Source organism: Paraburkholderia solitsugae, assembly GCF_013177695.1.
GTDB classification, from domain to species: domain Bacteria; phylum Pseudomonadota; class Gammaproteobacteria; order Burkholderiales; family Burkholderiaceae; genus Paraburkholderia; species Paraburkholderia solitsugae.
Map to the genome: position 1 here is coordinate 1 of NZ_WOEY01000152.1, position 57671 is coordinate 57671.

At 58.7% G+C, this 57671-nt stretch carries 51 protein-coding genes and 6 pseudogenes; 45 read left to right on the forward strand and 12 right to left on the reverse strand.

The annotated features are described in order from the left end of the window. The 13 genes from GNZ12_RS37905 to relB all read left to right on the forward strand — a co-directional run. On the forward strand, positions 1-483 hold a 483-nt coding region (locus GNZ12_RS37905), incomplete at its 5' end, for a tyrosine-type recombinase/integrase (protein WP_216673523.1). Next, entirely contained in the window at positions 480-2120 is a 1641-nt protein-coding gene (locus GNZ12_RS37910) for a hypothetical protein (RefSeq protein ID WP_172317347.1), read from the forward strand. The genes GNZ12_RS37905 and GNZ12_RS37910, both read left to right, overlap by 4 nt. Next, the gene (locus tag GNZ12_RS37915) at positions 2113-3957 is read left to right on the forward strand and encodes a tyrosine-type recombinase/integrase (protein WP_172317349.1); all 1845 of its coding nucleotides are present in this window, start codon (positions 2113-2115) and stop codon (positions 3955-3957) included. The genes GNZ12_RS37910 and GNZ12_RS37915 overlap by 8 nt, the downstream gene beginning before the upstream one ends. Continuing rightward, positions 3935-4378: a TetR family transcriptional regulator gene (locus GNZ12_RS37920; RefSeq protein WP_216673524.1), complete on the forward strand. Its 444-nt coding sequence runs from the start codon at positions 3935-3937 to the stop codon at positions 4376-4378. The genes GNZ12_RS37915 and GNZ12_RS37920 overlap by 23 nt, the downstream gene beginning before the upstream one ends. Before the next feature lie 449 nt (positions 4379-4827). Further along, positions 4828-5304 carry a hypothetical protein gene (locus GNZ12_RS37925; RefSeq protein WP_235994017.1) on the forward strand — a complete coding sequence of 159 codons (477 nt, stop codon included), beginning with the start codon at positions 4828-4830 and terminating at the stop codon, positions 5302-5304. Between the two features lie 266 nt (positions 5305-5570). After that, positions 5571-5774 (forward strand): hypothetical protein, encoded by a 204-nt coding sequence (locus tag GNZ12_RS37930; protein ID WP_172317341.1) that lies wholly within the window; start codon positions 5571-5573, stop codon positions 5772-5774. 11 nt (positions 5775-5785) lie between these two features. Further along, positions 5786-6910: a hypothetical protein gene (locus GNZ12_RS37935; RefSeq protein WP_235994018.1), complete on the forward strand. Its 1125-nt coding sequence runs from the start codon at positions 5786-5788 to the stop codon at positions 6908-6910. Further along, entirely contained in the window at positions 6907-7107 is a 201-nt protein-coding gene (locus tag GNZ12_RS37940) for a hypothetical protein (RefSeq protein ID WP_144025872.1), read from the forward strand. Before GNZ12_RS37935 ends, GNZ12_RS37940 begins: the two co-directional genes overlap by 4 nt. A 61-nt stretch (positions 7108-7168) precedes the next feature. Next, positions 7169-7552 (forward strand): hypothetical protein, encoded by a 384-nt coding sequence (locus tag GNZ12_RS37945; RefSeq protein ID WP_074290796.1) that lies wholly within the window; start codon positions 7169-7171, stop codon positions 7550-7552. Beyond that, positions 7552-7923, forward strand: coding sequence for a hypothetical protein (locus tag GNZ12_RS37950; protein WP_172317351.1), 372 nt, complete (start codon positions 7552-7554; stop codon positions 7921-7923). Before GNZ12_RS37945 ends, GNZ12_RS37950 begins: the two co-directional genes overlap by 1 nt. A gap of 416 nt (positions 7924-8339) precedes the next feature. Continuing rightward, positions 8340-8618: an HU family DNA-binding protein gene (locus GNZ12_RS37955; protein ID WP_172317353.1), complete on the forward strand. Its 279-nt coding sequence runs from the start codon at positions 8340-8342 to the stop codon at positions 8616-8618. Further along, the gene (locus GNZ12_RS37960) at positions 8615-9772 is read left to right on the forward strand and encodes a PDDEXK nuclease domain-containing protein (RefSeq protein WP_172317355.1); all 1158 of its coding nucleotides are present in this window, start codon (positions 8615-8617) and stop codon (positions 9770-9772) included. The genes GNZ12_RS37955 and GNZ12_RS37960 overlap by 4 nt, the downstream gene beginning before the upstream one ends. A 433-nt stretch (positions 9773-10205) precedes the next feature. Further along, a complete protein-coding gene (gene relB / locus GNZ12_RS37965; RefSeq protein WP_144195430.1) occupies positions 10206-10454 on the forward strand; it encodes a type II toxin-antitoxin system RelB family antitoxin in 249 nt (82 codons plus the stop codon). 250 nt (positions 10455-10704) lie between these two features. Here relB and GNZ12_RS44000 read toward each other — a convergent pair whose 3' ends face one another. Beyond that, positions 10705-11697, reverse strand: coding sequence for a hypothetical protein (locus tag GNZ12_RS44000; RefSeq protein ID WP_216673525.1), 993 nt, complete (start codon positions 11695-11697; stop codon positions 10705-10707). 342 nt (positions 11698-12039) lie between these two features. Between GNZ12_RS44000 and GNZ12_RS37975 the strand changes: the two genes are divergently transcribed. Further along, positions 12040-13737, forward strand: coding sequence for a Mu transposase C-terminal domain-containing protein (locus tag GNZ12_RS37975; protein WP_235994019.1), 1698 nt, complete (start codon positions 12040-12042; stop codon positions 13735-13737). 9 nt (positions 13738-13746) lie between these two features. Then, complete coding sequence (locus GNZ12_RS37980; RefSeq protein WP_172317357.1) at positions 13747-14616, forward strand: TniB family NTP-binding protein; 870 nt, start codon at positions 13747-13749, stop codon at positions 14614-14616. 545 nt (positions 14617-15161) lie between these two features. On the opposite strand, the pseudogene GNZ12_RS37990 reads toward GNZ12_RS37980, so the two are convergent. Continuing rightward, positions 15162-15371: pseudogene (locus GNZ12_RS37990) on the reverse strand (IS21 family transposase); the annotation flags it as partial. Between the two features lie 227 nt (positions 15372-15598). Then, the gene (locus GNZ12_RS37995; protein ID WP_172317361.1) at positions 15599-18343 is read right to left on the reverse strand and encodes a LuxR C-terminal-related transcriptional regulator; all 2745 of its coding nucleotides are present in this window, start codon (positions 18341-18343) and stop codon (positions 15599-15601) included. Positions 18344-18923: 580 nt separating this feature from the next. Here GNZ12_RS37995 and GNZ12_RS38000 point away from each other — a divergent pair. The 3 genes and pseudogenes from GNZ12_RS38000 to GNZ12_RS44775 all read left to right on the forward strand — a co-directional run. Further along, positions 18924-19502, forward strand: a complete 579-nt coding sequence (locus tag GNZ12_RS38000) for a flavin reductase family protein (protein WP_172317363.1) — start codon at positions 18924-18926, stop codon at positions 19500-19502. A 46-nt stretch (positions 19503-19548) separates the two neighbouring features. Then, positions 19549-20580: an LLM class flavin-dependent oxidoreductase gene (locus GNZ12_RS38005; RefSeq protein ID WP_172317365.1), complete on the forward strand. Its 1032-nt coding sequence runs from the start codon at positions 19549-19551 to the stop codon at positions 20578-20580. 1106 nt (positions 20581-21686) lie between these two features. After that, positions 21687-21887, forward strand: a pseudogene (locus GNZ12_RS44775) (hypothetical protein); the annotation flags it as partial. On the opposite strand, the gene GNZ12_RS38010 reads toward GNZ12_RS44775, so the two are convergent. After that, positions 21884-22297: a recombinase family protein gene (locus GNZ12_RS38010; protein ID WP_235994020.1), complete on the reverse strand. Its 414-nt coding sequence runs from the start codon at positions 22295-22297 to the stop codon at positions 21884-21886. The pseudogene GNZ12_RS44775 and the gene GNZ12_RS38010 overlap by 4 nt on opposite strands. A 169-nt stretch (positions 22298-22466) precedes the next feature. On the opposite strand from GNZ12_RS38010, the gene GNZ12_RS38015 reads away from it, so the two are divergent. The 14 genes and pseudogenes from GNZ12_RS38015 to GNZ12_RS38080 all read left to right on the forward strand — a co-directional run. Next, the gene (locus tag GNZ12_RS38015; RefSeq protein ID WP_456238566.1) at positions 22467-23234 is read left to right on the forward strand and encodes a group II intron maturase-specific domain-containing protein; all 768 of its coding nucleotides are present in this window, start codon (positions 22467-22469) and stop codon (positions 23232-23234) included. Positions 23235-23361: 127 nt separating this feature from the next. Then, positions 23362-23826, forward strand: a pseudogene (locus tag GNZ12_RS38020) (IS6 family transposase); the annotation flags it as partial. Between the two features lie 642 nt (positions 23827-24468). Further along, on the forward strand, positions 24469-25830 hold the full coding sequence (locus GNZ12_RS38025; protein ID WP_172317367.1) for an MFS transporter: 1362 nt from the start codon (positions 24469-24471) through the stop codon (positions 25828-25830). Between the two features lie 169 nt (positions 25831-25999). Continuing rightward, the gene (locus tag GNZ12_RS38030; RefSeq protein ID WP_235994025.1) at positions 26000-27073 is read left to right on the forward strand and encodes a porin; all 1074 of its coding nucleotides are present in this window, start codon (positions 26000-26002) and stop codon (positions 27071-27073) included. A gap of 220 nt (positions 27074-27293) precedes the next feature. Beyond that, positions 27294-27788 (forward strand): flavin reductase family protein, encoded by a 495-nt coding sequence (locus GNZ12_RS38035; protein ID WP_172317371.1) that lies wholly within the window; start codon positions 27294-27296, stop codon positions 27786-27788. Positions 27789-27915: 127 nt separating this feature from the next. Further along, positions 27916-29067 carry an acyl-CoA dehydrogenase family protein gene (locus GNZ12_RS38040; protein WP_172317373.1) on the forward strand — a complete coding sequence of 384 codons (1152 nt, stop codon included), beginning with the start codon at positions 27916-27918 and terminating at the stop codon, positions 29065-29067. Positions 29068-29130: 63 nt separating this feature from the next. After that, positions 29131-30009, forward strand: a complete 879-nt coding sequence (locus tag GNZ12_RS38045; protein WP_172317375.1) for an alpha/beta hydrolase — start codon at positions 29131-29133, stop codon at positions 30007-30009. Between the two features lie 76 nt (positions 30010-30085). Further along, positions 30086-31258 (forward strand): VOC family protein, encoded by a 1173-nt coding sequence (locus tag GNZ12_RS38050; RefSeq protein WP_172317377.1) that lies wholly within the window; start codon positions 30086-30088, stop codon positions 31256-31258. Between the two features lie 115 nt (positions 31259-31373). Next, the gene (locus GNZ12_RS38055; RefSeq protein ID WP_172317474.1) at positions 31374-32222 is read left to right on the forward strand and encodes a fumarylacetoacetate hydrolase family protein; all 849 of its coding nucleotides are present in this window, start codon (positions 31374-31376) and stop codon (positions 32220-32222) included. A gap of 80 nt (positions 32223-32302) precedes the next feature. After that, on the forward strand, positions 32303-33028 hold the full coding sequence (locus GNZ12_RS38060; RefSeq protein WP_172317379.1) for an enoyl-CoA hydratase/isomerase family protein: 726 nt from the start codon (positions 32303-32305) through the stop codon (positions 33026-33028). Positions 33029-33049: 21 nt separating this feature from the next. Beyond that, entirely contained in the window at positions 33050-34654 is a 1605-nt protein-coding gene (locus GNZ12_RS38065) for a class I adenylate-forming enzyme family protein (protein ID WP_172317381.1), read from the forward strand. A gap of 4 nt (positions 34655-34658) precedes the next feature. After that, complete coding sequence (locus GNZ12_RS38070) at positions 34659-36302, forward strand: flavin-containing monooxygenase (protein WP_172317383.1); 1644 nt, start codon at positions 34659-34661, stop codon at positions 36300-36302. Positions 36303-36422: 120 nt separating this feature from the next. Then, positions 36423-37394 (forward strand): LysR family transcriptional regulator, encoded by a 972-nt coding sequence (locus tag GNZ12_RS38075; protein ID WP_172317385.1) that lies wholly within the window; start codon positions 36423-36425, stop codon positions 37392-37394. Positions 37395-37676: 282 nt separating this feature from the next. Then, positions 37677-38393, forward strand: a pseudogene (locus tag GNZ12_RS38080) (acyl-CoA dehydrogenase family protein); the annotation flags it as partial. 53 nt (positions 38394-38446) lie between these two features. On the opposite strand, the gene GNZ12_RS44005 reads toward GNZ12_RS38080, so the two are convergent. From GNZ12_RS44005 to GNZ12_RS38090, 4 genes are all read right to left on the reverse strand, one after another. After that, positions 38447-38986, reverse strand: a complete 540-nt coding sequence (locus tag GNZ12_RS44005; RefSeq protein WP_216673526.1) for a transposase — start codon at positions 38984-38986, stop codon at positions 38447-38449. Between the two features lie 25 nt (positions 38987-39011). Further along, complete coding sequence (locus GNZ12_RS44010) at positions 39012-39194, reverse strand: helix-turn-helix domain-containing protein (RefSeq protein ID WP_216673527.1); 183 nt, start codon at positions 39192-39194, stop codon at positions 39012-39014. An 18-nt stretch (positions 39195-39212) separates the two neighbouring features. Continuing rightward, on the reverse strand, positions 39213-39425 hold the full coding sequence (locus tag GNZ12_RS44015; RefSeq protein ID WP_216673528.1) for a helix-turn-helix domain-containing protein: 213 nt from the start codon (positions 39423-39425) through the stop codon (positions 39213-39215). Positions 39426-39670: 245 nt separating this feature from the next. After that, positions 39671-40831 carry a methyl-accepting chemotaxis protein gene (locus GNZ12_RS38090; RefSeq protein ID WP_172317387.1) on the reverse strand — a complete coding sequence of 387 codons (1161 nt, stop codon included), beginning with the start codon at positions 40829-40831 and terminating at the stop codon, positions 39671-39673. A 542-nt stretch (positions 40832-41373) separates the two neighbouring features. Here GNZ12_RS38090 and GNZ12_RS38095 point away from each other — a divergent pair. Beyond that, the gene (locus tag GNZ12_RS38095) at positions 41374-41661 is read left to right on the forward strand and encodes an MFS transporter (RefSeq protein WP_456238567.1); all 288 of its coding nucleotides are present in this window, start codon (positions 41374-41376) and stop codon (positions 41659-41661) included. Here GNZ12_RS38095 and GNZ12_RS38100 read toward each other — a convergent pair. After that, positions 41655-42852 (reverse strand): annotated as a pseudogene (locus tag GNZ12_RS38100) (helix-turn-helix domain-containing protein); the annotation flags it as partial. The gene GNZ12_RS38095 and the pseudogene GNZ12_RS38100 sit on opposite strands and share 7 nt — an antisense overlap. Further along, positions 42849-43484 carry a hypothetical protein gene (locus tag GNZ12_RS38105; protein WP_172317389.1) on the reverse strand — a complete coding sequence of 212 codons (636 nt, stop codon included), beginning with the start codon at positions 43482-43484 and terminating at the stop codon, positions 42849-42851. The gene GNZ12_RS38105 and the pseudogene GNZ12_RS38100, both read right to left, overlap by 4 nt. Positions 43485-43795: 311 nt before the next feature. Between GNZ12_RS38105 and GNZ12_RS44780 the strand changes: the two are divergent. Further along, positions 43796-43945: pseudogene (locus tag GNZ12_RS44780) on the forward strand (helix-turn-helix domain-containing protein); the annotation flags it as partial. Between the two features lie 221 nt (positions 43946-44166). Here GNZ12_RS44780 and GNZ12_RS38115 read toward each other — a convergent pair. Further along, on the reverse strand, positions 44167-44346 hold the full coding sequence (locus GNZ12_RS38115; protein WP_172317393.1) for a hypothetical protein: 180 nt from the start codon (positions 44344-44346) through the stop codon (positions 44167-44169). A 487-nt stretch (positions 44347-44833) separates the two neighbouring features. Here GNZ12_RS38115 and GNZ12_RS38120 point away from each other — a divergent pair, with 487 nt between their 5' ends. Continuing rightward, complete coding sequence (locus tag GNZ12_RS38120) at positions 44834-45157, forward strand: phenol hydroxylase subunit (protein WP_172317395.1); 324 nt, start codon at positions 44834-44836, stop codon at positions 45155-45157. A 194-nt stretch (positions 45158-45351) separates the two neighbouring features. Here the strand turns inward: GNZ12_RS38120 and GNZ12_RS38125 are convergent, their stop codons facing one another. Continuing rightward, positions 45352-47088 carry a sigma 54-interacting transcriptional regulator gene (locus tag GNZ12_RS38125; protein ID WP_328806133.1) on the reverse strand — a complete coding sequence of 579 codons (1737 nt, stop codon included), beginning with the start codon at positions 47086-47088 and terminating at the stop codon, positions 45352-45354. 277 nt (positions 47089-47365) lie between these two features. Here GNZ12_RS38125 and GNZ12_RS38130 point away from each other — a divergent pair, with 277 nt between their 5' ends. The 10 genes from GNZ12_RS38130 to GNZ12_RS38175 all read left to right on the forward strand — a co-directional run bounded on the left by GNZ12_RS38130 (position 47366) and on the right by GNZ12_RS38175 (position 57542). Then, positions 47366-48313, forward strand: a complete 948-nt coding sequence (locus tag GNZ12_RS38130) for a PDR/VanB family oxidoreductase (RefSeq protein WP_268959091.1) — start codon at positions 47366-47368, stop codon at positions 48311-48313. Positions 48314-48402: 89 nt separating this feature from the next. Further along, positions 48403-49452: an aromatic ring-hydroxylating dioxygenase subunit alpha gene (locus tag GNZ12_RS38135; RefSeq protein WP_172317399.1), complete on the forward strand. Its 1050-nt coding sequence runs from the start codon at positions 48403-48405 to the stop codon at positions 49450-49452. 153 nt (positions 49453-49605) lie between these two features. After that, positions 49606-50517: a catechol 1,2-dioxygenase gene (catA, locus tag GNZ12_RS38140; RefSeq protein WP_172317402.1), complete on the forward strand. Its 912-nt coding sequence runs from the start codon at positions 49606-49608 to the stop codon at positions 50515-50517. A 633-nt stretch (positions 50518-51150) separates the two neighbouring features. Then, positions 51151-52644 (forward strand): aromatic/alkene/methane monooxygenase hydroxylase/oxygenase subunit alpha, encoded by a 1494-nt coding sequence (locus tag GNZ12_RS38145; RefSeq protein ID WP_172317404.1) that lies wholly within the window; start codon positions 51151-51153, stop codon positions 52642-52644. A 79-nt stretch (positions 52645-52723) separates the two neighbouring features. Continuing rightward, positions 52724-53005 carry a toluene-4-monooxygenase system B family protein gene (locus GNZ12_RS38150; protein WP_172317406.1) on the forward strand — a complete coding sequence of 94 codons (282 nt, stop codon included), beginning with the start codon at positions 52724-52726 and terminating at the stop codon, positions 53003-53005. Between the two features lie 37 nt (positions 53006-53042). Next, complete coding sequence (locus GNZ12_RS38155; RefSeq protein WP_172317408.1) at positions 53043-53378, forward strand: Rieske 2Fe-2S domain-containing protein; 336 nt, start codon at positions 53043-53045, stop codon at positions 53376-53378. A 160-nt stretch (positions 53379-53538) separates the two neighbouring features. Next, complete coding sequence (locus tag GNZ12_RS38160; protein WP_172317410.1) at positions 53539-53856, forward strand: MmoB/DmpM family protein; 318 nt, start codon at positions 53539-53541, stop codon at positions 53854-53856. 28 nt (positions 53857-53884) lie between these two features. Beyond that, positions 53885-54871 (forward strand): aromatic/alkene monooxygenase hydroxylase subunit beta, encoded by a 987-nt coding sequence (locus tag GNZ12_RS38165; protein WP_172317412.1) that lies wholly within the window; start codon positions 53885-53887, stop codon positions 54869-54871. Between the two features lie 123 nt (positions 54872-54994). Then, positions 54995-56026 carry a 2Fe-2S iron-sulfur cluster-binding protein gene (locus GNZ12_RS38170; RefSeq protein WP_172317414.1) on the forward strand — a complete coding sequence of 344 codons (1032 nt, stop codon included), beginning with the start codon at positions 54995-54997 and terminating at the stop codon, positions 56024-56026. Positions 56027-56363: 337 nt separating this feature from the next. Continuing rightward, positions 56364-57542 carry an OmpP1/FadL family transporter gene (locus GNZ12_RS38175; RefSeq protein WP_172317416.1) on the forward strand — a complete coding sequence of 393 codons (1179 nt, stop codon included), beginning with the start codon at positions 56364-56366 and terminating at the stop codon, positions 57540-57542. The last annotated feature ends 129 nt before the right edge of the window (positions 57543-57671 follow it).

The window sequence follows — 57671 nt, forward strand, 5'->3', positions numbered from 1 at the left end:
AACCAAAAAATTCGATTGAATCTTGACCCGCGCGACATGGAGATCAAGAACAACAAGCCTCGCAGCATCGACATGCCCTATGAACTGATGGAGGAACTGGACACCTACAGTGTTCGACACCGTCGGATGCGCGAGAGGAATCATTGCAATGGAGAGAAATTTCCCACCCTGTTTCTCACCGAGCACGGCACGCCTTACACCAAAGCAGCCTTGACCGCTATTTTCGCAGCACTTTCGAGGCGAGTGGGATTCCATGTAACTGCACACATGTTGCGACACTCCTATGCCACGTTTTTGCTTTGGAGCCTGCGCAAGAGCAGGACCTTCGAAGGAGAGCCTCTCTTGTATGTGCGCGACCGGATGGGTCATTCGGACGTCACGACCACGGCGATCTACCTTCATATGATCAACTCGCTGGAAGGCCACCTCGTGCTCGCCCACGAGGATGAGATTGATCAACTGTTTGCAGATGCGGAACCGTGAAAACAAGTCGCAAAAGCCACGCCGCGGCTCCTCTTCGAGTATCGATCGCCCCCGTTGGCGTGGAGCAGGGCGGTGCCACCGTCATGCTTCCGGCCAAGGGCAATGCCACGTCACAACGCACACTCGACCTGTCTGCCTACCTTGGCCGCGGCATCGACGCCTGGGTATGGGCATGCACCACGCAGCTGCGGGCATTCCTCGCGGGCGGCGGCGCCACCCCGGCGACGGTGCGTGGCTACTGGGTCCATGGCTTGGTCCATTTCTTTAACTTCCTGATCATGGCCGGGGTGCCATGTCAGCCGGGGACGTTGGAGCGAAAGCATATCGCTGCATTCATCGCATGGCTTAGCGACCACACGGACTGGGCCTACACCTCGCAAAGGAGCTTTTATACGAGAACCAAAGCCGTGCTCAACGGTCTCCAGCGTCGCGACGTGGTGCCGGGCTGCACGGAGCTGTTCCCCGCCAATCCATTCCCGCACAGCAATGCGCGACAAAAGGGAGCGACACCGCTCTCGACCAGCGAGCGCGCCCGGATGGCCGCCGCATTGCGCGACGACATCATCGCCATTCACAAGCAACAGTTCAACGGCACTGCTTCGGCGGCGCTGATTGTGTACCTGCTGGCAATTGCTGTGCGCACCGGTGCCAATACCACTCCGCTTCTGGAAATGAAGCGGAATTGCCTAAAACCGCATCCGTTTATACCTAACATGATGCTGCTGGAGACCTTCAAGCGGCGCGGAAATGCAACCCAGATCAGGAGCCTGCGCTTCTCCAAAGAGGAAGACCGCCCCTTGGCGGTCGCCATGGACGGCGTCGGACTCGTACGGAAGGTATTGGCGATGACCCAGCCTCTCGCCGATGCTGCGCGCGACGACCTCAAAGATTTCGTCTGGCTCTATATCAGAACGGGAGTTGGCAGCAATTCGCGCGAACTCACAAGGTTGAGCGGATCCGCACTTTGTCTCGGCATCCAGGCCTTGATCGATCGACATCAACTCAAGGCAGACGACGGCGCGCCCCTGCAGATCAATCCATCGCGTCTACGCAAAACCATGGAAGACCGCCTCTGGCAACTCAGTGGCGGCGACCTCATCGTCACTGCTGCGCTGATGGGTCACACACCGCAGGTTGCGGACAATCATTACCTCGCCTGCACGAACTCGATGCGCGAGGATGCAACCTTCGTCGGGGAGGCGCTCCCCGAGATCTACCGCAACGGCGAGCACGGCGATGATAACGGTAAGGTAATCCCCATCGTGCCGATCACCGCGACGCGCGTGGGTGGGTGCAAAGATCCGTATTACGGCGACAAGGCCCCGTGCGACGGCACTCCTTGCGACGACTTCTTTACCTGCTTCTCCTGTCGCAGCTATGCCATCGTCGGTACCCCGGACGACCTGCATCGGCTCTTCAGCTTCTACTGGTTTCTGGAGCGGGAAAAATATCGCGCCCGAAGCAGCGACTGGCGCACGCAATTTCATCACACGATGCGCCTGATTGACTCATTCACTGCGGACAGTTTTGATTTGGCGCTGGTGCAAACCGCCAAAGAGCGCGCACGCGTCGATCCGCATATCTTCTGGAAATCGTACGTGATCGACCCAGATTTGACAGACCTCGAACATGGCTAAAGCCCACCGGTTCGCAGTCACCGGACCGTATCTTCAGCGCGCAGCCGGGCGGGCGCTGACCAACGCCTATGGGGTGTTGATTGAGCAGCCCCTGAGTGTCGCCGGGCTCGACGAGACGACCTGCCGCAATGTCGTCATCTCGGCCGTCATCGATCGCGGACAAGAGCGTGTGCTTTCACGTTATGGCGATTTGGTATGGGAAATGTGGCCGTTCGTGAGTACACCAAATACTCTTGAAGGGAGCAAGCGCCTCAACTGGTCACGTATCCCTGAACCGTTCCGAGAGGCGAGTAAAGCGGTCTTGTTTCGATACTGGCGGGTAGGAACCGAGGGCGCTACCCCGCCCGGCGTGGCGCGGCTGCAAAACTTCCTGGGCAATCTCGCCGTGTTCCTCCGGTATTTGGAATCAGTGGGCGTCTCGTCGTTCGCTGATGTCCATCCGATTCACATCACCAATTACGTTCGAGCCCAGACAGATCGTGGCCATGTGAGCGGTACGCTAGCGAGTAAATTCTTCACTCTGGAAAGACTCTACGCGTTTCGGGATCAGCATCCTGATCGGTTGCGTTTCCATCCATGGCCCAATTCGTCCGCCACCGAAATGGCGGGACGCGTTGGACAGGCAAGGAAGGCCAGCGAAAAGGACTGCAGAACACCTCTGATTCCTGCTGCAGCGGCACAAGCCTTCTTCACTCATGCAGAAACCATTCTGAACAACGCCGACAGCATTTTGGATGAACGAGATGCAGGCAGGCGTGCTGCGTGGCGGGATCCGGAGATCACCGCAATCCGCAATGCCTGCTTCTACCTTCTTGGAGTGCTGACCGGTATGCGAAGCTCTGAGTTATCTGGCATCGAAGTTGGTGCCGGGCGTACCGAGATCAAGAACGGTTATACCTTTCACTGGATCAAGTCATTCGAACACAAGACCAAGAAAGGTGTCGTCGAATTTTTGACGCCGAGCATGGGCCACGATGTTCTGCGCGTCCTGGAACGCTGGTCCGAACCACATCGAATGGGGCTGGCCGAACGGTTGCGGGGGTGGGAAGCGAATCAAGGGGAGAGGACACACGGGCGCATGCAGCAGATCGCCGAGGCCCGCGCCAATCTCGGGAAGCTGTTTCTTGGAAAGGGCCCTCGCGGCATTTCTCTGGTGTCCGGTACCGGATGGGGCGATGCACTTCAGACGTTTGCGAAGGCCGCCGGAGTGGACTGGGCTCTGGCGCCGCACCAGATGCGGCGGCTATATGCCTATTCCTTCGCGCGGCATCGGCTGGGCGGCCTGTTGTTCCTCAAGGAGCAGTTCAAGCACTCATCGATCAACATGACCCAGCTATACGCTGCCAACCCGCGCCAGGACGCCGCCCTCTACGACGAAATTCTGGAGGAAACGCGGCAGCACAAAATCCAGACTATCACCGGGTGGTTGGAAGGTGAGGAATTGTTGGCCGGCGGGGCCGGCGATAAAATCATGGCCTTGCGCGCGCAAGACTTTCCAGACCGGAAGGCGATGATCGAGGAAACATCGGACCGGATCACCATTCGCAGCACGGGTCATGCGTGGTGCCTGGCGCAGGATGCGGGCTGCGGCGGCTCCGGCATCTATGAAAAGGGGCGCTGCGGAACCTGTCGCAACGGAATCATTGACGGTCATTTCAAGCCCTTCTGGCAAGAGACCTACCGTCACCAAAGGGAACTGCTTGAAGAGGCCAGGAAGTTGGGTCCTGGCGACGTTAAGCGGGTCCAGCGCGATCTTGAAGAAGCCGCACGAGTGCTCAACGACTTGGGCGTTGAACTGCCGGGAGAAGAGCCGAATGGCAGCGAAGCGAACTCCTAGCGCCGCGGCCCCGTCGGAAGCGGTCAAACCGCCCCCCCGGCGTGATCGTAGGCGAACGCAGACTGAGCTGCAGCTGGCCCTGAACCGTCTGCAACGCGCCAGCAGGAAAGTGTCGATTGCGGCAGTCGCCAAGGAAGCCGGGGTGACGCCCGCCCTGATCCATAACACCTATCCAGACTTCGCTGAACACATCCGCGCCCTGCTCAACAAATCCACACGGGCACAGCGCGACGACAAGCATCAGAAATTGCAGCTACAACGGGCGACGACCACCCGGCTCTACGAGGTGATCGCCGACCAAAACAAGCAAATTGTTGATCTGGCATCGGTGAATGAAGCGCTGAGAGTGGAAATCCGGATACTCAAAGGTATAGTCGAGGGCAAGGTGCTGACCGCTCCGTTCGGGCGGAAGACCGAGTAAAAGTCATCGTTAGCGGAGTGCAAGGTGCGCGAAAATGGTTAGTTAAAAATTGTCCTGCAAATTCACTCACTCACGCGTAACTAACTGTTAGTACGAATCTGTTCCTATGGAATCGTTTGCGCGGGCCGTCGAGATCGTACTCAAGGATAGCGAACTCGGGGATGCTCCCGGGTATTGTCCGGACGCCTCGTTATGGGCCCATGCTGTGCGGCACTCCGGCTATGTTCAGTCGCGCCATGCAACCGGCCGTGTGCTCGTCCACGCGTAAGGAGGCGCCCGCGCTCATTGCGCCGCGCTTTCCGATCCTCAGCCTCGAAGAGCGACGACTGACCCCGGCACTGGGCTTCATATTCGATGCAAGGTGGCTGTTGCCTGGTGAATCGATCGTATCGATTCTGTGGAAGTTCGCGCGTGCGAACGGACTTCCTGGGCATGTGCTCGTGCGGCTTATGGGCCCTGACATCGATCCGTACGAAGGCGTTGAGCCAATGCGCGATGCCGTCGATGTGAAGCATCTGAGGCGCACGCTACTATTGCCTGGCAAGGTGTTGCGCGCTTCACTCCTTGATGCCGGCCAGAGGGGAAGGCATCACCCGGTTTTCCGGTATTGCAGGCAATGCGTATTGCTCGGTCATCACAGCGTGACGTACCAGATGTTCAGCGAAAACCGTTGTCCCGCTCACCAACGAAAGCTCGAGACGCAATGCCATCGTTGCGGGCGGGAGACACCCTACATCCTCAACGCAAGTCTTGTGGGCTCGCCGTATCGCTGTGCGCAATGCGGCGCGCTTTACGCAACTCAATCTCCTCCAGCCTTTGGAGCGAAGCCAGCGATGCGCAAGGAACATCGTATTGCCATCGCGCGACATTTCCACAATCGCATGGCAGGCAGCTTTTGCCTTGGCAAGGATGAACGCAACCGGTAGCTCGCGGCCTCGTGGCAGGGGCGCACGCGTCATAGTTCAGGAGCTTTCCATTAATTTTCGTCCCGAAACTGTCGTGCGAAATACGCAAAAACGGGTGTTGACGACTTTACTTCGTTTTTGGTGACAAATTTACTTCGCTCTACGGATGACGGGGGCGGTCGCCCCGCGCGGCTCAGGTCGCAAGGGTGGGGCTGTCACGGTACCCGCCCGCAAGCAGCCCCGTGCGGCCCGCAAGGCGGCATCGGCGAAGAAGCCGGGATAAGCGCATGAACCCGGCCGCCCGGAAAAGGAAGAAGGCTGTCTGTCCACCGATCGGCGCGCTGATGCGGTATCGCGATCGCATCGTGCGCGTGGTCGCCGAAGCGAGCGGTCAACGCGCGGTGATCGAGTCGGTCGACGTCAATGGCCGGTCGTTCCGCAGCGTGGTGAAATGGGCTAATCTGGCCGGTCTGAACGATCAACTCTTCTGACGCTGACCACCATGCAGCTCGACATCTTCGCCGACAGCCGCGACGTCATGCTCCGCAACGATGTGCTGGATGCCCTCCACCAGCGCGATGCAGTCTCTGCCCGGCAGGCCTTGAAGAGACTGGCAGGCGAATTTCCCGATGACGACACCCTGGCCGGGCTGGCGACATTGATCGATGTGCTCGACAGCGATGTCGCCACGCCGTTCGCCGGTCATCCGGCGCTGGCTGCCGCCTGTGGCCGCCTCAATGATGAGGTTGAACCGGCGGCGCGGCGGTTACTGGGCGACGCGCCTGGACGGGCGTGGGTGGCGTCATGCTGGCGGACGGTTGCGCAGCAGGCCGCGGCCCTGCCGTTTCGCGCTGACGTCAGTGACCTTCACGCGGCGCCGCTCTGGCTGCGCGCGGGCGACTGGGATGAGGCCAGACGGGCCGTCGAGCGGATCGGGTCGTGGCGCCGGATCCCGGCGCCGCTGACGTGGATGGCAGAGGTGCGGCATCGCGCGGATGGCCTGGAGTCTGCGTTGCCATTGCTCACCGAACTGGCGTGGCTGTCACCGGGCCGCCTGGCTGATCTGTTCCGCCGGCTCGCCGACGCGTCAATCGACACGTTGCGCAGAAAGTTCGACGCGAATTTCGAGGGTGCAGGCCAGACAGCCGACCTCGCGTGGTTTCCCGCGTGGGTGCTGATCGAAAAGCCGGGACTGGCGCCGCTGCTGCGTGACGCGCAGCCGTCGCGCCAGACGGCGCCGGAGCGGGCGACACGGCTGTTGCTGCAGATCCTGGGCCTTGAGCGTCAGGGTAACCAGCATGAACTGGTCGATCGTCGCAAGGCGCTGCGCGAGCTGCATGCCGGGCTGTATGCGGCGTATATGAGAACGCCTGACACGGCATGCCTGAAGTTGATGACCCTTCCAACCGCTCACAGGTGGACATTCCCGGCCCGGTTCCGACGCGGTGCGTCTGGCCGGAAATCTGCGCGGCCGATCCAGCGTCTCAAGGAAGTCGTCCCGGAAATCCGCAGGTCGCCCGAAGGGAGCCTGTTGTCGCGGCCGATGGCGTCGTGTCTTTGCTCGGGAAGCTTTCACCCGCACTCGAGCGGGTTGACAGTTCGTTCCGTGCACCCGGCACAGCCGTGAACCGTGTAGTCGACGCACTGGTACCAGTCATGGCCGGAGTCGATGCGCCAGCCGTCATGCGGGAACGCTGGCTCGAGCGTCTGCGCGATGCGCTGCAGAATGATCAGATGCCGTACATCGAGCGTCCCGGTGAGCGTTGGGGCGAACTGCGTGTAACGCCCGCGATGCCTCCGCATGGGCTCAATCGGTACGATTAAGCGCAACGCGATGGCAGGCGGCATTTTTACGATGAGCAGAAGTCAGTACAGGATTGACATCATGGAAGCGTACAACCCGGAGCGCGGGCCGGAGCCTGGATCATGGCTTGAACTTGACGAACAGGAGCGGATTCTTCTGATTGAAACCTGGCATCGCGTCGCCCGGATCAAGCTCCCCAACCTCACGGCACATGCCGCGCTACATGTGATCGTCGAAAACCAGATTGCCCTGGGCCTTGAGCCCGTGCTCCGGGCGATGGATCGCCTCAGGAAACAGGGACTCACGCGACACGATGCTATCCACGCGATCGGCTCAGTTGTCGCAGAGAATCTGTTTGGTCTTTTGAAGGCGGATCAGAACGACGATGCTGCTGCTTCGCAGGCGCGTTACTACGCGGCGGTGGAGCGATTGACGGCAGTGAGTTGGCGCAGAGGTGAGCAGTAATGCGGACGCCACCGAAACTTCAACCCTGGTTTGATGCTCGTCACCGTTGCAGGTTGAGCCATATTCATATCCAGATGGCCCGCGAACTGGGATTGAATCCCCGAAAATTCGGATCACTGGCTAACGACCAGCAGGAGCCGTGGAAGCGCCCCCTCGCCGAATTTATCGAGCGCTGTTATAGCAAGCGCTTTGGTCGTTCGACCCTCGAACACGTGCAATCGCTGGAAGAAGTCGTGAAGCGTGCGGAACAGCGACGCAGCGAGCGGCGGGAGAGAAAAACCAACAAAGCGGTTCCGCTAGCAGGGCCTCAACGTACCAATAGCGGTTCAAGCGGAAAGCTGCCTGACCTGCACGAACATGGCAGTGAATAGACTCGAAGGGAACGGAGGCGACGGCCGTCTGGGTGGGTGATGTAGACCATTTGCGCCAAGGCTGCTTTCACTTTTACTTCCGAAACGCTTCTACTTTCGCTTCATGGCACGGAAATCGACCAGTACCGGCGCACCCTTGCGACCCGACCGCCCGGGAGTCGCTGAGCGCGCGGCACACCGGCACAGTGCGCGGCTCATCGGGCCTGTGCGCGGATTTCTGGCGGCAGCCCGCCGTTCGTGTCCTGCCCGGTTTGCGATGACTCTCGGTTAGTAGATGTAGCGATTTTTCTGCATGCTGCTCTCCGGCCGTCGCCGGCGACACGCTGGCGCTGGCCGGCGTCAGATTTGCCGCGGGTTTGCCTAGGAGCCGTGCGATGCGGTAGGGTGCGGGTTTCCCTTATCGAACAGGACCGTCCGTGAACAAACAGAAACCCGTCGACGGCGTTGCGGCATGCTCCGGCGACAGCAAGGCCGCCACCGGCGAAGCCATTGACGCGGTGCTTGCGGTGATCAGGCGTGCGCCGACCGCTGGCGCCGCCGTGCAACAGGTCGGCTTCGGGTCGTTCCCGACGGGGCAGCGGGCCGCACGCACCGGACGCAACCCGTCGACGGGCGCCGATATCCAGATGGCCGCGGCAAGGACGGTCAGGTTCACGGCCGGCAAGGCATTCGTGGCTGCCGTCAGCGCGTCATGAAGAAGTTGGCGATCGCGCCCGGCGACTACGCCGGGCTGCACAAGGAAGTGGTCAGTGTCGTCGAATCGGCGCGACGCACGGCGGCACGCAACGTCAATGCCGTGATGACCGCCGCCTACTGGGAGATCGGGCGGCGGATCGTCGCCAGCGAGCAGGGCGGGCAGGCGCGCGCCGGCTACGGACAGGCGCTGATCGCCCGGCTCGCGGAGGACCTGACGCGCCGTTTCGGGCGCGGATTCGGCAAGGCGAATCTGGCCAGCATGCGCGCCTTCTATGTCGCCTGGCCGGCGGCGGAGATTTTCCAGACAGTGTCTGGAAAATCGGCAGCGCCCGAAAATGTCCAGACGCCGTCTGGAAAATCGCTGCCGGCGAAAGACGTTGTCGATACCACGGCAACAGCGCCCGATTACATGGCGCTCGCCACCCGTTTTACGTTGCCGTGGTCCGCCTATGTGCGCCTGCTTTCTGTGAAGACGGCGGCCGCGCGCGCTTTCTATGAAACAGAGGCGTTGCGCGAAGGCTGGTCCGTGCGCCAGCTCGACCGCCAGATCGGTAGCCAGCTTTACGAGCGGCTGGCGCTGTCGCGCAACAAGGCGGCGCTGCTCAGAAAAGCCGCTGATGCCCAGCCGGGTGATCTCCTCACGCCAGAGGAGGCGATTCGCGACCCGTTCGTCCTCGAGTTTCTCGATATCAAGGACGAGTACTCGGAGTCGGATCTTGAGGAGGCGCTGATCCAGCATCTGGCGGATTTCCTGCTGGAGCTCGGCGACGACTTCGCTTTCGTCGGCCGGCAGCGCCGCCTGAGAATCGACGACACGTGGTTCAGGGTCGATCTGGTGTTTTACCATCGACGGTTGAGATGCCTGGTCATCATCGACCTGAAGGTCGGCCGCTTCAGCTATGCGGACGCCGGGCAGATGCATCTCTATCTGAACTACGCGCGCGAGCACTGGATGAAGCCCGGGGAGAATCCACCTGTCGGTTTGATCCTTTGCGCCGAAAAAGGTGCAGCCGAAGCACACTACGCGCTGGACAACCTGCCGAACAAGATTCTCGCGGCGGAATACCAGACGGTGTTGCCAGATGAGGCGATGATCGTGCAGGAGCTGGAACGCACGAGAGCGGAACTGGAGCGGCGAACCGGAGCCGCGTAAGCTTTGGTCCCGATGCCCGACAGATCCCGGTCATCTGATGGCGAGGCCGCGAGTCGGTACCGCATCGTCGTGTGTGGCAGGGGTGACGCGTTTTCATATCCGCCCGTTCAGGCAGGAAAGCGGCCCATCGAGATAAGAAGGATTATCTGAGCAGCGCGGTTTTGTGATGCGTTCTGTGAAAGCGTAGCGTTACGGATTAGCGTACAGGCGCCCGTATACGCGAATGGGATGTCCGCGCCGGGACAACTTCGTTAACCCACGTACCCACTCCGGCACCCGCATGCGACCGCCGCACGGATGACGCTCCTCCGGTCGACGGGGTGTGTCCTCGCAGGCAGTGCCCCGCGTTGCCTGGCGTCGATCCAACTGGTCGTGGTAAAACAGCGCCCGAATTCGCCGGCTTGCGGCGCACAGATGCAATCAGGAGCACAGGTTGAGAAGGAAGTCGGAGAACAGGTCACAGGTCATCGCGGTACGCGTCGAGCCGGCGATTGAACAACGATTGAGATTGCTGGCCGAAGTCACAGGACGCAGCCAGTCGTTTTTTCTCAAGAAGTTGATCGAGAAGGGCATCGACGCGATGGAAGACGTGTGGCTACCGCAGGAAGTGGTTGCCCAAGTCCGCAGCGGGGCACTGCCAACGCAGCAGCATGGCACGACCTTGGATCTGTTCGGGGATTAAATTCACGAGCAGTGAGTAGGGTCGCACAGCGTATCTGCAAGTACGGTCCCTTTGACGGACGGCGAGAGGGTGCAAATCGAGGGGGCGATATTCCGAGCTATCTACCCCTTCATTTGCGGACATTGCTTGGATCCGGTCGGGAAGGCGCTCACACAAGTAATTTTGTTACTACTTTTCAACTAAATTTGTTACTACCGCTCCGCGCTGCCCGTCGATAAACGTGATTGCCTCCGATTTCGTGGCCCGTTATCTAGTCCAACCGGTGGTTGCGCCGGGTCTGGTCCGCCGTCGCAAGCGCGTGACGGTACCGGCCGGCCGTTCTGGCCAGTTTCTCAGCCTCGCTCCAGAAGCCGCGACGGGCCTTCACGCAGTCGATAAACAACTGATACTCAGCTGCGACGGTCGTGGACATCGGGCTGGGTGTGACCACTGGCGCCAAGGCAGGGTAGGGGAGCGCGTCACCACCGATGTGCGGGCATATCGTCGCGCAACGCCGCAGTCCCGCGATTGCGGCCGCGGGCGTCGTCGCGCAGACCTGCAGGCGGGCGTTTTCCCAGCGGGCAACAAACTGACCATCGACGCTTTGATAGAGCCAGCACCACGGCCGGCCACCGCTAAGTCCCAACAAACGGCGGTGGCGCACATCCCGATTCGCAGGAATTAGCGCATCAACGACCTGCCAGCCTCCCATTTCCGACCAAGTTAGGCAGGCGCCTCGAGCCACATCCCACATCGATTCAAACCGGGTCTGCTGTCGCGATATGTATCGGGCCCGACGCAGACATTTGCTGGAGTGCGGTGGACCCAGCCAGCTGGACGTAACGGGTGCAATGAATTGCACGCCGGGTGGCGTTTCGCGCGCCAGCCACGCACTGTCCGACCACGCAGTAAGTGGCGTCACGTCCGCCCAGGCGGCGACACCTGAATGCGCGATCGCGCTGGTGCGCGCCTGCGCGTCGCGCCACACAGCCCCCAGACTCACGCGTGCCGCGTGGTATTCAAGCCATTTGTTTGCTCCGTCATCTACCGCCTCACCACAGATCTGACAGTCCAGCTCAACCGACGGAGTGAGCCGCAACGTCGCCTTTGCCGGTTGTCGTCGATCCGGCCAGCGACGCATCTCGACACCGGGCTCGATTGCCCTGCTCCATAGCAGATCCGCGAAAGCCAGCCGGACCTCGGCACTGCCTGCGACCCATTCACCGATGACGAGCGGGTCGCACGCCTTGATAAAGCGGGCCACCGTTCGCGCACTCCCGGGGGCGAGATGTCGCCGAATGCGGCGGGCAAGCGCCCGATACACTGTTATGGTCGGTGATGTCGCGCAGGCAACGGCGGGACCGCAGGCCGGCTCCCGTTGTGTTGGGGTTCGCTTTCTTGAGAAACGCGAGACATACGATACGAAGCTGACTGGCACCTGCAGATCGCTGACCGGCCGGAAGCTGTTGGTGCTCACAATTGCCGCTAGCCGTGTCAACGAAACCGCTAGCGACGAATTTGTCGTAAAACGTCATAAATACCGACCGAAAACCGGAAAATCCAACGATTTTGCGTTGTTGTAGCGATACAACGATCGAGCGACACGTTGTCCAGTAACTTTGCTAGCGTCGATTTCATGTTCTTTAATGCTGCTAGCGCGTCCTTCCTGCGCATGGGGGTAGACATGGCTTCCTCGGAGGAGATTGAATCTCGGGCAGCGAAGATAGCGTCGGTGTTGAGACCGCTGGGAAACGGTGTGCTCTCCCGGGAGCAGGCGAAACGCGCGGCGCAATTGCTCAACGTTCACTGGGCGACTGTCTATCGCTTGCGTCGCCGCTTTCTCGCGAATCCTGTGACGAGCACTTTGCAGCCGTCGCCTTGTGGTCGCGTTCCAGGCGGCCGGCTGGACGCGGCGGTTGAGACTGTCATCGACGATGTCGTGCACGAATGGCTACCCGCGCAACGGCAACTGGCCCATCCAGCAACCGATCTGGTGCTTGAAATAAAACGTCGATGTGCTGTTGCGGGTTTGGATTCTCCTAGTCGGTCTACGGTGGCTCGCCGATGGACTGCATATCGCCAGCAGGATGCATTGGCACGGGCTGCACTTCCGGAATCGATGGTTGCACCCGGCACGTTCGGGGTCCGGTATCCGCTTGACATCGTCCAGATCGATCATACGCAAGCCGACATACTGCTGGTGAGCGAATTGGACGGGCAGGTCATTGGCCGACCTTGGCTGTCCCTCGCGCTTGACGTTGCGTCGAGGTGCGTGCTGGGCTTCTACTTAGGAATGGAGCGGCCCGGTGCGGCCACGGTTGGCTTGCTTCTCACGCGGGTCGCGTTGCCGAAAGCGGCATGGCTTTCCAAGATAGGCGTAGAAGCAGACTGGCCCATGCGAGGCATTCCGCGTGTCCTGCATCTCGATAACGCAGCTGAGTTCAAGAGCAGGGCGCTCCGCAGCGGGTGCCGTGAATACGGCATTGACCTCATGTATCGTCCAGTCGGTAAGCCTCATTTTGGTGGCCATATTGAACGGTTGAACCGGACGTTGATGGAGCGCGTGCGTGGGTTGCCAGGAGCGACGGGATCGTCCGCAAAAGGACGCAAGGCTCGCCAGGCCGAGAAAACCGCCAGCCTGACATTAAGGGACTTCGAACAATGGATGACGATCGAAATCGGAAGGCGATATCACCAAAGCCCTCATCGCGGCTTGTCTGAGCTTCCTCCTGCCGAAAAGTGGCGCGAGCTTTCCAGTTCGGCCGAGTCCCGATATCTGCCGAATGTAGCGGATGCAGAACTTCAATTTTTGATAAGGTTTCTGCCAGTCGAGCCACGAACAATACAGGCGGACGGCCTCAACATATTTCGGATCCGATACTGGCACCCGTTGTTCGCCGCATGGCGGGAGACACGCCGTGCTGTGACTGTGCGTTACCATCCCGAAGACCTGTCGAGGGTATTCGTAACTGCGGGAAAGAAGAGCTATATAGAGGTGCGTTACGCGGATTTGCGACGGCCTCCCGTCTCGCTCTTCGAACAGCGGGCAGCCTTAAAAGCAATCAGGGAGAGAGGACAGCGAACGATCTCAGAGGGAGAAATTTTTGAGACGATCATGGAGCAGCGAAGCGTGATTACGAATGCGACGCGAGCCACACGGAAGCGTCGGCGTTCCAGATCAAAGAGCATTCCTCCTGTGGGAAGGCTAGACCGACAGGACGCCGAGCAGCAACCTGAACAGCGGGACGCTGAACAGGTGGATTATGACTTGCCGGTGACCGCGTACGACGTCGAACAGTGGTAAGGAGCCGACATGAAGCACGATGGACTGGCGCACTTACTTCCGGCTGCTAGAGAGCAGGCGCAGTTGGGAAACGAAGATCGCGTAAAAGGTCTCCTTCGTGATCGCTGGATCGATTATCCACGCGCGACTGAAGCGTTACAGGTGCTTCAGAGGCTCTATGAGACACCCCCACGCGACCGTATGCCATGCCTCTTATTGCACGGCGATTCGAACGTTGGGAAGACCAAGATTACGGCGAAGTTCAGACGCGCTCATCCCAATGAATTTGACGACAGACGAGGTGTAGAGCGGTGTCCGGTTGTTTCCGTCCAGATGCCCCCGACTCCAGATCAACATAGGTTTTATTCTGCACTGTTATTCGAACTCGGCGCTCCACATAACGCTGCCGCGGGTCTGGCGTCTCTCGAACGGCTGGCGCGGGATATCCTGAAACGGATGTCGCCGCAAATGTTGATTGTGGATGAGGTGCATCACCTGCTTGCTGGAACGTATCGTGAGCAGCGTGCCTCTCTGAATCTGCTGAAATATCTTGCAAATGATCTGCAGATCAGCATGGTCCTTGTGGGCACTCGCGACGCTGTGCTTGCGCTTCAAACCGATCCGCAGATGGTGAGCCGTTACAGGCCGTTCGAGATACCTCGATGGAGAGAGAGCGATAGCCTTCGGCGGCTTCTCGCCGCCTTCGAAAGGGTGCTGCCGCTGAGGAAGCCGTCCGATCTTTCGCGGCGCGAGATTGTCCAGTACGTGCTGGAAGCGAGCGGTGGGCTGACCGGCGCCATTTCGACAATCTTGAACGATGCAGCGGAGCTTTCTATCCGAAACGGTGACGAGTTTATCGGCATCTCACATCTCGAGCGTGTCGCTCGCGAACATGCCTGATCTTGTGAAGCCATGGCCTGTCGCTCCAAGGCCGTTTTTCGAAGAGGCATTTGGCAGTTGGCTGGGTCGGGTCGCGACGTGTTACCAGATCAGCGTGAGCATGCTGTGGGAAACAAGCACGGGGTTGGATATGCCGAACCTTGGAAAAGCGGGATGGATATTGTTTCCCCCGGTCTCCGCATCACCGCTGGATCAGCTCTCCAAGTTGGCGCGGATGAGCGAGGGGAGGTTGGCAGCGATCCAGACGCCACCCGAATGGATGGCCGACCAGCGTTACCTTGTTTACTGTTTCAGATGTCTCGTGCTCAACGATGTCGACGTGTCGGCCCCACGGTGGAAGAGGGAATGGCTTGATCCCGAAGCTGAATACTGCACGGCGCATCATAGCCTGCCGGAAACGGTCCCTGCATCGATATTTGGAAAAGCCGCCAACTTCGGTGCTGCACTGCGCGCGATATCTCGCTATCGAACTCCTCGATTTCCCAGAAATGGATGGCTACGCTAGCGACGTTACTGAACTTGCTAGCGCCTCTGTGAACATTGCTAGCGCCAATTGTGGGCGCCAACACCAGCACTTCATGAAACGGCGTCAACCGCGTCGGCTGCGAGCGCCGCTGATACTTCGGCTCCTCCTGAACATCCATGTTCAGATATTTACTAATCGTGTTGCGCGACAGGCTTGTGAGACGCGCTATCTCGCGTACCGACTTGTTCTGGCGGTGGAACATCCGCCGCACCTTGCCAATCATCGTCATCGGGATCATCCCCAAACACCCTGCCAGAAAAACTAGCAGGATAGGTTGATTGCCCGGCTCAATTTTCAGTCGGCGCGATCCCTACATGTGGCTGAATTTTCGGTCGGCGTAAACACCTCAGCGGCCCTTATCGGAATCCACGGCCCTTCGGCCCTGCTCAGTAAGTCGAATCCGTGAACTCTTGCAGCGCGCGTTTGATGGAGTTCGGCCTGATTAACGCGCTTCTCTTACCGGATCAAACCCAAAGCCTTTGCTTTTTGGAAGGCCTTCAGCCTGCGCCGAACGCCGAGCTTCATGTAGATTTGCTGCATGTACCACTTCACCGACCCTTCGGCGAGTCCGAGTCGCTCGGCAATCTCTTTGTTTTGAAGCCCCTGGGAGACAAACTCAAGGATGTCAATCTCGCGTTGAGAAAGGCGCCCGTCGGTCGTCACCGTGGCCTCCGACGACCGCTCGGGCGCGATGCCAGAGCGCACAAGTACACGCTCGGGACTGGTCTTATACGCATTGAGAAGCACCTCCGAGAATTCTGCGGCCGATTCGATGTTAGCTGAGATGCCAAAGATCGTTGCGACCGTCTGCTTGACCGCGTCGCCCTCCTCGATAAACGGAAGGACAACACCGCGCGGCACGGCATCGACCAACGTCTGCATCAGCGCCCTCGTTGCGCCCCGATGATCCTCGGACGCCAGTCTGGATGCGGCCATGAGAACCGCCATCCGAATCTTGGTACGAATGCATGAGCGCTGAACCGCAAACGCGTGCCAGCGCCTCGCCAACGCTTCGGCCTCTTTGGCAAATCCTCGAACGAGAGCAAGCCTGATCCATGCAACTGCCATTGCCTCGGTCCTGGTCGTGGTCTGATCGCCAGGATACAGCGAACCCGCATCGCGAGGCAGCTTCGCTTCATTTGCAATTCGCACGGCCGCATTGACGTCATTACGTTGTGCAGCCTGTCGGATCTTTTCCGCTGTGGCGTGCCAGAAAAGACGATCGAATGATTTCGCTTCGGCAAATTGCGTTGCGCGCGACAACATGGCCGCCGCTGTTTCGTAGTCACGGTACAAGGCCGCCAATCTTGCTCTACCTACATACGCAGCGATGAGATGATCCAGGAGACCTAATTCTTCACATACGGGCAGATATTCATCCCATAGGGCCTTAGCTTCGGAGTAGTCGCCGCGGTCCATCTTCAATTCCGCCAACATCATGGCTGGCATCGCGCCTAGAGGGCTGTGATGTCCGCCGATACGGTCGGCTATCCCGATTGCTGAGCGGTAACCATTTGCAGCGGCATCTAACTCTCCCCGCTGAATCAACGATGGACCGATGATGCTTTCGTGCCATACGAGAACGAACTGGCTATGCGCCCGCTCGAAATAGCTACGAGCCGCCTCTTCGATGCGATGCAAACTGTCCAGACGGTAAAATTCGCGTTGCGAGTAAATGATGCACAGTTCCACGCTGCCCCGCAGATACGGATCGTCATCCGGAAGATCTGCAAGCAGGTCAAGACACATGCGCTCTACCGTCCGCATATCGTCGGTAAATAGCGCTAACATCATCCTGCGGTGCTGGTAGACGTGAAGAAGTCGGGATGCAGCCTCGGGAGTTAACGTGCCTCCATCGACCATAGCGCGAATGCGTTTGAACACAGATGAGAGAACGCTTCCTGCTTCTTCAAAGCGCCACTCGAGGGTAAGGTTCCACGCACGGACCAGCTGGATTTTTGGGTATTCATTGATGATGCGTTCGGGAATTTGCTTCACCCATGTCATCAGAGACAGCAGTTGTCCCTGGTAAAACAGGTCGTTGCATGCGTCGTCGAGAAGGCTCGCGGCGTATCTGAAGTCCCGCGAGGCAAATGCGTGGAACATTGCATCGTCCAGCATACTGTTGGAGCGGAACCATTGCGCAGCCCGGTGGTGCAATGCTGACATGAGTGGGGCGTCGGTCTCGCTGAGCCGCTTCTGCAGAAACTGGGAGAACAGGTGGTGATAGCGAAACCAGTGCTCGTCTTCGTCCAACGAGAAAATGAACAATCCCTGACGCTGCAGTTGATCAATGATCAGGCGACTATCACTGCGCTTACCGACCTCGTCACATAGCCCCGCGTTGAACTGACGAAGGATCGAAGACTCGATCAGGAAGCGCTGTACTTCTTCCTTCTGCGCTGAGAAGACGTCCTCGGCGAGGAACGCGCCCACCGCCCGGTTGCTGCCGGAAAGGCTATGAAGACGCTCGGCCCAATCTCCCTCATTGCCGACGGACAGCGACAGCAACTGCAGCCCGGCCGCCCAACCTTCCGTCGTGGTGCAAGCCAGATCGATCAACTCGGCACTGGGTAACGTCGAGTGACCATTCTCGAAGAACAGGCGCGCTTCGTTCCTCGAAAAGCGAAGTGCCCGTGCGTCAATTTCACCGAGATCACCGCGGGCGCGCAATCGAGCAACGCTAAAGCCCGGTTCCATCCGGCTCGCAATGGCGAAGTGCATTTGCCCCGGTGCGTCACGCAGCAAGCACTCGAAAAGCCTTTCGGCCGGCGAGCCGGCCAGTACATGAAGATCATCGACAAACAGATAGAGGTCTCCGGCCGTACGCTCGAGTTCGTTGCACAGCATCGCGCTGATGGTCTCGGGCGATGCGTTGATATGAGCCTCGAATAGGGCCTTCACCCCGCTGTCGAGTCCGGGTACCGTCTGCGCAAGGGCTGCGGCAGAATGCATTGCGACTTCCGGGAAGGACGAGCCGATGTCCGCGACGCTGACCCAGGCGATTGACTTCCGGCCTGACGCGCGCAGCGCGTCGTGGAGCTGCGCCATCAACAGGCTCTTTCCATATCCTGCCGGCGCGCGGACAAGCAGCAAGCGTCGAGAGCGCAGGTGGCCAAGCGCAGCGGGCAGCACTTCGCGCGGGACGGCTACACCGGCCCTAACCGGTGGGCGGAGCCGCGTTGCGACCACGGGTACCATTTGTGTCTTCCTCCTGAATCTTGCTGCGGTACGTGCTTGGCACGCCCGCGCAACGCGGCTTTATGTCGATATGTTTTTCCGTCTTGGGCTGAATGATATACGGGCGACGCTGCGCGGACGCCTATCCAAAGATAGGTTTGATCCCCCGCCGACAGCGTAGGCTTCGCGATTGCAGCGTGGACAGGAGCGCCGCGCACGCCCTTAGGGAAAACACTGAAATAGCACGGAGAGCAAAGCCAGAGTGGAGGTCGGTCAAGACGGCTGCTCGCATTCGCCGCGACAGTGCAGATTGCCCTCCTTTGTGCAGGTGTGCGCGCTTTCGTCCATCACTAGCATTGAAACCACATTAAGCACATTTACGCCGGGTCATGCAGACCTCAATGGGGACGGAGCGCTCGTTTGCGACTCTGGGGCGTGCGACAGATAGACGGAGACACCGATGAAGAGACTTCCTCATTACCCACTCAAACCATTTACTCGAACGCCAGCACACGGCGAACGACACAACTCGTCTGCTGCGCGACCTTCTGGGCGTTCTGCAGCCGTGGCATTTGTCAGCGCGATCTAAAGGAGGCGCGACATGGACTCACAGACTCGTGCGCGAAGCCTGCGCAGGTGCTTCGGACGCTTCACGACCGGTGTCGCGGTGGTGACCTATCGCTCGAATGAAGGCGTGCGTGGTGCGACGATGAATTCCTTCACGTCGGTATCCATCGATCCCCCGCTAGTACTGATTTCTGTCGCTCGTACGTCCCGCGCGTGCGCAGGCATCGACGCTCAGCCGTTCGCGATCAATGTGCTCGGGGCCGGCCAGATGGATGTGGCCTTGCACTTTGCTGGCCGACCGAAGGACGGTATTCACATTGCGTGGGACAACGACGGCAGCAACCGGACATCGCCGAGCCTCGCGGATGCTATTGCGGTTTTCCAGTGCAAGCCGTGGCAACAATACGATGGCGGCGATCATGTGCTGGTCGTCGGCGAAGTGACTTCCAGCGTGATGCGCGAAGGTGAACCGCTCGCCTTCGGGGATGGCCGCTTCATGAGCACGGGTCTTCCTTTAATGGATGGACCGCTCGTATTCAGCCTTGACGGCCGGCCGGTCCCAGCCTGGACCGGCGCTGCCTGCAGGGTACATCACCGCACAGAACAAGGCTGAATCTGGATATTTCCAACGCGAACCACGCCACCTCACAGGAGCAGACATGAAAATCACCCTTTTCGCACAAGCGGCTTACCGAGATTTGCCGGACGACTTCGAGCAGCGCCATGAATCCGTTTGCAGCACACCATACTCGCTCGCCACAGCGGACGGCGTTTACTCGACCATGCGCGATTTCCTCGACGTTCTCATGTGCGCCGCGCGAGCAGGATTTGACGGGCTCTCCGTCACGGAGCATAGCCAGTCCTCTTACGACATGATTCCAAATCCGGATCTGATTGCCAGCGCGCTGGCCTACATGACCGAAACGGAAAACCTACCTGTAGCAATCATCCCTATGGGTCGCTCTCTCGGCAAGGCGAAGGAACCTCTTCGTGTCGCCGAGGAATACGCGATGATCGATGTCATGAGCGGCGGGCGGCTCGTCGCCGGATTCCCGATAGGCCTGTCTTACGATGCAGCGATCAACAACGGTATCGCACCAATCGACATTCGGCCGCGTTTCGACGAAGGCCTCGAACTCATTCTCCGGACATGGAACACCAAAAAGCCATTCGCCTTTAACGGACGGTTCAGCCAGCATGGGATGATCAATATCTGGCCGAGACCGTTGCAGGAGCATATTCCGGTCTACATCACCGGCATCGGTAATCCCCGGACGATGCAGATGTGCCTCGAACGAAACATGGCGTTCAATTACCTGAGTTGGTTTGGCGCCAAGCTGACGGGCAAGCGCATTTTTGACCGGTTCTGGGAAACGGCTGACCAGGTCGGCGTTCCACGCAATCCATACCGTATGGGATTCGTGCAGACGATCGCAGTCGCAGAAACCGATGCCCAAGCGGAAGCGGACTATGCGCGCCACCTGGAATATGGATTCCGCAAAGGGCTTGGCTCCATTCCGATGGAAAAGCTTGGATTGCCTGGTGGGATCGACATCAAAGGAGTTGAGGCGCTCGTCAAGGACCCCGGCGACTTCGGTATGGTCCATCAGATGCGCAATGCGTCATATCGTGACCTCGTCGACGCGGGTTGCGTGATCGCAGGCAGCCCGGCCACGCGTAGAGCGAAGTAATGTTGTCACTGGCGACTGCCCGCTGGGACAGGGCGCGAGCCTCATAGTTGACACATTTACTTCGTTTCGCAGCGAAGAAAAGTTGTCACTTTGCATCAGTGCGCATTAAATTCGTCAATTCACGTTCGTCCTAGACCATGAAATCCTCTGGCAGGTCGTACACATGGTCGACGTTTTGCGAAGCTTCGAGCCACTCACGCTGCCGCGTCCTCGCGGCGCGCACCGCTATGACGTGTTCAGTCCGAAACTGGGGCGACGTTTGACGCTATACAGGCGCAGCGCTTTCGAAGCATGGCTGATGCTAGAAGCGGATACTGCTGCAAAGACATTCTGTGAGCGGCCTGGCTTCATGGCAGTCGACGGGCAACGCTGCGTCGTCGATTTCTGGGCAACGTCGGACAACCATGAATGCCTGGTACTACTATCGGAGACAACACCGGCGACGGATCGCCCGTGCGCACACCCTGATCCAGTTGATGAAGGTAGACATAGACCCGTACGAGGGCCTGGAGCCGATGCGCGATGTTTTGGATCTAAGGTGCCTACGACGCAGGCTGCAGATTCCCGCCAAGGTGTTGCGAGATCCCCTCCTTGAGGGTGCCCAGCGAGGTCGGCATCACCCGGCATTCCGATATTGCCGGCAGTGCGTATCCCTTGGTCACCACAACGTGACAAACCAGATGTTCAGCGAGAATCGTTGCCCTGCGCACCAGCGCACGCTCGAAACGCGGTGTCGCCATTGCGGCGGTGAGACAACATACGTCCTGAACGCGAGTCTCATCGGTTCGCCGTACCGTTGTGCGCGGTGCGGCACGCTCTATGGGACGAGATATCCTCCGGTCCTTTCGAAAAAGCCAGTGATGCGCAAGGAGGATCGTATCGCCATCTCACGGCATTTCTACAACCGCATGTCCGGTAGCTTTCGCCTCGGCCGCGACGACCATGAGGCGTAGCTTCCCACGGTGTTCGGCAGAGCGCAAGCGAGCAGTGTCGACCTTTCGGTAGCGCGATGTGCTTCGTCGTCGCCGCCGCGATCGCTACGCAAAAACAGATGTTGACAACATTACTTCGCTTTTGGTGACAACTTTGCTTCGTACTACGATGCACGCATGTGCAAGCGACAGCACATGCGCTGGACGCCACGTGGCGCCCATCTGCTTGCCCAGGTGCGATGCGCGGTGATCAATGGTGATCTGGTAGCCAGGCTTGCGGCCTATAGAGCGCGCATCGACGGAGTACCGGAGGACGTGAGCCGTTTTCTCGAGTTCCTGCAGCGAGCGGCAGAAGCGGAACCCCGCGCTTTTTAACAGTCCCGCTCGTATTCCGCAATCATGCCCTGCATCTGCAGCAACAGCGACTCTTCCGGCGTCGTGCCAATTGCGTGATTGAGAAACACCACCTGTACGCTGCACGAGGAAAGCTCCTCCATCAGCAACGCCTGGTGCACATATTTGCGCGCCAGGCGGTCTGGCGAGAGGATGTACAGTCGATCGATCGTCCCGAGCGCGGCAGCGTCGCGCAGCCGCTCCAGGTGTGCCCTGACCAGCGTTGCACCGCTCACCCCAGCATCAACGAAGCACATGTCCTCCACAATCTGCGCACCATCGGCCTGAATTCGCTCTTTCAATGCGACGATCTGGCTGTCTATCGTGCCGCGTTTGCTTTGTTGTTCGGATGACACGCGCGCGTAAAGCGCGACCATGGCAGCGTCGCTCATCGTTTCCCTCGCTTCACAGCCATCGCCATTGCCGGCTTTGCATCCGATGAGCGCCTCGTGCTTCGGGCATCGACCGGACTGAGCTGCTCGTAGGCCTTCTCCAATTGTTCGCTGGAATAGCGGTTCGGCTCGAAAGCGAGACATACTCGCCAGTGTTTGCGTCGTCCCCGTGTCATCGATTTGGCTCCCTGTTAGCGGGAGCAACGGCCTCAAGCACGAGAACCGCATCAATGGCAGGACATTCTCTGGACCATGGCGCCAGACACTCCCTCGATATGCGAAGGCCCAATCTTACCCGCGAGTTTGCTATGTTGTTGCCGGGGCTGTCAGTCAGATCTTGATGAATCTGTTCATGCACTATGCGTTTGACGTCTGGATGCGGCGTCACTTCCCGCAATGTCCCTTTGCGCGCTATGCCGATGATGCGGTAGTCCATTGCCGCAGCCAGGAGCAGGCGCAAGAGGTTATGCACGCCATTGCCTCGCGGCTGGCGGAATGTGGGTTGACGATGCATCCAGAGAAGTCAAAGATCGTGTATTGCAAGGACCGAAGCCGCACCCAAATCTATCCGAATGTGACCTTCACATTTCTGGGCTTTCTGTTTCGTCCGCGAAGGGCGATGACCAAGTACGGGCGGGTCTCTACGAGCTTTCTGCCCGGCGTCAGTCCTGCTGCCTTGAAACGGATGCGACAGACGGTGCAGGGGTGGCGGCCGCCTCGCCAAACGTCCAGGCCACTGGTCGAACTCGCCGAGCAATGTAATCTCACGATACGTGGCTGGTGGAACTACTACGGCGCCTTCTATCGGACAGCCATGCATGGGCTCTGTCGGTATCTAGACCGGAAGCTTGTGCGTTGGGCTCAGCGCAAGTACAAAACTCTGCGGCGGCACAAACGGCGCAGTGAGGAGTGGTTGCACAAGATGCAGCAGGCATAACCGCGAAAGTTTGCACACTGGCAGTATCTGGGAGTACAGGTTGGATAACGGGAGCCGTGTAAATCGAGAGGTTTACGCACGGTTCTGCGAGAGACTCCGGGTGAAATTCCCTGGGTCTACTCACCCCTATCTGAAGATCCGTGGCAAGTGGGCCTATCTCTACCGGGCGGTCGATCGGGCCGGTCAGACAGTGGACTTCATGCTCAGAGCGAAGCGCGATGTCACCGCGGGCAAAGCCTCTTTCAGCAAGGCCATCAAACATCAGGGCCAGCGACCAGAGACGATCACGCTCGATGGGTATGCCGCCTCGCACCGGGCCGTGCGGGAAATGATCGCTGACGCCGTGCTGCCTGAGGGAACGCGTGTGCGCTCGTCGAAGTATCTGAACAATGTGATCGAGCAGGATCATCGAAGCATCAAGTCCAGAACGAACGTGATGCTCTGATTCAAACGGTTCAAGAGCGCCGCGATCGCGATTTCAGGCATCGAGTTGATGCACCGCATTCGCAAGGGACAGTTCGACCTCTGCGCTCTTGGACTCAAGGATATCGCTGCACCCGTAGTCTGGAATGCGGTCCTGTTTAACAAATAAGGTATCCTTATTTATAAAAACGTCTCGCCCCACTATATATTTGCACCAGAGCCCCATTATCCGCAGACTCCGCCGGTGTCCATGCTGCAGGAAAGTGAAGCTAAATTTGTGACACAGTAGAAATAGTGGTCGGGCAAGTCTTGATGTGGCCAGCGTACCCTGCCCTTGAGGCAGGAAGCCGGCTCCAACCCGACGGACCGGAGCGAGCTTGCACGGGGGCAGGTCTGGAAAATATGGCCCCATTGGACCGATGAATCCCTGCTGCAGCCCCCCTTTCGCCACGCGAATCTTGGAGATTTATGTCTCGATTCCGTTCTAATCGATTCCGGACTTACCCGAATGGACCTGCCCAAAAAATGCCCATTACCACCGTCTGCTCGCGGTTTCGGGCGCGGGTATGCCTTGCATGCATTACTCCAGCACACAATGCATTGGTTGATGCTTAATGGTTCCTATAGTGTCTCCGTACGGTCTCGATACCGTACCCGGAGCCAGTCGGTGGTTCGGATTGGGGAATGATCTTCGGGAGCCCCCGGATTGACAGGGGGCGGGAATGGTTCGTGGGCCGGACATCTGCTCGATCATTGAGCAGTTCACTATAAAAGGCGTCCGTCGTAGAGGACTCTGCGGAGACAGCGAATCGTGAACCAACTAAACGTGTCTGATTTCATCGCGAAAAGCGATTTTCGACGATTTCATTTTTTCCTGCTGGTTATCGGCTTCTTTTGCGTGATCTTTGACGGCTATGACACGGCCGTATTCGGCGCAATCCTGCCGCCGATAATGAAGGAATGGCATCTTTCCGCAGTGGAGGCGGGCGCGTTGGGCAGCTACAGCCTGTTCGGAATGCTGTTCGGCTCCATCACGTTCGGCGTATTGTCGGACCGCTTCGGCCGCAAACGGATGGTGGCCGTCACCGTGGTGCTGTTCAGTCTGTTTACGGCACTAGGCGGTGTCGCGCCCGGGCCTCGGCTGTTCGGATTGTTCCGCTTCATCGCGGGGCTGGGGCTTGGCGGCATCCTGCCGAATGCGATTGCCATGCTGACCGATTATTCCCCGAGAAAGACGCGCACCACGATTACGGCCATCGTGATGTGCGGGTATTGCCTGGGCGGCATGCTTTCGCCGCTGATCGGGATTCTGGCCATTGCGAGCTACGGCTGGCGTTTCGTGCTGTGGATGGGAGCGGTACCGCTGATTTTTCTGCCACTGGCCTACCGGTACATGCCGGAATCGAGCTTCATTCTGCTGCGCGAGGGCCGCAGGCAGGAATTGCTGGCCCTGCTGTCGCGCATCAATCCGGCGCGGAAAATTGAATCTGACGCGCAACTCTACGAGGCGCACGAGGTGAGCGCGCGCATTCCGCTGGCCGGTCTGTTCACGGAAAATCGCGCGATGAGCACGGCGATGTTCACGACGGCCATCTTCTTCCACCTGATTCTCGGCTACGGTCTGATCAACTGGCTGCCTAAGCTGATGCTCGAAGCCGGTTTCACCATGAGATCGAGTCTGATGTTCCTGCTCGTCCTGCAATGCGGTGCGATCGTCGGTACCGTGGTCATGGGCTATGTGGGCGACCGCTATCCGCTCAAGCGTATCCTTACCGGGCTGTATCTGCTCGGCTCGGTCACGATGGTGCTGTTTGCGCTGAACAGAAACGCGACCTGGGCCTATGTATTGATAGCGGTGGCCGGTGTGCCGGTGGTCGGTGCGCAAAACCTGGTGCAGGTCTACATGTCCCAGTTCTATCCGGTGTTCGTCCGCTCGACAGCCCTCGGATTTTCGTCCAGCGTAGGCCGTATCGGCGGCATGCTCGGACCGCTGCTGGCGGGTTGGCTGGTATCGATGTCGTTCTCGATCCACAACATGTTCTTCACATTTGCGATTCCTGGATTGTGCTCGGCGCTCGCAATCTCGGCGGTTCAGCACCGTCACTCCAGCGATCGTTCCCGCGATACGGGAGCCCGCCTGCACGTGCCGCTGATCGGCGAGCTGGAAAAATAATCGATCCCCAACCGGCCTGAGTTCCACGTGCCGGACCCCGTCAAGGCTTTTCATCCAACCTGGTAGTACCTTGCTCGCTCATTGCGTGAACGTCGGTTCGCGCAATATAAATAAATAAGGAAGCCTAATGAATACTCGCAGAATTGCTCAGGTGATGTATAAGGTGTGGATGCTGCTGGCAGGGCTTTCGTTGTCGGTCAACGCCTCATGGGCACAATCCAATGTCATCATCTACGGCAACCTCGATGCCGGCCTCTACGTCTCCAACAAGTCGTGGGATGCGGCAACCAACACGAACGAAGGCAGCAGGTTTGCGTTCACCAGCAGTGGTCTGGAACCTTCCTATATCGGTTTTCTCGGACAGGAGGATCTCGGTGGGGGATGGAAAGCCAAATTCAAGCTCGAAAGCGGTATCAGTCTGGCAAATGGCGGTTTCGACAACAGTGACGGCGGGATTTTCGGGCGTTACGCCTACGTCGGCATCGGCTCAGATAAATACGGTGAAATCCATGCAGGTCTGGATGTTGCGCCGTTTGTGTGGGCGGTGTACTACGCCGACCCGCGCAGCATGTATCAGTTCGGCAGCGCCATTACTGTGTATGGCGACAATACCTTCACCGGAATTGCGGCGTTGAACGCGATTACCTATGTCAGCCCGAAGATCTACGGATTCAGCGCACGCGTCATGTATGTCCTGGGCGGTGTTCCGGGGAATTTCAATGCCGGGCGCCAGTATTCAGCTTTCCTGCGTTATGACTACGGCGGTCTGAGTCTCATCGGGGCCATCGAAGACGCGTCCGAGAGCAGTGACACCTTACTCGACAACACGCTGTTCCAGATGCCAGTTGAAGGTCGTCTGCTGGCCGCCATGTATAAGTTCGACGATCTGACCTTCAAGGCTTCCTTCACGAACTACAAGGCACCCGAAACTTTCGATTACGGGCTGGTTGGCGGCGGCGACAACAATATCTGGACCGCCGGTTTCGACTGGATGGCGGTACCGACGGTCGACATCAATGCGGGTGTGTATTACTCGCGCGATCCCCATAACTCGCAGAACCACGGCGTGATGAGTGCGCTGGGGGTCCAGTATCTCCTGTCCAAGCGAACGCGGCTCTATGCCCAAGCCGGGATCGCGAACAACCATGGACGTTCGGTCCTGGGGCTCGAATCTGAAGGCGCGCTGCAGGCAGGCAATGGCACGACGGTCGGCGGCATTGTCGGCATGATCCAGCGGTTCTGATACTGCGGAACATCGGCGGCTTTTCCGCAGCGGACGGGGTTGGTCTGCATTGCACACCGGGTGTGCGACCGATCCTGTTCGTCTTTCCATGCAAACCAGTCATGCGGGTCATGCATGGCCGTGTCACAAATAGCATTTCACAGGGTACACGCCGCTGGATACCATGAATTCACAGCAAACCGGATGCGGTAACGCGTTAAAGAGAATAGGGAGTGGAGACATGTTCGATACGGTGAGTGAATCCGATTTCAAGTCGGCCATGAAGAATCTGGCTGCGGGTGTCACGTTGATTACCAGTGTTTCGAATACGAAGCGCGGCGGCATGACCGCCACGGCGGTATGTTCGCTTTCAGCGGCGCCGGCGCAACTGATCGTTTGTGTGAACCGCCAGAACTCGACCCATCAGATGATCGTGCAAAGCCGCAAGTTCTGTGTGAACGTGCTGGCGGCGGATCAGAGCGAGGTTGCCCAGCTTTTCTCGAATCACCATGCCCGCACGGAGCGCTTTGAGCGCGGTCAGTGGTCGATGCTGAAGACCGGTGCGCCGGTGCTGATGGATGCGCTGGTCGCCTTCGATTGCGAGCTCGGTGAAGCGATTGAATCCGGTACGCATTCGATTTTCGTTGGCCGCGTGGTGGACGTCCATGCGCGCGAACAGTCTTCGCCGCTGCTTTATTACCGCAGTGGCTATACCGGCATTTCGGCACATGCCTGATGGTGGGGCACCACGTCAACCAATCACAAACCGCTAATCACCAGGGTTAAAGATGGCTACTGAGCAAGTTATTGAAAGCAACGGGCGGGCACCGCTTCCTTCGTACCGCATGGTCGACGACAGCTGGATGAATGACGCAGAGCGCAGGTTGTTCAGTGAGGCGCTGGACCTCGTCGGCGTCCTGAAGGAACGCGAAGGTGACTGCATGCGCGAGCGCAACGTGCCGAAGGCTACCGTGGACCGGTTCCGCGAAACTGGCCTGTCGAGGATCCTGCAGCCGAAACGTTATGGGGGGATGCAGAGCTCGCCGCTGTTGCTCTCGCGTGTGGTGGAAGAGCTGGCGATGGGTTGCCCGTCAAGTGCATGGGTCCTCTCGGTATTCGGCGAGCATGCCTGGGTCGTGGGCTGTTTCCCGGAGCAGGCGCAGGACGATGTGTGGGGTGCGAATCCTCTCGCGGTGGTCGCCTCGAGTCTGGCACCGCGCGCGACGGCGCAGCCGGCGAAGGGGGGCTACCGGATTACCGGTACCTATCCGTTTGCAAGCGGCTGCAGGCATGCTGAGTGGCTGATCGTCGGTGCCTGGGTGGAGCATGACGGCGGGCGTTCGCTCCAGTACATGCTCGTACCGATGTCTGAGGTGACGATCCTCGATGACTGGCAGACGCTCGGCCTGCGTGGTACCGGCAGCAATACCGTGGCGCTCAATGACGTGTTCGTACGAGAGCATCGCATGGTCAGCGATGCGGGGCTGAAGAAAGGGGAGACGCCCGGCAGTGCCGTGCACCCCGACTATCCCCTGCTGAAGGCGCCACGCGCCGCATTCGCGATCTTCACGCAACTGCCGGTCACGCTTGCGCTGGCGCGCCTGGTGCTCGAGCACACCGGTCTCACGATGCGCGGACGCGTATCACGCGGCATGACGACGCTGTCCGATTCGCAGATTATCCAGTGCAAGCTTGGCGAGGCTTCTGCGGACATCGATGCCGCGATCTTTGTGGCACACCGCCGTCACAGACACGTGGCCGACCTGATCGCGTCTGGCAGGAGCGTGTCAGTCGAAGATGCACAGGCTGCCCATCGCGATTCGGTGTGGGCGAACCGGGTGGCGCGTCGCGGCATCGAGACGCTGGTGTCGGCGACCAGTGCAGAGATTGTGCACGACCGTAATCCCCTGCAGTCGTGGTACCGCGATTCGCTGACCACGGGTTCGCATTTCGGCGCGAACTGGGATGCCGCGATGGTTCCTTACGGTCGCATGCTGCTTGGCATGACAGGCTGATCAGGTGCGGAAGTCACTTTTGTGCAGGGAAACTTACAAGGGGCAGTGAAGATGATTGAGCAAATGGAAGGTATTGATGTTCAGGACGTCGTCTATCTGAAGCACGACGACGTGGAACTGCTCGCGCGCGTGTATACGCCGCAGGGCCAAGGCCAATTTCCCACAGTGATCGAGCTGCATGGTGGTGCCTGGAGCAAGTTCGACCGCACGCGCGGCAAGGCGGTCCACGAAGCGCTGGCGCGTTCGGGTCTGGTGGTGGTGTCGCTCGATTTCCGCCAGGGCGTGCAGGGCGCCTATCCGAAATCGCCGTCCGACATCAATTACGGCATTCGTTGGCTCAAGGCCAATGCCGCGCATTTCAAGGTCGATGCCGAACGCATCGGCCTGTCCGGCAATTCGAGTGGGGGCCATCTGGGCATGCTCGTCGCGATGCGTCCGCATGATGCGCAGTATGCATCGATTCCGCTGCCGCTGGGCTCGCCGGACGTCGATGCTTCCGTCCGGTGTATCTCGATGCTGTGGCCAGTCATCAATCCGTCCGGCCGCTACCGGTACGCCAAGCGACTGTTGGCCGAAGGCAATGCGCCGGAATGGGCCGCAGAGGTGATCGGACTACACGACGGTTACTGGAAGAGCGAAGAGAACATGAAGGAAGGCAGCCCGACCCTGATTCTTGAGCGCGGCGAACCGGTCTATCTGCCGCCCGCCCTGTGGGTCCTCGCCACCGACGACGACGTGCACAACTACCACGATATCGAATCGGAAGTGCCGGGCACAGAAGCTGACCGCTTCATGCAGCGCTACAGGGAGGCCGGCGGCGAGATCGAACTGGCGGTCTTTGAAGCGCCGATGATGTTCACGACGATGCACCCGACGCTGCCGGCCTCGGTGGCTGCCACGCAGAAGGTGGTGGATTTCGCACATCAGCATCTGTCACGGTAATGGCGTTGCCGTGGCGGCACCAGCGTGCCGCCACACAGAGGCATGTGAACTGGACAAAACACGGAGACGGACAAGCATGAATACACAGGATCGGTACGACGTGGGTGGCGTGATGTTTGCACGCCCGTTCAAGGCAGTGCGGTTGGGGCATCTCGGTCTCTGGTGCGAAAATACGGAAGGCAGCCCGGACAGGCTCGTCGATATGTTCGGATTGCGGCAGACCGAACGGCTGGTCGGCAAGGAGGGCCAGCTGCTCGGATGTTTCACGACCTGCAATACGGATCACCACGCACTGGTGGCCATCGACCCGGGTACCGCAGACCCCGTCCGGCGCCAGTACTACGATGCTGGCGTCACCCTGAACCAGATTTCGTTCCAGGTGAACAGCCTGCGCGAAGTCAACGAGGCACATCGTTTCTTCAAGAAGCACGGCGTCAAGATCAGCCGTATCGGCCGCGACCTGCCGGGCAGCAACTGGGCGGTGTATGCCTTCGACCCGGACGGCCATCGCGTCGAGCTGTTCTACGGCATGGAGCAGGTTGGCTGGAACGGCGTGAGCAAGCCGGAGACGATGTACAACCATCTGCCGTATGCCGAGTTCGAGCTACCGCAGCGGCCGGAAGTGCTTGAGGTTCAGGAAGCCCGCGACAAGGGCATCGACCTGCTCTCGGGCTTCGGCCGCGAGTCGGCGCTGCCGTACCGCTACGACGTGGGCGGCGTGCTGCTGCAGCGCCCGTTCAAGGTCAGCGCGGTCGGTCCAGTGCGTATTTTCGTCAACGATATCGACACCTCGGAGCGCTTCTACACCGGGATCTTCGGTCTGACGAAATCGGAAGAGGTGGTTTATGGCGGCGAACGCTGCGTGTTCCTTCGTGCGGGTGCTGAGCACCATAGCGTTGCGCTGATTCCGGTCGCACTTCGATCCAGGCTGGAGATGAGCCCACTGACGACGCTGATGAGCTTCGGTCTGCGCGTTCAGACATACCAGCAACTGAAGGACGCCCGAAACTTCCTGCGCGAGTCCGGGCTGAAGGAAATCCGCCTGCCGGTCGAGCTGCATCCTGGCATCGACTACGCAGTGCATTTCATGTTCGATGAACTGCATTGCGTCCAGCTCTACTTCGAAATGGATCACTTCGGATCTGACTCAACGACGCGCGAGCGTGTTGCTCATGACTCCTGGCCCGAGCATCTGGACGGGTCCGCATCGAGTTTCGCGGCCCAACTGCGCCAGGGCCCGCTGGCTTGAGCACGCGCGAAACGGTGGATGCTCCACCGTTTCGCAATACCGGATCGTCCAGGGAGACGGGTCTATCCATGGTTCGAGATACCTATCCATTCAATCAGGATAACGAATGACTAAAATGAAGCTGGCAAGTTTTGAAATCGAGGGCGCAATGAGCTATGGGGCGGTGATGGAAGGTGGCATCGTCGATCTGAAGCGCCTTTGTGACAGTGGTTATGCCGATCTCAGATCGGTCCTTGCGGCGGATGCGATCGCGGAACTGGCTGCATTGCTCGTAGGTCGTCAGGCCGATTATCCGTTGGATCGCGTGACGCTTCTTCCGGTCATCCCGAACCCCGGAAAGATCTGGTGCTGCGGCCTCAACTATTACGAGCACGTCGAAGAGTGCGGCGCGAAGCCGGCCAATGCGCCACTGTTCTTCCTGCGCACGGCCAGCTCGCAGGCTGCTCACGGTGCGCCGGTGATGCGTCCGCACGAATCGGAGCAGCTCGATTTTGAAGGCGAACTGGCCATTGTGATTGGCAAGCCGGGCCGCCGTATTGCGCTGGAGGACGCGCATCGCCATGTGGCCGGTTACGCCTGCTACAACGACGTCAGTGTGCGCGACTGGCAGCTGCGCACACCCCAGTGGGATGTTGGCAAGAACTTCTGGCGCACGGGCAGCTTCGGTCCCTGGCTCGTCACGGCTGACGAGATCCCTTTCGGCAGCGATCTGGCGCTCGTGACGCGTCTGAACGGCGCCGAGGTACAGCGTTCCTCGACGCGCATGATGATCCACGACATTGCCGCGCAGATCGCTTACCTGTCCACGATTGCGCCGCTCGAGGCGGGCGACGTGATCGTGACCGGTACGCCGGGGGGCATCGGCGCCATGCGCAAGCCGCCGCTCTGGATAAAGGATGGCGACACGGTGGAAGTCGAGATCGAAGGCATCGGTGTGCTGCGCAACACGGTTGCCGCCGATTGAGCAGGGTGGTTTGCGCCCGCGGTGGTCTGGACCGGTAAAGGCAGCCGGATGAAGAGCAACAGGATGAAACAGGGATCTGAATGAGCGAAGAGAGCGCAAATAGCGGGCTCATTTATGAGCTCGACGGGCGCGTAGCCACGATCACGCTCGACGCACCTCAGCGCGGTAATGCTTTGTCGATTCCGATGATGCACGCGTTTCGTGCCGCGTTGCGGGCGGCGCAGCAGGAGCCGGACGTGGCCCTGATCGTGTTGCGCGCCAGCGGCAAGCATTTCTGCACGGGTGCCGATCTCAAGTGGGCCGGCGCGCTTGCCGAGGGCAACGAGGCGCAGTGGCGAGAGGGCAACGAGGCACTGGTGGCCGTGCTGCTCGAATTTTACGGGCTGTCGAAGCCGGTTGTGGCGCGTGTGCACGGCACGGTGCTCGGGGGCGCGGTCGCCGTGCTGTGCTTGTGCGATGACGTGATTGCGGTAGGTGAGGTCAACTGGCGCCTGCCCGAACTGAAGCTCGGCATCGTGCCGTCGGCGATCGTGCCGGCGCTGCGTCAGGTCGCGAATCGCAGTGTTTTGCGGCGTCTGCTCTACGACGAACGACCGTGGAACAGCATGGATGCGCGGGGTTTCGGGATCGTGACCGAGGTGGCGAGTCAGGAGACGCTCGACCTGCTCGTGCAGGCGCGTATCGATGCCTGGCTGGCCTTGCCGTCGGCAAGCTTTGCGGCGACCAAGAGCTGGATGCGAGAGCTCGATGCAGATGATTTCCGCAAGGCACTCGAACGCGGGCGTGCCCATGCGGCCTCCCTCTGAATCCTGATGATGAGAATCGACATGCAAGCAAATCCTGTCACGGAGCGAATCAGTGCAGTCGCCGCCAGGCGCATGCAGCGCGGCCGTGAAATCGTTGCCGAGCTGAAGACGTTGGCCGGTCGTACCTATACGGGCCTGCTGCGCGAACGCGCGCAGCAGCGACTGGCGCAGCGGGCGCTGGTGTACAGGGGGCGCACGATGACGTATGCCGAACTGCTGGACGCCGTCGATGGTGCTCGCCAGGTTCTGCGTGAGCGCGGCGTGGGTGAGCAGCAGGTGGTGGCCCTGCTGATGAACAACAGCGACCACTATATGGTCTGGTATCTGGCGGCGCTCGGGCTCGGGGCGGTGGCCGTGCCGCTGAACAACCGCCTGGTGGCGGGCGAGCTCGCATTCATTCTCGAGCACTCGCAAAGCGTCCTGACGATTACCGAGCCGGCATTTGCCACGGTGCTTGGCCAAGTTCGCGAGGCGCATGGTCTCGCGGTGCCGGATCTCGTGGTGGACGTCGAGACACCGGTGACGTTGGCGGGTGCGCGCAGGTATCAAGAGGAGCCGGACGTCGGTGCGAGCGCGCCGGCGGCCTTTTATTACACATCGGGAACCACGGGCAAGCCCAAGGGTGTGGTACATACGCATGCCTCGCTGATGGCCGACGCGATGCAATCGCCTGGCGCATGGGAATACGACCACGACCGCGCACGTCTGCTGGCCGTGACCCCGCTGTTCCATATCGCGGCACATACCTGCTTCTTCCCGGTGCTGTTCGTGGGCGGGACGCTCTACATCGATAACTACGGCACCGAACGTGCCATCGATCTGATTCGCCGCGAAAGCATCACGGCACTGTTCGCCGTGCCCTCGATCCTGATGCTGATGGTCGACAAGGCGCGTGTGCTCGGCGTCATCCTCGACAGCGTGCGGACCCTCGATTTCGGTGCCGCCCCGATGACGATCGCGAGGCTCGGCGAAGTCCAGGCGCTGTTTCCGAATGCCGCGCTCGTGCATGGCATGGGCCAGACCGAGTCGGGCGGCACGCTCGTGACGCTGCCGGGCGACGTGGCGATGGAACGTGCCGGTTCGGTTGGCCTGCCGATGGCGGGTGTCGAAGTGGCGATCTTCGATGGCGACGATCGCGAAGTGCCTCGCGGCCAGGTTGGCGAACTCGTGGCGCGTGGGCCGAACGTGATGCTCGGCTATCTGCGCGACGAGGCGGCTACCGCGGCCACCCTGCGCAACGGCTGGTTGCATACGGGCGACCTCGGCTACCAGAGCGAGGAGGGGCTGATCACGCTGGTCGATCGCAAGAAGGACATGATTATCCGCGGCGGCGAAAACATCTATTCGTGCGAGGTTGAGCAGGTGCTGCTCAAGCATCCGCTGGTCAAGGCCGCTGCTGTCGTCGGGCAACTCGACGCGCTATTCGGCGAACAGGTGTGCGCGTTTGTCTCCACGGATCCGGAACTGAGACCGCCCAGCGTGGATGAGCTGCTCGCGCACTGTCGCGGCAGGCTCGCCGATTACAAGGTGCCCGTGACGTTCCGCTTCATCGAGGAAATGCCGCTGACCTCGACCGGAAAGATCATGAAGGGCGAATTGCGTGCCATGTTGACTGCAACGGAGTAACACGATGCTCAAACAAGTGACTCAACCCGATTTCGATGCGATCGTGATCGGTGCCGGTATCACCGGTATGTACCAGACCTATCTGCTGGACAAGATGGGCCTGAAGGTACGCGGTTACGAGGCTGGTACCGATGTGGGTGGCACCTGGTACTGGAACCGCTATCCGGGCTGCCGTCTGGATACCGAAAGCTATGCCTATGGCTATTTCGCGCTGAACGGCATTATCCCGGAGTGGCAGTGGAGCGAACGCTTTGCCGGTCAGCCCGAGTTGCTTCGTTATGCGCAATATGCGGCCGACAGGATGGACGTGCGCCGCCACTACGAATTCGAGGTCCGCGTGACCAGCGCGCACTACGACGAGGCGCAAAATTGCTGGCGACTGACACTGCAGGATGGCCGAACCGCAAGCTGCCGTTTCCTGCTGTCCGCGGTCGGGCCGCTGTCGGCGACGCGCATGCCGTCGATTCCCGGCATCGAATCCTTCGAAGGGCAGTCGTTTCATTCCTCGCGCTGGCCGGGTGACGACCATTCTGCTCGCCATACCGATTTCACGGGCAAGCGCGTAGGCGTGATCGGTACTGGCGCCACGGGCGTGCAGATCATTCCCGTGGTCGCGAAGACGGCGCAGCAGCTCTATGTATTCCAGCGTACCCCCAACTGGTGCGCGCCACTCGGCAACCATCCGCTCGATCCCGGGCTGATCGACAGGCTGCGCGGCGATCCGCACGATTTTCTTGCGTTCATCAAGACGACCGACACCGCGTTTCCGTATCAGCGTCACCCGAAGAAGGCCATCGAGTCGACGCCGGAGGAGCGCCTGGCGCTGTTTGAATCGCTTTACGACATGCCGGGCTATGGCATCTGGCTGTCTGGTTATCGGGATCTGCTGACCAACAAGGTGTCGAACCAGTATCTCGCCGACTTCATCGCGGACAAGATCCGCTCGCGTGTCAAGGACCCGGTCCTCGCCGAGAAGCTGATTCCGAAGAACCACGCGTTCGGCACGCGCCGCGTGCCGCTGGAGACCCGGTATTACGAGGTCTACAACGAGAGCAACGTCGAGCTCGTGGACATCGGCGAATCGCCGATCGAGCGTATTACGCCCAGGGGCGTAATGGTCGGCGGCCGGGATATCGAGCTCGACGTACTGATCTTTGCCACCGGTTTCGATGGCGTGACCGGCGCGCTCGACCGAATCGATATCCGTGGCAAGGACGGCAAACGTCTGAAGGACGTGTGGGCTGACGGTCCGCAAACCTATCTCGGATTGCAGATTGCAGGGTTCCCGAATTTCTTCACGCTGGTGGGCGCACATAACGGCGCATCGTTCTGCAATATCGGGGTGTGCGGCGCGCTCCAGGTCGAATGGGTGGGCCGGATGATCGACCATATGCGCCGGAACAGCCTGGAATACGCCGAGGCGAATCCCGACTACCAGGCGTCGTGGACCGAGCAGGTCTACCAGGTCTATGCGAAGACGCTGCTCGCGGACAGCGACGCCTGGTGGGCCAGGGTGACGCAGAACCCGGACGGCACGGTGACAAGGCGCGCCCTGATCTATGTCGGCAGCGCGCCGGATTACCGGGCGCAGTGCGAAAAGGCTGCCGAGAACGGTTACGAGGGATTCGTCCTGCAGGCACTGGGGTAATCCCGGAATGGCGGATGGCACGTGGTCGCTATTAGGATCAAATACGGGATATTTCATCCTTCTGGCGGCCAGCCCTGATCGGGCAAGGTTGCTGGGCGCTATCTGGACAAAGGAATTGAAATGCGGTCGAAACTAGCGCGCTATATGACGAATCTGGGGCATTTCGCCACGGTGGTGGAGTACGGGAATATCAGCGCCGCATCCTCTGTCCTCGGCATCACGCAACCGGCGCTGACACGCAGCATCATGCGTCTGGAGGACGTGCTGGGAACCCAGGTGCTGCATCGTTCAGCGCGTGGCGTGAGTCCGACCGAGTGCGGCAAGGCCCTCATGGACCATATCCAGGCCGCCGAATCCGAGCTGAACAAGGCTCTGGCCATGGTGCAGGCGATTCGGGGTGTCAATGATGGCCGCATCAATTGTGGGGCGGGATCGGTGTCGATGAATCATATCCTGCCGACCGCGGTGAGCCGCGCGAAACGCAAGCTCGGCAAGATCCAGATCAATCTGATTGAAGGGCGTACGCACGAACTGCTGTACAAGCTGAAGAATTGCGAGCTCGACATGGTGCTCGGCATCGAGCAGACGGACAGCCAGTTCGCCGATCTGCGCAGTGAGTGTCTGATCGAGGAACAGTTTCATTTCTGTGTACGCGCCGGGCATCCGCTCACGCGGCAGCCGGAACTGAGTCTCGGGGATCTCATGAGCCGCGAACAGCTGGTGATGCCGGTGCTGACCTCTAGCCCGGTCGAACGGGCGCTGAATCTCGAGCTGAGCCGCCATAGTTGCGAACTGGGCGAGCATCGCGTCGAAACACTGTCGCACGCCGTCATGCGCCATCTGGTCTATCAGGATGACTATGTCGCCTTCTGTTCGTCGATCTGGTTCCGCGACGATATCCGTTCGGGCGCACTCAAGGTGCTGAAGGGAAACTGGCATGTGCCGCAGTTCGCCACCTTGCTGTTCCGTCGCAGCGGTGATGTGACGACGCCCTGGCTGTCGTATTTCGTGAACGAAATCAAGAACGCCGCAGCTGAACTCCGGAGTGGCGCCGAGAATCCCACGGACAGGACACAGACCGTAGCATCCTGACGCTTACCTGATGGGTACGTGCATGAACGCGCCAAAACCATTTAAGTTGGATAACTATGTAGTTATCCGCGATGTGGTTGTACATGAGCCCGTGCTCGATGACGGGGGAGCATTTCCGGCGATGCCGGAGATGCAGGTTGGCCCGTTGAATCTCTGGTCATGTGCCGGGGCCGGGGAGGGTGGACGCGTGCCGGGATGGTGCGTACTCCTGGTGGGCCGTCGCCGCTTGAGCCGGCGTCATTGAATCTGTTTTTTTAACCATTTCCAACGAGAGAGAGCTTCATGACTAGCAGCCGCGCGTCCTTCGTTTGGGACGATCCCTTTCTGCTCCACAGGCAACTGAACGAGGACGAACGCCAGATTCGCGACGCCGCGCGCGACTGCCAGGACAAGCTGGCGCCGCGTGTCCTGCTGGCGTTCCGTCATGAATAGACCGATCCTGCAATCTTCCGCGAGATGGGCGAACTGGGCCTGCTCGGCGCGACGATTCCTGAGTCCTATGGCGGTGCTGGCCTCAACTACGTGAGCTACGCCCTGATCGCGCGCGAGGTAGAGGCGGTCGATTCGGGCTACCGTTCGATGATGGGCGTGCAAAGTTCGCTCGTGATGGTGCCGATCAACGAGTTCGGCAACGAGGCGACCCGGCAGAAGTATCTGCCGAAGCTCGCGACGGGCGAGTACATCGGCTGCTTCGGACTGACCGGGCCGAATCACGGCTCCGATCCGGGCAGCATGGTGACGCGTGCGCGCAAGGTCGAAGGCAGTTATCGGCTCAGTGGCGCAAAGATGTGGATTACCAACAGTCCGGTCGCTGATGTGTTCGTCGTATGGGCCAGGGACGATGCCGACGAAATCCGCGGTTTCGTGCTCGAGAAGGAGTGGAAGGGCCTGTCGGCAACGGCGATTCACGGCAAGGTCGGGCTGCGCGCGTGCATTACCGGCGAAATCGTGATGGACGAGGTCTTCTGTCTCACGGAAAACGCGTTCCCGGATGTCAAACGAAGTAGTTGGGAAAAATTTGCTAGCAACGTTGCAACCTCAGCGCGGGACTGTTACTGACTAGGCCAGTAAATAGTGCGTATCTTTGATGAAGCGGCGTAGCGAACATGCTTTTCCTGAAACAGGTTCCGAATCACACGAGGCTGCTTCTGCCGGCGATGTAGATGGCGGCGAACGCTGTCGATCATCTCAGCCTTGTTGGCAGATCGGCTCTTTCCGATGGCGTTTGTTTTCACGTCCTGGTTGAGCAATTCGTCGGGGTTCAATTCGGGACAGTACCCCGGCAGTCGGATCAGACGCAGGCGCGTAGCGTTTTCGGCGACGAACTTCTTCGCCGCAGCGGACCGATGCACGGGATGACCATCGACGATCAGGTAGATTTTTCGTGTGGCCTGCTTGAGCATGCGCTTCATGAATTCGATGAACACCGCGTTCTGAAACTTTCCCTCGAAGACAATGAAGGCCAGCGCCCCGCGATTGGTGATCGCCGAGATCATGTTGCAGCCAAAACGTTTTCCGGTGGCGCGCACCAGCGGCGTTTGTCCCACCGGGGCAAAGCTCTTTCCGCTTACATGGTCGCTGCGCAGCCCCATCTCGTCGCCCCAATAGATCGTTGCCTTATCCCGCTTCCTTGACGAGCTTCGGATAGTCCTCGCTCAGCCAGCGAGCAATGGCCTCGTCGTTTCTTTCGTAGGCGCGCCGCGCCGGCTTCTGGGCACTCATGCCCCACGCCTTGTGATAACGCCCGGCCGTCGTCGGCGAAACCGTGACCCCGTACTCCCGCTCAATCAGACTCGCCACGGACTTCCGCGTCCAGAGTTAGAACGGCATCGCCAACTGGTCAGGCATCTTGCTGACGATCAACGCACGAATCCGCGCTGCTTGCCTGGCGTTCAATCGCCCGCCTCCAGAACGTCGGCCCCGTTTGCCAGGTTTCAGCGCGCGCAATCCGCCTTCTCTGGAAAGCCTCATCCATTTGCTTACCGCACGCAGACTTACGCCAAAGGTCGACGCCGCCGTGGTCTGCGTCATTCCGCCACGCACCGCTTTCACCACCAGCTTTCTCAGGTGGGCTTGCGTGGCTCCATCCAACTTCCTGGCATCAGTTTTCGTACTCGTGCCCGTTTAACGCACTACGCACTATTTGGTGCACAGGTCAGTATGAGTAAGTCTGTGCGACGACCATCCGCCGGGAATTTCCGCTTCCGGCAAACTTGAACGCGAACGCCAACCCCGAAGCCGCAGTCCGGCATGTTCCAAAGAAGACACTCGGCGGACTACGTGTCGATTGCCACCGAGAAGCCCGTTGTCTTAGGGAGCTTGAATGACGAAACTGCAATTTTCAGTTTGGCAGCGTGTTCCTCGAGCGACTGGGCCGCCGCTGCCGCCTCCTCGACCAGCGTCGCATTCTGCTGAGTCACCTGGTCCATCTGATTGACGGCCTGGTTGACTTGTTCTATGCCACGACTCTGCTCTTCCGACGCACCAGCGATTTCACCGACCATTTCGGAAACACGCTTGATAGCACTTCTAATCTCGCCCATCGCCGTGCTCACGTCTACGGCGTGTTGCGAGCCATCCTGAATTGTGGCTACAGATGAGGCAATCAAGTCCTTGATTTCCTTTGCCGCAGACGCAGATCGCTGAGCCAGACTACGAACCTCACTGGCCACAACCGCAAAGCCTCTTCCTTGTTCGCCAGCCCGTGCCGCTTCCACAGCGGCATTGAGCGCGAGAATATTTGTCTGGAACGCAATCCCTTCGATCACGCCCGTGATTTCGGAGATCTTGTTCGAGCTACTGTTGATTCTCTCAATCGTGGCAACCATAGCTTGAACGACATCGCTGCCTGTGTCAGCGATTTCAGTGGCATTCGTGGCGAGTGCATTTGCCTGACGCGCATTGTCAGCGTTCTGCTTTACCGTTTCGGTCAGTTGCGTCATGCTGGATGCGGTCTCCTCCAGCGACGCAGCTTGTTCTTCTGTGCGTGCAGAAAGGTCAAGGTTTCCGGCAGCGAACTCGCGCGTAGAGGTAGCAACCGAATCAGTCGATAAACGCACGGCAGACACGGTTTCGGCTACGCGACGCATCAGCTTGTCGAACGCGACGGCTGCGCGACCGAACTCGTCCATGCGCGGACTCGAAGACCGCTTTGACAAGTCAAGGGTCGTCCCAATCTCCTCAAATTTCCTACCCATGCGGTTCAGCCCACCGCATACGACACGGTGCAGATGGACGCCACAGTAGATTGCGACGGCACATCCTATTGACGCCACCGCAATCAGACTCGTCAGCAACGAGCTGTATGACGAAGCGGCGTTCGCGTCGAGGCCCCATAGTCCGACCATGCCCACCAGTCCGAGGACGAACATCAGTGTTGCCCAGGTGCCGAACGCGAGCATGAACTTGAGTCTGATCGTGAAGACAAATTTCTGCACTTCGTTTCCTTCGTGATTGACGACGCGACTGCGTCATGAAGAGATGACCAGGCATAGAGTGCGACACGGCGAGACTTGTTTCGAAGTGCTATTCCTGGAGCCAGTTGTACCGGAATGCGGGCATTGAACTTACCAGAATTCATATCAGCATGTGCAGGCACTGACATGTCGATACTCACCGTAGGCGTTAGCCTGGCGCCTTGATTACGACTGACGTTAAGGTTTCTGCATGCACGTTTACCCCAGGCCGCGAGGGCGTTTTGGGTCAGGATACCGTGCAAGTCAATAAGTTAGGCGATACCGGTACTGGATCACCAGCACCCCATACCCTGACGGTATGAAAGCAGACCCAATCAGCATTGGCGGAATAAAGCGGCTTCTCATACTCCCGGTCACTTGCTGATCGACATAAAACAAAAGCGACGCCGTCGCGCACGCACGGAGACATCTTGAACAAGCATCTCGACATCGCATCGCTCATTGATCGCGAGCCGCTTCGGCTCTATCAGTGGGGCATCTTCCTTCTTTGCTTTTTAACCGCGGTGTTCGACGGTTTCGACACACAGGCCATCGCTTTTACTGGCCCGGCGATTGTCGCGACGTTCGGCTTGCGTCCGGGAGATCTTGCGCCCATCCTGATCGCCGGGACGCTCGGCATGACGATCGGCGCGATGACGTTGGGTCTGATCGGCGACAGGGTCGGCCGCCGTCCGGCGCTGCTCGGTGGCGTCGCTGTGTTCAGCGTTGCGTCGCTGCTTACGGCCTGCGCGAGTAGCACCGCGCAGATTCTGGCTTTGCGATTCATCGCCGGGCTCGGCATGGGCGGCTGAGACCCGGTGTAGCCAGGCAATCGCGACGAGAGGCGACTGGCGATGGTGCCGAAGAATCGCTCGATATAAGGTCGTTCATCGGGACTGTATCTGGGTCCGGCGTCAACCAGGCAACCAACGAACTCGCATAGTGCCGTCACAGTGTCATTCGCGAGATTTGCCTTTGCGTTGTCGAGCTTGATCCATTCCCAGGTGGCATACGCCAGTTCGGGCAGACGTTCCGACGGGAACCCGTCCTGTGCTCCACGGGCAAGGCCACCGATCGTGAACGCTTGGGCGTGGTGAGGTTCGAGCGCATTCTCGATTGTCTTGATGACGTCGTAGCGGCTGTATTCTTTGGGTCAACGCAATGTGGTAACCGAGCACGGCGCGAGTACACACATCTATGATCGCCAGGAGCTAAACCCTTTCCATCTCAAATTCGTGGGCAAAGCCGAGCGCATCGTGCACGACAACCTTGAGCCGGATGTCGAGCCGGTGCCCGTCGAATTCAACGACCTGGTATGGACGCGTCGCTGCGGATGCACGTACAGCGTCGAGGCCAGGCAACCCCTTGAGGTGCGACGCTCCGGCGGAGCGGGCCGCTGTGGCAAACGTGCGCAACATCTCCACTTTCAAGCGTCGCGACAACGAACGGATCGCACGGTCGGCTGTGTTAAACGGATAGTCGCCTGCCGTCAGCCCTACCGAGCGACATTGGCTCAGAAAATCACCGTGTAGCGATTTCAGACCACGTACGCGGGTTTTTAAATGACCGTCGGTATGTATCTGCTCAAGATGTACCCTGCGACGTTTGACTTGGAGAAGCAGCCATCCTGCAAGCGCCGGATAGCGCTCGAAAAGTTGCGTCAATGCGCCAGCGGCGCCTCTACTGCCATCATGACCGTTCACTTGGACGTCGCGCACGCGTTCATATTCCGCGATTCTCATGTAGCGAACGACGGCCCGGAACCCGAAAGGTCGTCCGTCAGGATGTTGTGCCTGCGCACGTTCGAGCCAGCGGTACAACTGACGGCGATTGACACCGGTGGACTTCTCGATTTCCTTGATCGATTCTCCCGCGATAAAGCGCAATATGGCCTGCTGGCGCATCTCGAACCTGTTCCGCGTCGACTGATCAAACCCGGTATAGGCGACCGTAGGCCACGCGCTCGCATCGATCATCTGCAGATCTGGTCTGCGGCGATTCATAACGTTTCCTCCGCGGCCACGAATGGTGTGAGCAGGGACAGAGGTTGGGTTTGTAGCTCGCATGAGCTGACCCGGCCGTCATGAAGCAGACCAAATAGGGTCGCGCGAACCAGAGCGGGATCGGTGGACGAAAATTCCCGCTCGATATCGAGCAACCGTTTAGCCTGCTTCAGGAAGTGGACAATCGTCGCGGCCAGCTTTAACGGGACAAGTCCAATGCTGGTGACGAGGTAGGGGAGCATTTGTTGCCAGTTGTCGAGCCACACACGCGCAGCAGCCAGTTCGGCCGGGGCGAAAAACCGGATCGGCAATTCATTGTCTTCACAGACGCGGGGCGATGCTGCACTCAAGATGTCAAGTTCAGAATAAATAAGGATAACTAACTCTTGGTGACCAAAATATCGGACCCAAAAGTCGGCCAGACGTCGGGATCCATTGACTACTACGTAGCCAGGGCGTTCGCAGAACGCGATTACTTTCGGGTTTGTCTCAAGGAGCAACCATTGGTCGAGCAGCGGACGCCTGTAGAACATGACGCGGCGGGCGAGCTTTGGGCTGAACGCTTCGAACCGGTGAGCGCCACGCGGACGCGCGACCGCGACTGGCAGCGGAATGTGCAGAGAATTTGCCATAAGATTAAGGCCTTACGGACGGGATTCGAAGTGTAGGAGGCGAGTTGACAAATTTAATACGGACTTACGCGAATTGACACATTCACTACGTTCGGTGCGCTAGTAAAAGTGTCAACATGCCCGCGTTTTCGACCGTAGTTGCTAGGTAGCGGCGGTGACACATTTATTACGTTCGACGGCTGCTACAGGCTGACGGACCCTGAGTGGTGAGACGGTGTGAAAATCGGAATCCGGTATCGCTGATGCGATACCGGGAGGCTTGGTCCAACCGCCCTGCCTGACGAAGTTACCGTTCCTTTACCCTCGAAGACTTGGCGAACCGAGTCGGTGTCACTGAACGGCATCTACGACGTATCTCTGCCACCGAATATGGCCTATCCGCAGTCGAGTTCATCCTAACGCAACGCCTCCTTTTGGCGAAGAGGTTGTTGACCGATACAGCGCTTCCTCGCGCTACCGTGCGCAAGCAGATGGCGGACTCGTGTCTACGCGATTCGCGCCCGGGCACCGCCGGGATGGCATTACTGCGCGCTTACCCTCAGCACAGCGCATTTAGCCGTAGTTAGAAGAGGTGGACCGGTATCTCGGCGGAAGGTGCCTATCGATGGTGTAATCGCGGCAAGATTGGACTGTTGGGCGACACCTGATCCCTGCACTTTCGCACGCGCTGGGCGCACTGGATTTACCCGGAGATCCCCGTGCCGTGGCTTGCATCGCCGGCTGTGGCGCTCTCACGTACCGCGGCGGCGAATCGCTCCAGTGCGCTCAATGACGCGCTGATGCTGTGATATTCCTCATGGCCGATCTTGGCGTCTAGCAGGACAAGCATGCCGGATTGTCTGGCGATCTCGATGATGTTCATGTTCGTCACCGTGTGGTTGATTCGACGACCGGTTGCACCGGTTAGCGTTTAGCTGCTGTTAACCACGCAAGTGACGTGCCAACACGTAAACCGCCCAGATGATCGCCGTGCCGGACTGTCGATCCCGCAAAGGTCCGATCGCTGTTGGTCATTTGACGAATTTATCGAGCGTAAAAGGACTGGCGCGGTATTGCACTGCGCGATCGCCCGCAACGCCAAACCACATGCCGTCAACGCATCTTCAAGTGCGCAACAGCAAGCCCCGCCCACGCATCTGCACAAATCGCTACTAGCCGTGAAACCGCCTCTTCGGTGGGGCTCGCCGGCTGGTTTCGCCAAATGAACAAGGCGGCCCGCTTCGTTTCACAATTTGATGATTCAGGTTTTCTCCGCGCTGCTGCGAACGGCGATTTTTTGAGCAGACCTGCCTTTCCACCCAAAACGCGCCTTGCACATCCCGTGCGCAAGGGCACGAACGGATGAAACGATGAACCTTCCGCAACCGCTGTTCCCTAGCAACCAACTCTTCGTCCGCATCACAGCGTGGTGCGACGGCAGTTATGTCGAATTCGATTTCGCGGTCGGCGATCCAGCTATCGCCGTCGGACTGATCATGGACTGCGCAAGGTCCGGCAGCTTCTGCCACATCAACGAAGTACGGACGCTCGGCGGCGGCGGTGTTGAGTTCGACCGCTCACGCGAACACTGGCGCTTTGCCGGACAATCCGCTTGCGTTGCCCGACGTGGCCCGCGGTCATTGAGAAAAGTGAGAGCCGGCGACGTGACAGAAGCCAGGCGGCGATACTGGTGAACGCAGCAGTCCAGCCAGCAGTTGCCTGATTTGCGTGCCCAGTTCGAAGGCGACATACAGCTGGCCGACGATCGTTGTATCTCACCCTTCCCGGGGGGTGACAGGTGCATCCATTTGCATGCTCCTTTCGAAAAACGGATGTGGGAAAACTCGTTTTACTCCAGGGCTCTTACTTTCGGGACGTTCGATAGTATCTAGGAATGGCCGTTGAGTTCCTCCGTGCGCTTCCTCAATCGGTACTCTACTTGTCCTCTGCGCAATTGGAGCAGCCGTGCGGCAGCAGATACGTTTCCTCCGCTGCGCTCCATTGCTCGCTCAAACAGTAACGTCTCTATATGCTCGAACGAGGGCAGCAGGTCCAATAGACTGTCAGCCAAAAGCCTTTGCTGGTCCGATTTCCCCCCGTGGCCAGGGCCTGACGTCGCCAGCAAATCTCCTTGCTCACCTAAGCTGAAAGAAGTTCCACTCACCTTTTCGCCTCCGGCGAAGAGATGGTTCACGTCGATGCTTCCTCCGGTGTCAGCCAGAATCACACCGCGTTCAATAATGTTCTCAAGCTCACGTACATTGCCTGGCCAGTTGTAGTCTAGCAGTGCACCATACGCTCGTGCAGTAAGTCCGCTGACTTCCTTCCGGCAGCGAGCTACGCTGTTCTTGAGGAAGAGCGCCGCAAGTACAGGAATGTCCTCGCGACGGTCCCGTAGCGGCGGAATCTCGATGGGGAAGACGTTGAGTCTATAGAAAAGGTCATGTCTGAAGCGGCCCGCTTCCATTTCGTCGCGCAGATCGACGTTTGCCGCAGCGACAATCCGTACGTCGACCTTACGCACCTGAGTACCGCCTACCCGTTCGATTTCCCGCTCCTGCAGTGCTCGCAGTACTTTTCCTTGCGCTTGCAGCGACAAGCTTGCGATTTCGTCCAGGAATAGCGTGCCGCCATCCGCCCGCTCAAAGCGCCCAGGGCGCGCCTGATCTGCGCCGGTGAATGCGCCTTTCTCTACGCCGAACAATTCTGCCTCAACAAGGTCGGGAGGGATCGCGGCGCAATTGACTGAGACCATCGGGTGGTCGGCTCGTGGGCTTATTGAGTGTAGCGCGCGAGCAAAGCATTCTTTGCCGACTCCGCTCTCGCCGCGAAATAACACGGTTGAGTCCGTCGGTGCCACTCGTCTGACCAGGTTCGCGACAGCATTGAAACCGGCCGAAATGCCAACGAATCCCTCGAACGCTGCGCTCACAGGCGAATCGCGGTAGCTCTGCGGTGCATCGACGAAGGCATCGATTTGGAGGTACCGCATGTCTTCTGCGTCCGTTGCATCCCACTCTTTCAGGGGGCGGCCGATGACGCGGCAACGTGCATGGCCCATCGCCACACATTCTATCTCGCGCCAATGAATCGGCACTCCCGTCACAGCGGTGCAATAACCGTCGGCGTAGCCGGTCATCATCCAGCAGGCGGGCGAGCCGCTGATCCCAAACTGGTTCAAATGAGCTTGCGCCTCCCACGATGACAACCACAGATAGTCTCCACTGAACTGGCCACGCTCGATGTCGAACTCCATGGCTTCTCGAGCCTGGTTATGCACAAAGCCCTCAATCTCTCGCAGGCGGGGTCCCAGGATCAATGCGTCATCAAGGCCACGACCTGGAAGCGCGCGCACTCGCTGCCCATCTGCAAACCCTTGTGCATAGCCTTGCCGCATCAGCACTTCACGCGCCTTATCCATGCCGGCGAGCCCTATTAGCTCGCGACGCAACTCCGCAAACGGTGACGCATGCATAAGCAGCATGCGCTGGTCGAACAGTTGTATGTGTCCTGCATGTGGCGAGAAGTGCAGATGCTCAGCAAGCGATACGAGACCATCGGCATCACTCGTTCTTTCGCCTGCGTCATTTGATCTGTTTCTTGAGGCGGATGGCGTTTTCTTCACTTGTTTACTCCAAATCTCATCTTTCCAGAAAAGCAGAAAGCCTCTCTTCCTGTGTTTCCGCAAATGCTGAAACACGCCCGGGAAAAGATCAAGGGCATAAGCGTGTTTGTTCTGGCAAACACCTATAAATCAGTGAGTTGCGGAAGGTTATCGTGCGTTGGCCCGCTAGTTGCTTATATGTCCGCACAAGGCACGGTCTTGTTTCATTAGCAAGACGTTAGAGGCCAACATACGGAGACGACAAGTGAGCATTCAAACTACCTCCTGCAGTGACTGGCTGCAGGTCCAGGTAACCGCAAAGACCGCGATTGCGGAGGGCGTCATGCTCTTCGAATTCCGGGCCTCGCCAGAGGACCTTCTCCCGCCGTTCACCGCCGGCTCGCACATCGACATCGCCCTGCCTAACGGGTTGATTCGACAGTACTCGCTTTGCAATTCTCCCGATGAGCGGAAACGCTATGAGATTGCGGTTCTCCTCGAACCTTCCGGGCGAGGAGGGTCGCGTAGCGCGCACATTGACCTCCTGCGAGGAGACACCGTGCGAATCAGCGAGCCGAGAAATATGTTTCCTCTTGTCAATGCACGTCACTCAATACTTGTCGCGGGTGGGATAGGGGTGACCCCCATCCTCAGCATGGCAGAGCATCTGGCGCGAAGGGGTGCCTCGTTCGAGTTGCACTACTGCTCGCGTTCGGTTGCCAGAACAGCATTTCTTGAACGCATTCAATCTTCCGCTTTTGCCAACCGCGTGCGTGTCTATATCGATGACGACCACGGGCGCGGGAACCTCGACGTGAGCGCCGTACTACGCGCTCCCTCTCCCGAGACACACCTATATGTGTGCGGACCAAAGGGATTCATGGATTACGTGATTCAGTCCGCGAACGGCGCAGGCTGGGCGGATAGATGCGTCCATAAAGAGTACTTCGCTGCGGGCACTATCGACGAAGGAAAGGATCGCCCCTTCGAAGTGGTGCTTGCAAGCACAGGAAGAGTTGTACCGGTTACGTCGGAACAAACCGTCGTTCAGGCATTGGCATTGCACGGAATTACTGTACCTGTTTCCTGTGAGCAGGGTTTCTGCGGCACCTGCGCGATTCGCGTTCTGGATGGTGTGCCTGACCACCGGGACGCGTTTTTCAGCGACGAGGCGAAGGCAGCAAACGACTGTTTCACGCCTTGCTGTTCGCGAGCGAAGTCAGCCCAGCTGGTAGTCGACTACTAGCTACCGGCCGTGTCGTACCGGGGAACTCCTGACATTCGAATCACGTGAAGTTTTCCCAATTACCCCCAGTAAATAAGAGAGAGTGAGACATGAAAAGCAACCCCACCTATTTGCTCAACGCCTGGTACGTCGCAGCGCTGTCCACGGAAGTCGGGCCCGAGGCGCTGTTCCACCGCACGATTCTGGATACGTCGGTTCTGATGTACAGAAAGCAGGATGGAACGCCTGTGGCATTGCATAACCGCTGCCCACATCGGTTTGCACCCCTGCATCTGGGAACGAGACACGGAGACGAAGTTGCCTGTCGATATCACGCGCTTCAGTTCGATTGTTCCGGGAAATGTACAAAGAATCCACACGGAAACGGACATATCCCGCAGGCCGCCCAGGTGAGGCAGTTCCCGTTGGTCGAGCGATTCGGTTTTCTATGGATCTGGATGGCCGAGGAGCAGCCAGACTACGAGCGACTTCCGGACTTCGGTCCGCTGGATGAGGGGCACCCGAATGGCATCGGATATACCTACATGCACATGCCTGTGAACTATGAACTGATCATAGATAACGTCATGGACTTGAGCCATATCGACCACGTACATGGCGAAATCATCTCCACGCGCGGGAAACTTTCACCCGTGGTGCCGAAGGTCCAGGAACTCGATCGCGCAATAGTTGCAAGGTGGGAATGGAAGCAGACACCGGCGATGATGATCTTCGCTAACTTCCTCTCGCAACCACGGGAGGAAGCTGACCATTACTTCAACATCACCTGGACGCCGCCCGCCAATATCCAACTATCTGTTGGGGCGGTTCAGGGCGAGAAATCGTTTGATGAATGCATCGGCCAGTACGACTTGCATACAACAACGCCCGAAAGCCAGTTCAGCACGCACTATTTTTTTGCTACCCGTCGTAACCATAACGAAGAGGATGGCGAATATAACGCCATCAAGATTAAGGCCATGCATCAGGCTTTTGAAGACGAAGATGGGCCAATCATCAGGGCTGTGCAAGATGAGATGGGGACATCCGAATTCTTTGAACTGGACCCCGTACTGATGTCGAACGACGTCGCCCCGGTTAAAGTCCGCCGCCTACTGAAGCGCCTGATTGATGATGAGGCACGTACGAACGACTCGTGAATAGAGCGCCTCGAAGGAAAGAGGCAGCAAACGGTCAGCGTTCGCTTACGCAGGAACGACGCAAGAGGATTTGGCGAAGGATTTCCCCGCTAAGGGACAGTAGCTAGCAGCCTGTCGTCATCTCCTCTCAATGAGCTATTTGAATTCGATACCATGGACAAGAAATCCATCGACACGCTTCTCGACAAAATTGACGAGAGTGCAATCAACGAAGGAAACTCGCGGACCAAGACAATCGTCAATCGCATTGTGCGAGATCTCTTCTACACAATTGATGACCTTGATGTAACGCCAGATGAGTTCTGGACGGCGCTGAACTATCTTGGAGAGGCGGGACAAAGCGGAGAGCTTGGACTGCTCGCTGCGGGATTGGGCTTTGAGCACTTCCTGGATGTACGCCTTGATGAAGCGGAAGCCACCTTGGGCCTGGAAGGTGGGACGCCCCGAACCATTGAAGGCCCACTCTATGTCGCCGGAGCGCCTGAATCAAAGGGACACGCGCGCCTGGATGACGGAAGCGGCCCTGGTGAGACGCTCGTAATGCGAGGGCAGGTGTTCGGGGGAGAGGGCAGGCCTCTGGCAAACGCACTCGTTGAAGTATGGCACGCGAACCATCTGGGGAACTACTCCCACTTCGATAAATCGCAGTCGACGTTCAACCTGCGTGGGTCTATCCGCACGGATGCAGAAGGCTACTATAGCTTCCGCAGTGTCGTCCCTGTTGGATACAGCGTTCCGCCGCAAGGCAAGACCCAGCAACTATTGAACCTGCTCGGTCGCCACGGGCATCGACCGGCACATATTCACTTCTTTGTCTCCGCCCCTGGCCATCGCAAGCTCACTACGCAAATCAACATCGACGGCGACCCCTATCTGTGGGATGACTTTGCATTCGCTACGCGGAATGGTCTGGTTCCGAATCTGTTGCGAGCAGATGCCTCTGACGGCAAACCTTACGGCATTGATGGCGGATTTGCGCTGATTGAATTTGACTTTACCCTTTTGAACGATCGCAACGACCTGCCGGTAGCTGAAGTACAGCGCGCACGTGCCGAAGCAATTTGACGGCAAGGCAGGACTTTTTACCAGTGTAACAAGGCATGTGCCACGAGACCAGTCCAAGAGACTGAAGTGTCTAGAGTTAGAAGTTCGCAATTAAACAATGCAATTGACGGAGCGGACTCGGCCAGCGTGGGACAAGTTGTGTCAAACGTGCGAGAGCAGGACCGTAGCAGCAAGTTAGATGAAGGAGGAGTCGTGAATAGCGCGAAAAACTCGTTGCGCGTGATGGTCGAGCACTGGCTCGCTCCGAATCCTGCGAACGGGGTTCGGGTCACTAGGTTCAGAAACAGACGATCCAAACACGAATGCTATGTATGCGTCGAGACATTAACGGCGGCAGGTCCCATTGCGTTGTTCTTTTTTCGTCACCAGGATGGCGCGTGGCGCATATTCCCACCGAGTCGAGAGCGGCCGGCAATGCGTGTCAGCTGAAATTCGATGAACGTTGAATTCGCCACACCAGGACCCGATGCTCTCCAGTCTTCGTTGCGTGCGAGAGCTACGCGCGAATGAAGAATGTCAGCTGATATTAGATTGCGAATGCGCCGCGCATATAGCGAATGTGATTTTCGCGAGCATTGATGCCATGAATTGCATGGAGTGGGCCAGCTGGCCCGACAATTTAGGAGACGAACCATGGCTGTATTGAATCGGATGGACTGGTACGACATTGCCAGAACGACCAACTGGACGCCGAAGTATGTCACGGAGGATGAACTGTTTCCGCCGGAGCTGAGTGGCAGCTTCGACATTCCCATGGAGAAATGGGAGACCTACGACGAGCCCTACAAGCAGACTTATCCGGAGTACGTAAAAGTCCAGCGAGAGAAGGACGCTGGCGCATACTCGGTCAAGGCTGCCCTTGAGCGTAGCAAGATGTTCGAGAACGCCGATCCGGGCTGGCTATCGGTGTTGAAGGCGCACTACGGCGCCATTCCCCGCGCCGAGTATGCCGGTGCTACTGCCGAAGCGCGGATGATGCGTTTCTCCAAGGCGCCGGGCATGCGAAACATGGCGACGCTCGGGAGCATGGATGAAATTCGCCATGCACAGATCCAACTCTACTTTCCGCACGAGTACGTCTCAAAGGACAGGCAGTTCGATTGGGCGCACAAAGCTTTCGACACGAACGAATGGGCGGTGATCGCGTCACGGCACTTCTTCGACGACATCATGATGGCGCGTGATGCAATCAGTGTCGCCATCATGCTCACCTTCGGGTTCGAGACCGGCTTCACCAATATGCAGTTTCTGGGACTAGCAGCAGATGCAGCGGAGGCAGGTGACTTTACCTTTTCGAGCCTGATCTCGAGTATTCAGACCGATGAATCACGTCATGCCCAGATTGGCGGCCCTGCGCTGCAAGTCCTGATTGAAAACGGAAAGAAGGACGAGGCACAAAAAAAGGTCGACATCGCGTTCTGGCGCGCGTGGCGGTTGTTTTCGATACTCACCGGTCCAATCATGGACTACTACACCCCTCTCGAACACCGCAAGCAGTCCTTCAGGGAATTCATGCAGGAGTGGATAGTCGAGCAGTTTGAGCGCTCTATCGCCGATCTCGGGTTAGAAAAACCTTGGTACTGGGATATCTTCCTGCAACAGCTTGACGAACAGCATCATGGCATGCACTTGGGCGCCTGGTACTGGCGGCCCACGCTCTGGTGGAACCCTGCGGCGGGTGTGACACCGGCGGAGCGGGACTGGCTCGAAGAAAAGTATCCGGGCTGGAATGCGACGTGGGGCGAGTGCTGGGACGTGATCATCGACAACCTCGTGGAAGGCCGGCGCGACCTTACTTTCCCGGAAACCTTGCCGATCGTCTGCAACATGTGCAACCTCCCAATCAACTACACGCCCGGGGCGGTTCAGGATTTTCCGCTTGAATACAACGGGCGGCTTTATCACTTCGGCTCTGAACCCGACCGATGGATTTTCGAGCAGGAACCTGAACGCTATGCAGATCACTTGAGCGTGGTAGATCGCTTCCTGGCCGGATTGATCCAGCCAATGAACCTCGGCGGCGCCTTGGCCTACATGGACCTCGCACCGGGCGAGAGTGGCGACGATGCACACGACTACGCCTGGATCGACGTCTATAAGCAGATGCGTATGAAAAAGGCGGGCTGAGAGTAACTCAGAGAAACCTGCGGAGGCGGGGAGGGTCGCTGTCCCCGCAGGCAATACAACCAGACTGGAGGGATCGACCATGGCTATGTTTCCTTTGATTTCCAATTTTGAAGGCGACTTCGTGTTGCAACTGGTGGCGGTGGACACCGAAAACACCATGGATGAGGTGGCCGCTGCAGCTGCGCATCACTCCGTTGGGAGGCGGGTGAAGCTCAGGCCGGGGCACGTGATCCGTGTGCGCAAGCAAGGCAGCAAAGAGTTGTTTGCCAGGACGACCAGGGTTTCTGAGACTGGGCTCAAGCCGATGGAATGTCTCGAGTTCGTCTGGGAATCGCCCGAAGCGTTGTGCGCAAACGTCTAGGAAACCGAGATTCACGTTTTGATAGGAAGTGAGAATCGTGGCATTCAAGAGAGTGTGCTCGCTCGATGATCTCTGGGAGGGCGAGATGGAATCGTTTGAGGTGGATGGGCAGGAGGTGCTGCTTGTCTGGCCCGAAGGCGGAGACCTGAAGTCTTTTCAGGCGAGTTGTCCGCATCAGGACATTCCCCTTGTTGAGGGCCAGTTCGACGGCAAAGTCCTGATTTGCAGAGCGCATTTGTGGCAGTTTGACGCCTGCTCCGGGAAGGGCATCAATCCTGGAGACTGTGCCTTGGCGCAGTATCCGGTGAGGATCGAAGGGAACGAGGTGTTCGTCGACGCTGAGGGCATCAAGCCTCTTTTCGCCCACACCTGAGGAAGGCGGGAACGCCTCCACCTTAACGCAATATTGACTCGCGAAACCGCATGGGGCGTTTGCAGCCTGCCTTTTGTCGAACGGCAACGGCTGTTGCGGCACTAGCTTGGGAAGGCGTTGCGTCAATGATGAAACAACATATTACGGAAGGAGACAAGATATGGCTGGCAATAGGGAGCTGGGTGTCGCGCACCTCAACAATCAGGTGGGGCCGGTGATGCGCGCAGGTGAACTGGCCGAGGCGGTGGCGGAGGCAGCGCGCGAAGACAACCCGGGGAAGGAAATCCGGGTGGACGACAAACGGGCCTATGTTCGGATCGATACCGATGGCGAGATGATCATTCGCCGCGCGACGATTGAGCAGGCGCTGGGTCGCCAGTTCAAGATGTCGGACCTGGAAGTCGAGCTGAGCTCGTTCGCCGGACGGATTCAAACCGATCCCGAGTACGTCCGATTTTATTTCGAGAAGCGCGTTTGAGCACCACGCATTTAAACAGGAGAACGTTATGTCAGACGTGCAAGTTCTGAAGCCACTGAAGACGTGGAGCCACCTGGCAGCCCGTCGCCGCAAGCCCAGCGAATACGAGATCGTATCCACCAATCTGCACTACAGTACTCGTGACGCCAATGCACCGTTTGAGCTCGATCCCGATCTGTTCATGAATCGATGGTACAGACAGTATCGAAACGAGAGCTCGCTCAGGCACGATAACTGGAACGGGTTTCGAGACCCGGAGGAAGTCGTCTATCGCACCTATAACATGATGCAGGACGGCCAGGAGGCTTACGTCTTTGGATTGTTCGATCAGTTCAACACCCGTGAGCACGACAAATCTCTGGAGAAGCCCTGGGCGGGTACCCTGGCGAGACTTTATACCCCTGCACGATATTTGTTCCATACGTTGCAGATGAATTCCGCCTACGTCGGACAGATGGCCCCGGCGAGCACCATCACAAACTGCGCTTTTTTTCAGATGGCGGACTCGCTCCGCTGGCTGAGCCATACGGCTTACCGCACGAAGGAAATGTCCCTTACATTCGAAGACAAGGGATTCGGGCGCAACGAGCGAGAATATTGGGAGACCGACCCCGCGTGGCTGAGTTTCCGTGAACTCGTGGAAAGAGTACTGGTCACGTGGGACTGGGCGGAATCTTTCGTTGCGCTCAACCTGATAGTGAAGCCTGCGGTTGAGGAAGCCGTGCTGCGAAAGCTCGGCGAATCTGCCCGCCACAACGGCGACACGCTGCTTGGGCTCTTGACCGATGCGCAACTTCTTGACGCAGCGCGCCATCGTCGATGGGCGACCGCACTAGTGAAGATGGCGCTGGAGAAAGACGGCAACCGGGAGGTAATCGGGGCTTGGATCGCCAAGTGGGAGCCGCTCGCCGACAATGCGATTGATGCCTACTGTGGAGCGCTTGTCGATGTGCCTGATGCAGCCGAGGCGGCCAGGGAAGCAACGCGCGAGTTTCGCCGGGGACTCGGGCTCTAATTGGGGCTCCGGCATTCTGCGTCCTCATTGGGGCCTCCGGTACACAAAGGGGTCCATCTGAGATTGCATTCCCCCGAGCCGAGTGGAATTTAAAAGGTTCGGGGGCGAGAAGGAAATGGAGTCATGAACGACTTTACGGTACAGATTCACGGCGCGGAGGATGGCGAGTCATTCCGTCAACGCGAAGGCCACAGGTCACTCTTACGGTCGGCGCTCCATGCCGGCGTTGGCTTTCCATATGAGTGCCATTCGGGGGGCTGCGGAAGCTGCCGCTTCGAGTTGCTGGAAGGAGAGGTAGATGTGTTGTGGCCGCAAGCCCCCGGTCTTACCGACCGCGACCGGCGTCGGAACCGGTATCTTGCGTGCCAGTGCGTGGCCAGAAGTGATATCCGCATCAAGGTAACCGCGACGGCGCCATATCGCCCGAAGGTACCTCCCCGTGTATTTCGTGCCCGGTTTGTTGAGGCGTCGCAGGTGACGCACGACATCACGGAGTTCAGGTTCGTCGGTGAAGGCCCGGCCGAGTTCTTGCCGGGGCAGTACGCGCTCATGCAACTGCCTGGCGTGGAGGGGGCGCGCGCTTACTCGATGTCCAACACACCCAATCCCCAGGGCGAGTGGCATTTCCAGATCCGGCGGGTGTTGACTGGCAAAGGCAGCACCTACCTTATGGAGCATCTCAGGCCGGGCGACTCACTCGAAGTCGATGGACCCTACGGGTTGGCCTTCCTGCGCACGGAGAGTCCCCGGGACATCGTTTGTGTGGCGGGGGGATCGGGTCTCGCGCCCGTGGTGTCCATCGCACGTGGGGCGGCCGAGGCGGGGATGCTTGACAGCCGCCAACTGCATTTCTTTTACGGCGGACGAGCTCCACGTGACATTTGTGGCGATCATTTCCTTCGGAGGCTGCCGGGGTACAGTGAGCGCATCCAATATTACCCGATCGTCTCGCTGCCCGAGGAGGGATCCGATTCAGTCTGGAAGGGGGAGATCGGTTTCGTGCATGAGCTCGTTCGTCGGACTCTTGCTGGTCGCCTCAAGGATCTGGAGTTTTATTTTGCAGGTCCTCCACCCATGTCACAAGCCTTGCAGGAGATGTTGATGGTGGAATATCAGGTACCGTTTGAGCAGATTCACTTCGACCGATTCTTTTGAGAATACCTCACAAACTGACTTTCCTATGGGTCACAGAAGATGATGCCGTCGCCGACCTTCGGGAAACCATTCATGAATGGTGGCGAGGCTCTGGAAGCGGACGCCTGATCGCTTGAAGATATGCACCCGGCGATATTTAGTTCGACGTGGGGCACCTTCGATCGTCGAACTTTGCTATCACCCGAATCTGTATCAGTTCGCTGGGTTGACAATGTTTGATTCAATACCCGATGCAACCGACACCCCCATGTGCTGATGGTGTGATACGTGGGAGAGGAAGGTAAATAGGGTGACGAATCTGGCGACGTAGATATTTAAAACAATCACGGAGACAACGATGGAAAAGTACATTAATCAAACAGTAAAATTCGGACTACTATTTTTTGGATTAAGCTTGGCGACAACTTCGGCGTTCGCAAACAATGGTGCTGAAATGACAGCAAATGGACCGACTGCGGCGGGCATGGGGGGAGTATCGATCGCGTTGCCCCAGGATGCGACCGTTGCCGCTGACAATCCTGCTGGAATGGCGAACGTGGGTACCCGGATAGACCTCTACGGCTTCCTGATTTCAGTCGAGTCAAATGCGACGTTTGGGACGACCACCAACCAGCAGTTCTCGCGCATCATCGAGCCTGCCTTTGGAATGGGATTTAACTACCAACTCGGCCCCCAGTGGACGGTTGGCGTTTCTGTGACCGGGGCTGGACTGGGGGCCAAGTATGGTGAACCGGCACTTCCGATACCCGGCGCCGGTACAGCGAAGTCGAATCTGATCATAATCAACACGAGTCCCACGATCACATACAAGCCGGTGCCGACCCTTTCACTAGGCGCCTCGCTCGTGCTAGGTCTTGAGCAATTCCGGGCAAGCGGTGTATTGGCGCCGGGCGCTGACGGGCCGGTGGCTTTGCCAAGCCATGGAACCTCATATGCAACAGGTATAGGCGCGGGATTCGGTGTGCTTTGGAATCCAGTCCCGATGGTGAGTTTGGGTGCATCGTACTATACAAAAACCTGGTTTAGCCCACTTTCTGGTTACAAGGACGATTTATTGGCATCGAGCGGGGGCCATCTGGACAGTCCGTCGAAGTATGGCGTTGGTGTTTCCGTTCGACCTCTGCCACGTCTCACGCTTGGTCTGGACTACGAGCGGATCTTGTGGAGTCAGGCAGCCGGTTTCAACACCCCAGCCAGTTTCAACTGGCACGACCAGAACGTAGTTCGCATCGGCGTAGCGTACGAGATCAACGACAAATGGACTGCCCGAACTGGGTTCAGCGTCGCCAATTCGTTTATGGACTCGGACCATACATTAGCCAATTACTACGCGAACGGGATCGATGATCGGGCAGTGACAGTCGGCGCCACTTATTCTTTCGACAAAAGGAATTCCCTGACATTGGCGCTCGAATACGATATCCCGAGAACGGTGGTGGGGACCGGGCCGAGCAAAGGCACGAACATATCGACCAACTTTCAGCAATACACAATCGGTTACACGCACAAGTTCTAACTATGCCCGCGACTGCCGTCGCGGGCACGCTTTCGCTCGGCCTCGTACTCATGAAAAAAGTTTGATCGGTCGCGATGCCGAATGATATTGCAACGCCAAAATTCGCCGAGAGCTGGAAAGTCTCATCAA

Coding starts and splice junctions, on each gene's coding strand:
- GNZ12_RS38035 (WP_172317371.1), top strand. CDS start 27,294: ATGTTCGATACGGTGAGTGAATCCGATTTCAAGTCGGCCATGAAGAAT.
- GNZ12_RS38120 (WP_172317395.1), top strand. CDS start 44,834: ATGAACCTTCCGCAACCGCTGTTCCCTAGCAACCAACTCTTCGTCCGC.
- GNZ12_RS38105 (WP_172317389.1), bottom strand. CDS start 43,484: ATGGCAAATTCTCTGCACATTCCGCTGCCAGTCGCGGTCGCGCGTCCG.
- GNZ12_RS38005 (WP_172317365.1), top strand. CDS start 19,549: ATGAAAATCACCCTTTTCGCACAAGCGGCTTACCGAGATTTGCCGGAC.
- GNZ12_RS38115 (WP_172317393.1), bottom strand. CDS start 44,346: ATGAACATCATCGAGATCGCCAGACAATCCGGCATGCTTGTCCTGCTA.
- GNZ12_RS38000 (WP_172317363.1), top strand. CDS start 18,924: ATGGACTCACAGACTCGTGCGCGAAGCCTGCGCAGGTGCTTCGGACGC.
- GNZ12_RS38030 (WP_235994025.1), top strand. CDS start 26,000: ATGCTGCTGGCAGGGCTTTCGTTGTCGGTCAACGCCTCATGGGCACAA.
- GNZ12_RS38165 (WP_172317412.1), top strand. CDS start 53,885: ATGTCAGACGTGCAAGTTCTGAAGCCACTGAAGACGTGGAGCCACCTG.
- GNZ12_RS38060 (WP_172317379.1), top strand. CDS start 32,303: ATGAGCGAAGAGAGCGCAAATAGCGGGCTCATTTATGAGCTCGACGGG.
- GNZ12_RS37935 (WP_235994018.1), top strand. CDS start 5,786: ATGCAGCTCGACATCTTCGCCGACAGCCGCGACGTCATGCTCCGCAAC.
- GNZ12_RS38055 (WP_172317474.1), top strand. CDS start 31,374: ATGAAGCTGGCAAGTTTTGAAATCGAGGGCGCAATGAGCTATGGGGCG.
- GNZ12_RS38135 (WP_172317399.1), top strand. CDS start 48,403: ATGAAAAGCAACCCCACCTATTTGCTCAACGCCTGGTACGTCGCAGCG.
- GNZ12_RS38150 (WP_172317406.1), top strand. CDS start 52,724: ATGGCTATGTTTCCTTTGATTTCCAATTTTGAAGGCGACTTCGTGTTG.
- GNZ12_RS38160 (WP_172317410.1), top strand. CDS start 53,539: ATGGCTGGCAATAGGGAGCTGGGTGTCGCGCACCTCAACAATCAGGTG.
- GNZ12_RS37945 (WP_074290796.1), top strand. CDS start 7,169: ATGGAAGCGTACAACCCGGAGCGCGGGCCGGAGCCTGGATCATGGCTT.
- catA (WP_172317402.1), top strand. CDS start 49,606: ATGGACAAGAAATCCATCGACACGCTTCTCGACAAAATTGACGAGAGT.
- GNZ12_RS38065 (WP_172317381.1), top strand. CDS start 33,050: ATGCAAGCAAATCCTGTCACGGAGCGAATCAGTGCAGTCGCCGCCAGG.
- GNZ12_RS37930 (WP_172317341.1), top strand. CDS start 5,571: ATGAACCCGGCCGCCCGGAAAAGGAAGAAGGCTGTCTGTCCACCGATC.
- GNZ12_RS37995 (WP_172317361.1), bottom strand. CDS start 18,343: ATGGTACCCGTGGTCGCAACGCGGCTCCGCCCACCGGTTAGGGCCGGT.
- GNZ12_RS38040 (WP_172317373.1), top strand. CDS start 27,916: ATGAATGACGCAGAGCGCAGGTTGTTCAGTGAGGCGCTGGACCTCGTC.
- GNZ12_RS37915 (WP_172317349.1), top strand. CDS start 2,113: ATGGCTAAAGCCCACCGGTTCGCAGTCACCGGACCGTATCTTCAGCGC.
- GNZ12_RS38145 (WP_172317404.1), top strand. CDS start 51,151: ATGGCTGTATTGAATCGGATGGACTGGTACGACATTGCCAGAACGACC.
- GNZ12_RS38175 (WP_172317416.1), top strand. CDS start 56,364: ATGGAAAAGTACATTAATCAAACAGTAAAATTCGGACTACTATTTTTT.
- GNZ12_RS37960 (WP_172317355.1), top strand. CDS start 8,615: ATGAAGAAGTTGGCGATCGCGCCCGGCGACTACGCCGGGCTGCACAAG.
- GNZ12_RS37980 (WP_172317357.1), top strand. CDS start 13,747: ATGAAGCACGATGGACTGGCGCACTTACTTCCGGCTGCTAGAGAGCAG.
- GNZ12_RS38070 (WP_172317383.1), top strand. CDS start 34,659: ATGCTCAAACAAGTGACTCAACCCGATTTCGATGCGATCGTGATCGGT.
- GNZ12_RS37920 (WP_216673524.1), top strand. CDS start 3,935: ATGGCAGCGAAGCGAACTCCTAGCGCCGCGGCCCCGTCGGAAGCGGTC.
- GNZ12_RS37925 (WP_235994017.1), top strand. CDS start 4,828: ATGGGCCCTGACATCGATCCGTACGAAGGCGTTGAGCCAATGCGCGAT.
- GNZ12_RS38045 (WP_172317375.1), top strand. CDS start 29,131: ATGGAAGGTATTGATGTTCAGGACGTCGTCTATCTGAAGCACGACGAC.
- GNZ12_RS38010 (WP_235994020.1), bottom strand. CDS start 22,297: ATGAGCGACGCTGCCATGGTCGCGCTTTACGCGCGCGTGTCATCCGAA.
- GNZ12_RS38075 (WP_172317385.1), top strand. CDS start 36,423: ATGCGGTCGAAACTAGCGCGCTATATGACGAATCTGGGGCATTTCGCC.
- GNZ12_RS44015 (WP_216673528.1), bottom strand. CDS start 39,425: ATGACGCAGACCACGGCGGCGTCGACCTTTGGCGTAAGTCTGCGTGCG.
- GNZ12_RS44005 (WP_216673526.1), bottom strand. CDS start 38,986: ATGGGGCTGCGCAGCGACCATGTAAGCGGAAAGAGCTTTGCCCCGGTG.
- GNZ12_RS38050 (WP_172317377.1), top strand. CDS start 30,086: ATGAATACACAGGATCGGTACGACGTGGGTGGCGTGATGTTTGCACGC.
- GNZ12_RS37950 (WP_172317351.1), top strand. CDS start 7,552: ATGCGGACGCCACCGAAACTTCAACCCTGGTTTGATGCTCGTCACCGT.
- GNZ12_RS38170 (WP_172317414.1), top strand. CDS start 54,995: ATGAACGACTTTACGGTACAGATTCACGGCGCGGAGGATGGCGAGTCA.